A 57,671-nucleotide genomic window follows, 5' to 3' on the forward strand; every position below is an offset into this window, starting at 1 on the left:
TTCGGCGTGTTCAACACGAACCAGACGATCGGCACGTTCCTGTTCCAGCTGCTGCCGCTCGGCGCCGCGTGGTGGATCGCGCCGAACCTGCAGACGGTGTTGGCCGCCGCCGTGGTCGCGCGGCTGATCGCTGCGGTGATGCTCGGTCACGCGAGCATCAAGGTGCTTGGGATCCGGCGCATCGACCCGCCGCAGTGGGGCACCGCGAAGGGGCTGTTCAACTTCGGCGGCTGGATGCTGATCGCGAGCACGACGAGCATGATCGCCGACACGCTCGACCGCGTGATGCTCGGCGCCGGCATGGGCGCGAAGTTCGTCACGTACTACACGGTGCCGCAGAACCTCGTCACGCGCCTGAACATGCTGCCGAATGCGCTGGTGCGCACGCTGTTTCCGCGGCTGTCGGCGGTCGGCCGCGACCATGCCGACACGCTCGCGCGCCAGTCTCTCGAATTCCTGAACGGCGTGTTCACGCCGGTCGGCATCGTCGCGATCTTCGCGCTCGCGCCGTTCCTCACGCTGTGGGTCGGCGCCGATCTGGCCGCACATTCGGCGCCGGTCGGCCGCGTGCTGGTGATCAGCGTGTGGCTCGTCGGCCAGGCGAGCGTCACGCGAATCCTGATCCAGTCGCAGGTCAACCCGGCCCGCGCCGCGTTGGCGGGCCTCGTCGAGATGCCGTTCTTCGTCGGCGGCCTGTGGCTCGGCATTCATCACTTCGGGCTGATCGGCGCGGCGGTGGTCGTCGCGGCGCGCGCGCTGGTCGACTACGGCGTGCTGCTGTACCTGTCGGCGATCCGGATGCGCGCGATCGTGCTCGACATGCTCGCGCATCTCGCCTTCCTGCTCGCGAGCCTGTTGCTCGCGCAAGCATGGCCGGGGCTCGGCGAGTCGATCGGCCTGTGCGCGATCGTGCTGGCGCTGAACCTTGCGTGGTCGTTCACGATGACGCCGGCGCTGCGCGCGCTCGTGCGCGACTTGTTCGTCCGTCTCAATGCGAGGAAACCCATATGAATCGCGATCTGGCGGAACACGCCATCCTGAATGTCGCCGCGGCCGATGCCGCCGTGGCCGACACCGGCAATGCCGCGCTGCGCCGCGCCGAAACCGCCGGGCAGGCGGCCGCGCGCCATGCGTCGCGCCCGCTGCGCGTGGCGATCGTCCACGATTGGCTCGTCACGTATGCCGGCGCCGAGCGCGTGCTCGAACAGATCGTCGCGTGTTTCCCCGACGCGGACCTGTTCAGCCTCGTCGATTTTCTCGACGATCGCGCGTTCGTGCGCGGCAAGCCGGTGACGACGTCGTTCATCCAGAAGCTGCCGTTCGCGCGCACCAAGTACCGCAGCTATCTGCCGCTGATGCCGCTTGCGATCGAGCAGCTCGACGTGTCCGGCTACGACCTCGTGATCTCCAGCAGCCATGCGGTCGCGAAGGGCGTACTGACGGGGCCGGACCAGGTGCACATCAGCTACGTGCATTCGCCGATCCGCTATGCGTGGGATCTGCAGCACCAGTATCTGGAACAGTCGAATCTCACGCACGGACCGAAGTCGCTGCTCGCGCGGATGATCCTCCATTACATCCGCAACTGGGACACGCGCACCGCGAACGCGGTGGACGGCTTCGTCGCGAACTCCGAGTTCATCGCGCGGCGCATCCGCAAGGTGTATCACCGCGATGCGGCGGTGATCTTCCCGCCGGTCGACGTCGATGCCTTCTCGCTGAACGAGGTGAAGGACGATTTCTACCTCACGGCATCGCGGATGGTGCCGTACAAGAAGATCGACCTGATCGTCGAAGCGTTCTCGCGCACGCCGGAGCGCAAGCTCGTCGTGATCGGCGACGGCCCGGAGATGCAGAAGATCCGCGCGAAGGCCGGCCCGAACGTCGAGATCATGGGCTATCAGCCGTTCGCGGTGCTGCACGACCGGATGCGGCGCGCGAAGGCGTTCGTGTTCGCGGCCGAGGAGGATTTCGGGATCTCCGTGGTCGAGGCGCAGGCGTGCGGCACGCCGGTGATCGCATACGGGAAGGGCGGCGCGCTCGAGACCGTGCTCCAACCGCGCGCGCACGCGCAGCCGACCGGGCTGTTCTTCGACGAGCAGACGCCGCACGCGATCGTCGCGGCGGTCGACGAGTTCGAGCGCGCGCCGCAGCGCTTCGCGCCGCGCGCATGCCGCGCGAACGCGGAGCGCTTCTCCGCCGATACGTTCCGGCGCCGCTTTCTCGACTACGTGGAAGCCGCATTGCCCGGCTCGACCGCGCAGCGCGGCACGGCCGTCGCGCCGATGCCGGCCCCGCGCGGCCCGGCGACGCTCGTGCTCGACCAGAGCGGCGTGCTCGGCGGCGCGGAGTTGTCGCTGCTGGAGATCATGAAGCACATGCGCGCGAACGCCGACGTGCTGCTGTTCGACGACGGCCCGTTCCGCGCCGCGCTCGACGAGATCGGCGCGCGCGTCGACGTGCTCGACCAGGGCGCGCTCGCCGGCGTGCGCAAGCAGGGCGGCGTGTCGGCCGGTGCGTTGAAGCAGCTGGTCGCGCTGGTGCGCGACGTCGCACGGCGCGCGCGCCGCGCCGAGGTGATCTACGCGAACACGCAGCGCGCGATGGTGGTCGCGGCGCTGGCCGGACGGCTCGCGCGCAAGCCGGTGGTCTGGCACCTGCGCGACATCGTCAGCGGCGAGCATTTCGGCCGCAAGCAGCTGACCGCGATCAAGTACTGCGCGCGGTTCGGCGTCACGCGCGTGATCGCGAACTCGGATGCGTCCGCGCAGGCGTTCCGCGCGCTGACGGGCTTCACGCCGCAGCACGTCGACGTCGTGTTCAACGGCATTTCGGCCGAACCTTTCGATGCGCTCGACCCGACCAGCCAGGCCGCGCTGCGCGCGCGCTTCGGGCTGCCGGAGCACGCGTGGCTCGTCGGCTCGTTCAGCCGGCTCGCGCACTGGAAGGGGCAGCATCTGCTGCTGGAGGCCGCCGCGCGCCATCCCGACATGCACGTGGTGCTGGTCGGCGCGCCGCTGTTCGGCGAGGACGACTACGCGGCGCAGCTGCACGAGATCGTCGCGCGTCACGGGATGGACGAGCGCGTGCACTTCCTCGGATTCCAGCGCGACGTGGCCGCGTGCATGAAGGCGGTCGACGTGGTCGCGCATACGTCGATCACGCCGGAGCCGTTCGGGCGCGTGATCGTCGAAGGGATGCTCGCGCGGCGGCCGGTGGTCGCGGCTCGCGCGGGCGGGGTCGTCGAGATCATCGAGGACGGCGAGAACGGGCTGCTGTGCGAGCCGGGCAACGCGGCCGCGCTGGCCGATGCGCTGGGCAGGCTGAAGCACGACGGCGCGCTGCGCGAGCGGCTCGTCGCGAGCGGGCGCGCGACCGCGGTGCGCCGGTTCGGCACCGAAACGTACGTGGAGCGCGTCGAGAAGATCCTCGCGGATACGGCGAAGGCCGCGAAGGCCGCGAAGGCGAAGAAGCGGTAAGCGGGTGAGCGGCGGCCGGCGGCACGCGGCGCGTGTCGTTCGAGCCGGCCGGAAGCGGGCCCTCATGCGGCGCTGCGCTGCATGGGGGCCTCGGCGTCTGGGCCGTTTCGTTTTTGCGTGAGCCGGCCCGAAGTCGGCCGTCCCGCAGATCGGGGTCGCCGTGCAGATGCCAGCAGGCGGCTCAATGCGGCGATCCGTCACGTCCGGAGGGCGCGGGCCGCGCCGACGGCAGCGCAGCCGCCTAAAAGCCGATACGCATCGCACACACACGGCGCACCGTTGCAGTGCGCGCCATCCCGACACGCGATGGCCTTACACGCTCGTTTTGCGCAAAAACGCCCCGTGCAACCTGACGCCGCACGGGGCCGGCGCGCCGGCATGGCGCGTTTGCTTCAGGCGGCCTGCTCGGGCGCCGGCGCGACGACGCGCGCGGCGCGCGCCGGCTTCAGGCTGGCCGACCACATCATCGCCGGGCGTTCGAACAGCCGGTAGAACACATAGGCGACCGGAATCGCGGCGGCCATGAACGCGATCGACGGCCAGATCGACAGTTGCAGCTCCGAATGGAACAGCACCGAGCCGAGGCAGACGAACAGCGGCAGATGGACGAGGTACAGCGAGTAGCTGAAGTCGCCGAACCAGCCGAGCACGCGCAACAGCGGCGTCGGGCGCGGCGGGCACGCGAGCGCGCGGTACAGGAAGCACGCGAAGCCGGCCGCCCACAGCTGGAACGCGCCGTACTGGCCGAAATGGAACGCGCCGCAGCCGGCGGCAAGCAGCACGGCGGCCGCGCCGTACCATGCGCGCGACGGCGCGTCGGCCGCGCCGCGCGCCGGCTTTGCGCGCACGTCGGCGATCCACGCGCCGACCGTCCAGGACAGCCAGTACGACGTGAAGAACTGCAGGTCGTGCCGCTCGAGCAGCCACGCCGACGCGACGTTGACGAGCGCGACGGCCGCGACGATGGCCGGCATCCCGATGCGCCGGCGCAGCGCGAACAGCAGCGGATAGATCGCGTAGAACTGCACTTCGAGCGACAGCGTCCACAGCGCGCCGTTCGATCCATACGTGTAGCCGGCGACGCCCTGCAGCGAGAACAGGTTCACGAGAAACGCGGTGAGGCCGACGTCGCGAATCTTGTGGCTGACCGGCGCGATCTGCAGGCTGACCGCGTCCATCGCGAGCGTGAACAGCAGCGCGGCGAGCAGCACCGGATAGATGCGCGCGAAGCGGCGCGCCCAGAAGTTGGGCGCATCGAGCCGGTACGCGGGGTTGGCCGCCAGCTTGAGCGCCGCGTTGCGATGGATGCAGTAGCCACTGATCACGAAGAAGATCGGCACGCCGGCCGACCCCCACGCAAACGGGAACGTCAGGTAGCCGACGATCACGCTCGGATCGAGTGTGTGACCGTAGGCGCGATGAAAGCCCTGCATGCCGACCCAGACGACCTGCCGGCAATGAAAATAGGCGACGAGCAGCGCCGCGAACCCGCGCATCGCGTCGATCACGTGTTCCTTGTGGTCGGCGACGGGCGGCGCAGCCGATGGCGATCCGCTGAAAGCTTGCATGCGATTCCTTGCGACGGATGAAGGGGATGGTCCAATCGTAATGCGCAAGAATTCGAGCGAATCAATAAAAAAATCGCGCCTCAGAATAATCGTATTTCAGATGGTGGTTTTATCGGGACCTGAAAGCGGTTTCGCGGGCACCACAATTATTTGCCGATTTTTTTCTGATAGTTTGAAGCTCCGGTTGATTGATGCAAGGAGCGGCAAGATGGACATGCATTGGATCGCGAGCGCGGCAGTACTGCTGGTCATGGCCGTGCTGTCGGCGTACCGCGAGGCGCTGAAGAACGAGCCGATTCGCCCCGGCGTCGAGCGGGGCGGCGTCCCGTATATCGAGGAATTCGAATCGTAATAAATTGTATCCGGAAAATCGGTAATTTGTTTCTGCTTCGGCAATCGGTTCGGCAATATCGACCGAATCCGCGGGTTATTGCTTTTCCGGAAAACATGGGCATTCGGTCCATATCGAAAATGAGCGGAGTGGAATTGGCCGTGCCGCCGATTCTCGATATGCCGTTCGGAAAACAATCGCGCCGCGTCGCAGGCCGACGCGGCGCAGTCAACGCAATCAGGATGCGAACATGTTGAAAGTCACCAAGGCCGTGTTCCCCGTTGCCGGTCTCGGCACGCGGTTCCTCCCGGCAACGAAGGCGAGCCCGAAGGAAATGCTGCCCGTTGTCGACAAGCCACTGATCCAGTACGCGGTCGAGGAAGCGATCAACGCCGGTATCACCGAGATGATCTTCGTGACGGGGCGCAGCAAGCGCGCGATCGAGGATCACTTCGACAAGTCGTACGAGATCGAGGCCGAACTCGAGGCGCGCGGCAAGGAAAAGCTGCTCGAGCTCGTACGCGGCATCAAGCCGAGCCACGTGAACTGCTTCTACGTGCGCCAGCCGGAAGCGCTCGGTCTCGGCCATGCGGTGCTGTGCGCGGAAAAGCTCGTGCACGGCGAGCCGTTCGCGGTGATTCTCGCCGACGACCTGCTGCACGGCGAACAGCCGGTGCTCAAGCAGCTCGTCGACGTGTTCGACCACTATCACAGCTCGGTGATCGGGGTCGAGACGATCGCGCGCGAGGACAGCCGTTCGTACGGCGTCGTCGAAGGCCGCGAATGGGAAGAGGACATCATCAAGCTGTCGGGCATCATCGAGAAGCCGGCGCCGGAAGACGCGCCGTCGAACCTTGGCGTGGTCGGCCGCTACGTGTTCATGCCGACGATCTTCGATCACCTGCGCCGGCTCAAGCCGGGCGCGGGCGGCGAGCTGCAGCTGACCGACGCCGTGCAGTCGCTGCTCGCGAACGAACAGGTGCTCGCGTACCGCTACTACGGCACGCGGTTCGATTGCGGCAGCAAGATCGGTTATCTGAAGGCGACCGTCGAGCTCGCGCTCCAGCATCCGGAAGTGAGCCGCGAATTCGAGGCGTACCTGCGTACCTGCCTGCCCGCGCTGGCTGCTGTCGCATAAGCAGCCGCGCTGCTTCGCTGTTTCAGGTGGTGGTTGTTCCGTTGGCCCCGGCCGCTTCGTGCGCCGGGGCTTTTTTGCGTGTGGACGCAATGTGCGGCGGCGACGCCTGCGTGGAAGGCGAACGGCTGCGCCGATGCGCGGCGGCCGAGGCAGCGCACCGGATCGGGCCGAACGACGGCGTTCGTGGCGATCCTGGTGCATCGTGCTCGACCGCGAATCGGATTCGGCGCGTGACGGGCCGCGTATCGGACGCCGTGATGCTGAAACCGGTGCCGACGCGTTCGTCGCGCGCGACGTGACGAATCATCGCGCGGCGTGATGGCGCCGGTTCCGGCTCGCACGATGTCGAATCGGAGCGAGTCTCGACGTCGCCCGATCAGCAGGCGCCGCGCCGGTTCGGCAATCCGCATCGCCGGCGTGCCGCACGTATAGCGCGCCGTCGCGCGCGTGCCGTTGCCGTCTTCGGTCAACGCGGCGACGTGCTCGGCCGCGTGACGAAGTACCGCGCGAGCATCGCGGCGATCGGCTTCTTGAAGTCGAGCAGACGCTTTTCCAGAAAGCGCCACGACAGGTGGGCCAGCAGCACGGCGAGCGCGAACTGCAGCAGTTCGGGCAGCGCCGCGCGGACGAGTTCCGGCATCGGCACGTGCGCGAACAGCGCGGGCATTTCGCCGAAGCGTGCGGGAATCAGGTTGTGGAACAGATAGAAGCCGTAGCTGATCGTGCCGAGATAGACGAGCGGGCCCCAGTCGAGCAGCGCCACGGCAGGATGATCGGGCTCGGTGACGATCCACAGCATCAGCGCGCCGAGCGACGCGGACAGCCCGAGATCCACGAACCCGGTGACGACGTCCGGCAGCGTCGTGAACGCCGGCACGACGAGGAAGAACACGACGCCGGCGGCGCCGACCCAGCCCCGCGGAATGCGGCGGACGATGGCCGGGCCGCGATCGGCGAGCGCCATCGCGCCGATGCCGCCGAGTGCGATCAGCGCGAAATTCCACGGGGAAAACGCGTAGATCAGCACCGGCGACGCGTCGAACGCATAGAGCGCGAGATGCGCGAACGCGCACAGCACGACGGCCGCGACGCCGAGCGCGACGTGGCGTGCGGCGGGCACCGTGAGCAGCGTGAGCGGCGCAATCAGATAGAACTGCTGCTCAACCGCGAGGCTCCAGAAGTGCGACGTGGAGCCCGGCCAGCCGTCCTTGACGACACCGATCCAGTAATTCGACAGGAACGTCGCATGCCACGCGAGCCCGAGATTGACGCCGCGCTGGTAGAACAGCGCGTGCGCGATCGCGAGCGCGGCGAGCAGCAGGTAGTAGACGGGAAAGATCCGCAGCGCGCGCTTCGCGAGGAACAGCGCGAGCGCGTGGCGGCGTGTCATCGCGCCGCGCTCGATCGCCTGACGGTTGCGATGCAACTCCCCGACGATCAGGAATCCGCTGATGAAGAAGAACGTCCACACGCCGAGCTTGCCCACGTCGACAGCGAGGACGTGGCCCTTGTGGGACAGGAAAACGAGGATGACGGCGATGGCTCGCAGGCCGTCGAGTCCTTTGACGTATCTGACTTCGCGCATGAAGGCATCCGGGGCACTGAGCGAGGTCAGTATAGGTGCGCAAATATCGAACGTAATTCACGCTCGGGCGCGTTTCGACGTATACGTGAAGATGTTTTTCGATGCTCGAGCGTCCCCGGAGTCGGTCGCGCGCAACAAAACCTGCGGGAAACCCCGCGAAAACGCATAAAAGTACTCCACGAAGCGTCAAGGCGCTTGTAGAATCCGGCGTTGAAGCGCGCGCGTTGCACGCTTCGTGTATCCAACGACCACACCTGGTAGGAGAAACATGGCGACTTCCGCAAAAAAGGTGGCCAAGAAGGCTGCCGCACCGGCCACCAAGAAAGTGGCTGCCAAAAAGGCTGCGCCCGCGAAGAAAGTAGTGGCCAAGAAGGCTGTCGCGAAGGCAGCACCGGCCGCTCCGACTCCGCTGAAGGACAAGTTCACGAAGGCATCGCTCGCAACGCACATCGCTGAGCGCGCAGCTGTCGAAGTGAAGGCGGTCAAGGCAGTGCTCGCCGCACTCGAGAACGTCGTGCTGGGCTCGGTTCACAAGAAGGGCGCAGGCGAGTTCACGCTGCCGGGTCTGCTGAAGATCACGGCGCAAGTCGTGCCGGCGAAGAAGAAGCGCTTCGGCAAGGATCCGTTCACGGGCCAGGAGCGCTGGTTCCCGGCGAAGCCGGCCAGCGTGCGCGTGAAGGCACGTGCGCTGAAGAAGCTGAAGGACGCGGCGGCGTAATGCCCGCGCACCGGCCGACGAACGCATGTCGGCGGCCGGTGCGATGTCCGACGATCCCCGTACGCGAAAGCGTACGGGGATTTTTATTGCGTCGCGCAAATCGGCAACGCGCCGTGTTACGTCATCACGCGGCGCGGATGCAGGACGATGCAGCGTGCATCCGGTGCCGCGGGCCGCTCCGGCAGACGAAGGAATCGCCGTGCCGATGTTTGTGCCGGCGCGCGGCTGCTGATCGCGGCGCGCTGTACGCGAATCGCGTGGACCTCACATGATGGACGTCAACACGACGATCGTTCCCGCCGAGATCGCCGATCAGACGGCGGCTGCATGCGCGACGATCGAGCGGCATCTCGGTGCGGCGCTGCACGCGATTCACCTGTTCGGCTCGGCGCTCGACGGCGGATTGAAAGCGCGCAGCGACATCGATCTGCTGGTGACGATCGCAGCGCCGCCGCGGGATGCGGTGCGGCGCGCGCTGATGTTCGATCTGCTCGACGTGTCGGCGCCGCCGGGCGGCGCGACGCGAATGCGCGCGCTGGAAGTGACCGTCGTCGTGCGCGGCGACGTGGTGCCGTGGCGCCATCCGGCGACGCGCGAGCTGCAGTTCGGCGAGTGGCTGCGCGCCGACCTGCTCGCGGGCATCGTCGAGCCGGCGTGCGTCGATCACGATCTGGCGATCCTGTTGACGAAGGTGCGGCAGCACGACGTTGCGCTGCGCGGCCCGCGCGCGGCCGAATGGTTCGAGCCGGTGCCCGCGCGCGACTTCGTCGCCGCGCTGCTCGCGACCGTCGCGCAGTGGGATGCGGAGCCGGACTGGCGCGGCGACGAATGCAACGTGGTGCTCGCGGTCGCGCGCATCTGGTACAGCGCCGCCACCGGCAGAATCGCGCCGAAGGACGTCGCCGCGGCATGGGTGTTCGAGCGTATGCCCGATGCGCACCGGCCCGTCGTGGCGGCTGCGCGCGCCATCTATTTGCGCGGCGACGGCGACGATGCGCTGCTGTCCGGCGAACCGGTGGCCGCATTCGTTCGCTACGCGCGGCGGATCGTCGAGGCGATGTTGTCGGCGTAGCGGCAAGCGAACGGCCATTGCCCGCGATTGCGTAGCGGCGTGATGCAATCGGGCGCGTGCCGCTTCTGCCGCGGCGGCGTGCGTACCGCGGATCGCACGCGCTGCATCAACGGCTCGGCGGCTCGTGAAAGGGCGCGTGATACCCGCGGCCTCGTCAGCCCGCGGTGCCCTCGTAGGCGGCCTTCAGCGCGGCGACGTCGAACTTCGTCATCTGCATCATCGCTGCGGCCACGCGCGCCGCCTTGACCTCGTCGCGGTCGGCCATCATCGGGATCAGTTCATCGGGCACGATCTGCCACGAGACGCCGAACCGGTCCCGCAGCCAGCCGCAGCCGTCGGCCGTGCCGCCGTGGTCGAGCAGCGCGCTCCAGTAGCGGTCAAGTTCCGCCTGGTCGGCGCAACTGACGAGCAGCGAGATCGCGTGATTGAACGTCTCCGTGCGCGGGTGGCTCATCGCGAAGAACGGTTGCCCGAACAGCTCGAATTCGACCATCCGCGTGCCGCTGGTGCCGGACACCGCGGTGACGCGCACGACGCGCGAGTTCGGGAAAATGCCCGCATAGAACGCCGCGGCTTCTTCGGCTTCCGTCGAGTACCAGAGGAACGGCGTGATCTTCTGAATCGTCATGGAGCGTCTCCTGTCATGTGTCGGCGACGCGGCACGCTGTGTGCCGCCATCGATACGACGGACGACAGCCGTCGAAATCGACACGTCGAAGCATACGTCGTTCGCGTCGGCCGATCGAGGGGGCGGGCGGAGTCCGTGCGGCATTGCGTGCGCGCTTTGCAGCCGGCTCCGGCGGCACGCGTTCGGGCCGGCATGCGGCGTTCCGGAAGGCGGTAGCCGCTGCTTCTGGCGCGGACTGGGCGTGCGCCGGTATCGCGGCAGGGCGGTAGCCTCGACGTGCCGGAATGGCATCCCGGGCCTGACAGGCGGCCCATGCGCCGCTCGCGATCGATTGCCCTGCCGGGCGTCCAGACCACGTTCGCCGCCCGCCACGGCGCCGTTCGCAACGGACGAAAAAAAACCAGCCACGGCCGAAACCGGTGACTGGTTTTGCAGTTCGGCGGCACGGCGTCGGAGACGCCATGCACACCGGAAACGTACTTCTTAGAACTTGTGGCGAATGCCGACCGCGACCAGCTCGGCCGAGCTCTTGCCGGCGAAGCCGTACGAAGCGATCGACGCTTGCGCGCTTTGCTGCACGCCGTCGACGAGCTGCGTGCCGCTCGCGTGCTGGTATGCGCCGACCAGGTAGACGTCCGTGCGCTTCGACAGCGAGTAGTCCGCGCCGACGCCGACTTGGTGGTACTTCGCCGACGTGTCGCCGCTCGCCTTCGTGTACGAGTAGCCGAGGCCCAGCAGCAGCGGCGGCGTGACCTGGTACGTCACGAACGCGCGGCCCGTGTTGTACTTTTCGGTCGAGCCGAAGCCCGAGAATGCGTCCGGCTTGTACTGTGCGTTGCTGTAGCCGAGGCCGAACGTCACCGGGCCGATTGCGTACTGGCCTGCGACTTGCGCGATGGCGATCGACTTCGCCGTTGCGTAACCCGAGTTGATCGGACCGTCGAAGATCGCGTCGGACGTCGTCGAACCCCAGCCTGCGCGGCCGACAGCCGTCGTCGGCGACGGGTTGGCTGCGTAGAAGTAGCCTGCTGCAACGCCGACCGGGCCGTTGTTGTATGCAGCTGCGACCGACCACGTCTGGCCTGCGCCCGTCTTGCCTGCAACGCCGCCGAGTGCGTACATGCCTTCGACCTGGAAGCCGCCCCAGACCGGCGACGTGTACTTGATTGCGTTGCTGACGCGCAGCGAGTTGTCGTTGTTGTCGACGTCGCCCGGCGTTGCCATCACGCTGCCGAAGTAGTTGTCAGCCGTGACTGCCTGGACCAGATCGACCAGCGGGTCGTACTGGCGGCCGAGCGTCAGCGTACCGTACTGGGCGCTTTCGAGGCCGACGTATGCCTGACGACCGAACATGCGGCCGCCCTGGTTCAGGCGGCCCGAGCCCGGATCAAAGCCGTTTTCCAACTGGAAGATCGCCTTCAGGCCACCGCCGAGGTCTTCAGCGCCTTTCAGGCCCCAGCGGCTGCCTTGCAGGTTGCCCGACAGCATTTGCCACGAGTTGTTGGCCTGGCCGTCATTGCCATGAACCCATGCAATCGACGTGTCGATCACACCATACAGCGTCACGCTCGACTGAGCGTGAGCAGCGCCAGCGGCGCCCAGCAGGGCGAGCGAGAGGGTCGAGAGTGCGAGTTTCTTCATCGTTGAGTATCTCCACGCAAATGATTCGTCATTCGTTATTTGTTGCGGATTGGAGAATAGCTCACTGCCATACACGCAAGAAAGCTTAAAAAATAAAGTGTCTCGAAAAGGTAACAGCGGGAAAAAATCCATATATATCAAGCACATCAAAGACTGTTCCTCTTTTTGAAACAGTTGACAATTGCTGCGCTGCGATTGTTGCAGTGGATGGCGTGCTCGACAGTAGAAGGGCAGATTTCGCGGGTTTGCCCACGGAAATCGCGGTGTGCAAACGTTTGCCGTTGCAGCGCGCCGCGTGCGCCGATGCAACGAACGTATCAACGCGCGTCCATGCGCGGCGCGCCGGTGTGGTTGCGAAACGGAGGTCGATCGCGTAGCGCGGCGCGCACCTTGCGCGGCCGCGTGCGAAGCGATGAGGGGCGGTCAGTCGTCGCGCGCGCCACCGGCAGCGCGGTCGGCCGTCGTGGAGGCGGGCGGCAGATTGCCGGTGCGGTCATGCGCGTTGCCGCGCGCGGCCGCGAATTCCGCGCCGAGCAGCAGCACGGCCGCCGAGAAGTACAGCCACATCAGCAGCACCGCGAACGATCCGGCAGCGCCGAACGCGCTTGCCGTGCCGGCGCGCGCCAGATACAGCGCGAACAGCTTTTTGCCGCCGGAGAACAGGATCGCGGAGACGATCCCGCCGATCATCGCGTCGTGCCACGCGACCCGCGCGTCGGGCAGGAATTTCATCAACGCGGCGAACGCGCACGCGAGCACCACGATGCCGACGACGAACTGCAGCACGTTGGTGATCACGACGTACGGCGAATTGCCGAGCAGCCAGGTGCCGATGAACGTGATCGCGGTATCGAGCACCAGCGACACGATCAGCAGGAACGCGACGCCGAGGACGAGCCCGAACGAGATCAGCCGCACGCGGACGAGCCCGAGCATGCTCGACCAGCGGTTTTCCGTGCTCGGCCAGATCACGCTCAGCGCCGTGTTCAGCGACGCGAACGTCGCCGATGCGCCGATCGCGAGCGCGGCGAACGAGATCAGCGTCGCGATGCCGCCGCGCTCGCCCGCGCGATGCGCGTTCTGCACGATGGTCTGGATGCTGGCGGCCGCGTCGTCGCCGATCAACTGGTGGGCCTGCTCGAACACCTGGCCGCGCGCGGCGTCGTCGCCGTAGAACCAGCCGGCCACGGCGATCACCATCACGAGCGTCGGCGCGAGCGAGAACGCCGAGAAGAACGCGATGCTCGCGGCCATTGCCGAGCAGCGGTCGGAAGAGAAGCGCTTGAATGCGTCGAGTGCCCAGTTGGCCTGCTGCTGGGCGAGACGGGTGGCTTCGGAAGTGATCTGTCGTTTCATGGCGGTTCGGTTGCGCGGAACGCGGCTCATCGCAGGTTAATCGGACAAATCGGTATTGATCCGACGATTCGGTCATAGTTGCCTGAACTGTCTATAATCCTTTCAGTTGTACCCCACCCCACAAAAACGCCGAGACCATCATGCTACAAATGTCCCGGCGCCAGTTCCTGAAGGTGACGGCCACGTCGCTTGCCGGGTCGAGTCTTGCCCTGATGGGCTTTTCTCCGACCGAAGCGCTCGCCGAAGTCCGACAGTACAAGCTGGCGCGCACAGTCGAAACGCGCAACACCTGTCCCTATTGCTCAGTCGGTTGCGGCATCCTGATGTACAGCCTCGGCGACGGCGCGAAGAACGCGCAGCCAAGCATCATCCACATCGAAGGCGATCCCGATCATCCGGTCAATCGCGGCACGCTGTGCCCGAAGGGCGCCAGCCTGATCGACTTCATCCACAGCCCGAATCGTCTGACGCATCCCGAGTATCGCGCGCCGGGTTCGGACAAGTGGCAGAGCATTTCCTGGGCCGACGCGCTCGACCGGATCGCGAAGCTGATGAAGGCCGACCGCGACGCCAACTTCGTCGAGACGGCGGAAGACGGCGCGAAGGTCAACCGCTGGCTGACCACCGGCATGCTGGCCGCGTCGGCGGGCAGCAATGAAGTCGGCTATTTGACGCACAAGACCATCCGCAGTCTCGGGATGCTCGCATTCGACAATCAGGCGCGTGTCTGACATGGCCCGACGGTGGCAGGTCTTGCCCCGACGTTTGGCCGTGGAGCGATGACGAACCATTGGGTCGACATCAAGAACGCGGACGTGATTCTCGTGATGGGCGGCAATGCAGCCGAGGCCCATCCGTGCGGTTTCAAGTGGGTGACGGAGGCGAAGGCGCACCGCAAGGCGCGGCTGATCGTCGTCGACCCGCGCTTCACGCGTACGGCCTCGGTGGCCGACTACTACGCGCCGATCCGCACCGGCACCGACATCGTCTTCCTGGGCGGTGTGATCAACTATCTGCTGACGAACGACAAGATTCAGCACGAATACGTGAAGAACTACACGGATTTCACGTTCATCGTGCGCGAGGATTTCGCGTTCAACGACGGCATCTATTCCGGCTACGACGCGGAGAAGCACGCGTACCCGGACAAATCGAGCTGGGACTACGAGCTCGGCGACGACGGCTTCGTCAAGGTCGATCCGACGCTGCAGCATCCGCGCTGCGTATACAACCTGCTGAAGCAGCACTACGCGCGCTATACGCCGGACATGGTCCAGCAGGCGTGCGGCACGCCGAAGGAGAAATTCCTGAAGGTGTGCGAGATGCTCGCGAGCACGGCCGTGCCCGGCCGCGCCGGCACGGTGCTGTACGCGCTCGGCTGGACCCACCATTCGATCGGCGCGCAGATCATCCGCACCGGCGCGATGGTGCAGCTGCTGCTCGGCAACATCGGCATCGCCGGCGGCGGGATGAACGCGCTGCGCGGCCACTCGAACATTCAGGGCTTGACCGATCTCGGGCTGATGTCGAATCTGCTGCCGGGCTACATGACGCTGCCGATGCAGGCCGAGCAGGATTTCGACGGCTACATCAAGAAGCGCACGCAGCTGCCGCTGCGCCCGAACCAGCTGAGCTACTGGAAAAACTACAAGGCGTTCCACGTCAGCTTCATGAAGTCGTGGTGGGGCGACGCGGCGACCGCCGAGAACAACTGGGCGTACGACTACCTGCCGAAGCTCGACAAGCAGTACGACCTGCTGCAGGCGATCGAGCTGATGAATGCCGGCAAGATGAACGGCTACATCTGTCAGGGCTTCAACCCGCTCGCGGCGGCGCCGTCGAAGGTGAAGACGGCGGCCGGCCTCGCGAAGCTGAAGTGGCTCGTGATCATGGATCCGCTCGCGACCGAGACGTCCGAATTCTGGAAGCCGCACGGCGACTTCAACGACGTCGATCCGTCGAAAATCCAGACCGAGGTGTTCCGTTTGCCGACCACGTGCTTCGCGGAGGAAAACGGCTCGCTCGTCAGTTCGAGCCGCGTGCTGCAATGGCACTGGAAGGGCGCGGAGCCGCCCGGCGAGGCGAGGAGCGATCTGGAGATCATGGCGGGGCTGTTCCTGCGCCTGCGCAAGATGTACCAGACGGAAGGCGGCAAGTATCCGGATCCGATCGTAAACCTGACCTGGCCGTACGCGAACCCGGAAAGCCCCACCCCCGAAGAGTTGGCGATGGAGTTCAACGGGCGCGCGCTCGCCGATCTGCCCGACCCGAAGGATCCGACGAAGACGCTCGTGAAGAAGGGCGAGCAGCTCGCCGCGTTCGCGCAGCTGAAGGACGACGGCACGACGGCGAGCGGCTGCTGGATCTTCTGCGGCGCGTGGACGCAGGCCGGCAACCAGATGGGCCGGCGCGACAACTCCGACCCGACCGGTATCGGACAGACGCTGAACTGGGCGTGGGCGTGGCCGGCGAACCGGCGGATCCTTTACAACCGCGCGTCGTGCGACGTGAGCGGCAAGCCGTTCGATCCGACCCGCAAGCTGATCGGCTGGAACGGCAGCGCATGGAAGGGCGTCGACGTGCCGGACTTCAAGGCGGACGAACCGCCCGAGAACGGGATGGGGCCATTCATCATGAACCCGGAAGGCGTCGCGCGCTTCTTCGCCCGTGCGGGGATGAACGAAGGCCCGTTCCCCGAGCACTACGAACCGTTCGAAACGCCGCTCGCGGCGAACCCGCTGCATCCCGACAACCCGCAGGCGCTGAACAACCCGGCCGCCCGCGTGTTCGCGGACGACCGCGCGTCGTTCGGCAAGGTGACGGAGTTCCCGCACGTCGCGACGACGTACCGGCTGACCGAGCATTTCCACTACTGGACCAAGCATGCGCGGCTGAACTCGATCATCCAGCCCGAGCAATTCGTCGAAATCGGCGAAGACCTCGCGAAGGAAGTCGGCGTCGCGCACGGCGATCGCGTGAAGGTGTCGTCCAAGCGCGGCTACATTGTCGCGGTCGCGCTCGTCACGAAGCGGATCAAGCCGCTGATGATCGAGGGCAAGAAGGTCCAGACGGTCGGCGTCCCGTTGCACTGGGGCTTCAAGGGTCTGACGAAGCCCGGCTATCTCGCCAACACCCTGACTCCGTCCGTCGGCGACGGCAACTCGTACACACCGGAATTCAAGTCGTTCCTGGTGAAGGTCGAAAAGGCGTAAGGGGGAAGAGATGGCATTGCAATCGCTGGATATCAAGCGCGTCTCGGCCACCACGACGCCGCCGCCCACGGCGCGCGAACCGGTGACCGGGAGCGTCGCGAAGCTGATCGACGTATCGAAGTGCATCGGCTGCAAGGCATGCCAGACGGCATGCATGGAGTGGAACGACCTGCGCGACGAAGTCGGCACCAACGTCGGCGTGTACGACAACCCGGCCGACCTGACCGAGCATTCGTGGACGGTCATGCGGTTCTCCGAATACGAGAACCCGGCCGGCGACCTCGAATGGCTGATCCGCAAGGACGGCTGCATGCACTGCGAGGATCCGGGCTGCCTGAAGGCCTGCCCGTCGCCGGGCGCGATCGTGCAGTACAACAACGGGATCGTCGATTTTCACGAGGAGAACTGCATCGGTTGCGGCTATTGCGTGACCGGCTGCCCGTTCAACGTGCCGCGGATCTCGAAGAAGGACCATCGCGCGTACAAGTGCACGCTCTGTTCCGACCGCGTCGCGGTCGGCCAGGAACCGGCCTGCGTGAAGACCTGCCCGACGGGTGCGATCGTGTTCGGCACCAAGGAGGACATGAAGCAGCACGCGGCCGAGCGGATCGAAGACCTGAAGGAGCGCGGCTTCGAGCATGCGGGGCTGTACGACCCGCAGGGCGTCGGCGGCACGCACGTGATGTACGTGCTGCATCACGCGGACAAACCGTCGCTGTACCACGGGCTGCCCGACAACCCGTCGATCAGCCCGATGGTGAAGCTGTGGAAGGGCATCGCGAAGCCGCTCGCGGTCGCCGGCCTCGCGCTGACCGCGCTGGCCGGGTTCTTCCATTACACGCGGGTCGGTCCGAACGAGGTCACAGACGAAGAGGAAGCCGCCGCCCGCGACGAGGCGCGACGCATCAAGGAGGACGGAAAATGAAGCACGACGACCCCAACCTGATCGTCCGCTACACGCCGAACGAGCGCACGAACCACTGGATCACCGCGATCACGTTCGTGCTGCTCGCGCTGTCCGGGCTTGCGCTGTTCCATCCGTCGATGTTCTGGCTCACCGCGCTGTTCGGCGGCGGCCAGTGGACGCGGATCCTGCATCCGTTCGTCGGCCTCGTGATGTTCGTGTCGTTCGCGATTCTCGTGGCGCGCTTCTGGCATCACAACGTGCTCGATGCGGACGACCGTCAATGGCTGAAGCAGATCGGGGACGTCGTGACCAACCGCGAAGACAGGCTGCCGCCGGTCGGGCGCTATAACGCCGGACAGAAGCTGCTATTCTTCACGCTGGTGGCGTGCCTGCTGCTGCTCCTGCTGTCGGGGATCGTGATCTGGCGGCGGTACTTCTCGTTCTACTTCCCGATCGGCGTGATCCGCGCGGCCGCTGTCGTGCATGCCGTGGCGGCCTTCGTGCTGATCGCGAGCATCATCGTGCACATTTACGCGGCGTTGTGGGTGAAGGGCTCGATCGGCGCGATGGTGCGCGGCACCGTCACGCTGGGCTGGGCCCGCAAGCATCACCCGAAGTGGTTCCGTGAAAGCGTGAAGTAGCGCTGACGCGCCGGAGCGGGGCGGTACGCCAAATGCGGCATATCGTCCCGCCAACCGCCGGAACCGCCTGAAAGCGCCGATCCGTCGGCGCTTAGTTTTTTGGAAGACATTTTCGTGACACAACGCATTCTGGAGCCGACCGAGATCTCGGCGCTCGATCATTCGGCCATTCCGCGCTTCCGCCTGCCCGAGCGCGGCTCCGCGTTCGCCGCGCGGGCCGCCCGGCTGCGCAAGCTCGCCGACCTGAACCCGATCAGCGGCTACCTGCGGCTGATGGCCACCGTCGCCGATGCGCAGCACGCGACGCTGCAGGCGCTGAACCTGCCGATGCCGTCGGAGGAAGCGATCGCACGCGCGCAGGAGCATTCGATGCCGCTCGTGCCCGCGCTCGACGGCGAGCGCAACCCGCAGTGGCGGGCCGTACTGTATGAAGTGCTCGACCGCGTCGAGAGCGCGGGGCTGGTCAACCCGTCGCTCGCGAAGCTGCTCGACCGGCTGCGGCTGGTGGCGCCGGCCGAACTCGACGCGCAGGCCGATGCGATCCTCGCGCTGCGCTTCGCCGAAGTCGATCCGGCCACCGCGCCGTTCCTGATGGCCGCGCTGCAGGTCGTGTGGACGGATCTCGCGAGCCGCGTCAAGCCGGCCGACGTCCCGTATCTCGACCAGCCGGGCGTGTGCCCCGTATGCGGCACGCATCCGGTCGCGAGCGTCGTGCGCGTCGGCGGCCAGTATCAGGGGTATCGATTCCTGCAGTGTGGGCTCTGCACGACCGAGTGGCACATGGTGCGCACGAAATGTTCGCACTGCGATTCGACCAAGGGCATCGCGTACCACGGGATCGAGGGCGGCAGCGAAGCCGTCAAGGCCGAATCGTGCGACGAATGCAAGACCTATCGCAAGATCGGCTACCAGGAGAAGGACTACGAGTTCGAGCCGCTCGCCGATGATCTCGCGAGCCTCACGCTCGACTTGCTGATGAACGAAGCCGGCTACCAGCGCAGTTCGCCGAACCCGCTGCTGTGGCCCGACATGTCGCGCGAGGCGGAAGCGGACTGACGGCATGGCGCCGGCGCGGGCCCGCGCGCGCCGGCGCCGGTCGTCTGCCATGCATCGAAAGGGAGCCACGATCACGTGACCGAACCAGGTTTGAATGAACTGAATGCCGTCCTCGCGCGCGTGCCGTCCGTCGAGCGCGTGCTGTCGTCGGCGCCGCTGCAGCCGCTGCTCGCCGACTACGGCCGCACGCGCGTGCTGAACGCCGTGCGTGCCGAACTCGACCGCTGGCGCACCGCGGCGCAGCAGGATCCGCCGGCGGCGGAGCCGCTCGACGAGCCGCGGATCGCGGCCGCCGTCGCCCGTATGCTGGCCGCGCAGAGCGCAGGCACCGTGCGCGCGGTGTTCAACCTGACGGGCACCGTGCTGCACACCAATCTCGGGCGCGCGCTGTTGCCCGACGACGCGGTGCGCGCGGTGGTCGACGCGCTCACGCAGCCCGTCAACCTCGAATTCGATCTGGCGACCGGCCGCCGCGGCGACCGCGACGATCTGATCGACGATCTGTTGTGCGAACTGACCGGCGCGGAAGCCGCGACCGTCGTCAACAACAATGCGGCGGCCGTGTTTCTGGCGCTGTCCGCGCTCGCGCCGAAGCGCGAGGTGATCGTGTCGCGTGGCGAACTCGTCGAGATCGGCGGCGCGTTTCGCATTCCCGACATCATGAGCCGCGCCGGCGCGAAGCTGCACGAAGTCGGTACGACCAACCGCACGCATCTGAGCGACTATGCAGCCGCGATCGGCCCGCGCACGGCGCTGATGATGAAAGTGCACTGCAGCAACTACGCGATCAGCGGCTTCACGAAGGAAGTGACGCTCGCCGAACTCGCGCCGCTCGCGCGCGAGCGCGGACTGCCGGTGGCCGTCGATCTCGGCAGCGGCACGCTCGCCGACCTGTCGCAATGGGGGCTGCCGCACGAAACGACCGTGCAGGAAACCGTTGCGGCCGGCGCGAACCTCGTCACGTTCAGCGGCGACAAGCTGCTCGGCGGGCCGCAGGCTGGCCTGATCGTCGGCGATCGCGCGCTGATCGCGAAGATCAAGAAACATCCGCTCAAGCGCGCGCTGCGTGTCGGCAAGCTGACGCTCGCCGCGCTCGAACCGGTGCTGCGGCTCTACCAGGCGCCGGAATTCCTGCGCGAGCGGCTCACGACGCTGCGTCTGCTCACGCGGCCGCAGCGCGACATCGCCGAGGCCGCCGAGCGTGTGCGGCCGGCGTTGCAGGCCGCGCTCGGCAACGGCTTCGACGTGCGCGTCGAGCCGATGTTCAGCCAGATCGGCAGCGGCGCGCTGCCGGTCGATCAGTTGCCGAGCGCCGGGCTCGTCGTGCGCACGCCGGACGGCAAACGCGGCGGCCGTGCGCTCGCGCAACTCGAGAAGCGACTGCGCGAATGGCAGCGCCCGGTGATCGGCCGCGTCGCCGACAATGCGCTGCGGCTCGACCTGCGATGTCTTGAAGCAGCCGACGAAGCAGCCTTCGACGCGCAGTGCATGCAGGTCGCGAGGCCGGCTGCATGATCGTCGGAACCGCAGGACACATCGATCACGGCAAGACGACGCTCGTGCGGGCGCTCACGGGCGTCGATACCGACCGGTTGAAGGAAGAGAAGGCGCGCGGCATCTCGATCGAACTCGGCTATGCGTACACGCCGCTCCAGAACGGCGACGTGCTCGGCCTGATCGACGTGCCGGGTCACGAGAAACTGATTCATACGATGGCGGCCGGCGCGTGCGGGATCGATTTCGCACTGCTCGTGATCGCCGCCGACGACGGTGTGATGCCGCAGACGCGCGAGCACCTCGCGATCCTGCAATTGCTCGGCGTCGCGCACGGCGCCGTCGCGCTGACGAAGTGCGACCGCGTCGATGCCGCGCGTATTGCCGAGGTGCGCGACGAGATCGCCGCGTGGCTGCACGGCTCGACGCTGGCCGGCGCGCCGATCTTCGAAACGCGTGCGACGGCCGCCGGCGATCCGGGCGTCGCCGCGTTGAAGCAGCACTTGGCCGACGCGGCGATCGCGTGGCGTGCGCGTCGCGACGACGGGCTGTTTCGGCTCGCCGTCGATCGTGTGTTTACGCTAGCCGGGCAGGGCACCGTCGTCACCGGTACGGCGTTCGCGGGCCGCGTCGCGACCGGTGATACGCTCGCGGTCGTGCGCACCGGCGACGCCGCCCGCGTGCGCAGCATCCACGCGCAGAACCGGCCGGTCGACACTGGGCGCGCGGGCGAGCGTTGCGCGCTGAACCTGGCCGGCGTCGACAAGGCGAATGTCGAGCGCGGCGACACCGTTGCGGACGCGCGGCTCGTCGCGACTTCTCCGCGTCTGGACGTCGAACTCACGCTGCTGGCCGATGCGGGGCTCACGCTGACGCACTGGGCTCCGCTGCACGTGCATCTCGGCACGCTGCATCGTGTCGCGCACGTCGCGCTGCTCGACGGCGATACGCTCGCGGCCGGCCAGCGGATGCGCGTACAACTGGTATTCGACGAACCCGTGTTCGCGCTGCCGGGCGATCGTTTCATCGTCCGCAATCCGCAAGCGACGCGCACCGTCGGCGGCGGCCGCGTGCTCGATCCGTTCGGCCCGGCGCGCAAGCGTCGCACGCCCGGACGGCGCGCGTGGCTCGACGCGCTGGCCGCGTGGCTCGATGAAGGGCAGCTCGACGCGCTGCTCAAGGAGGCGCCGCTCGGTATCGCGCGCACGATGCTCACGCACCTGACCGGATTCGCGCCGGACGTGCTCGCGTTGCCGGAAGACGCACTGTCGATCGGTCAGCGCGAACGCACGTCGAACGACGGCACGGTGATCGCGCGCGCGCACTGGCTTGCGCTGCAGACGCGCGCGATCGACGCGCTGCGCGTGTATCACGAGCGCGTGCCGGATGATCAGGGCCTCGATGCGGCGCGCTTGCGACGGATGGCGGCGCCGCTCGTCGGCGATGCGCTGTGGCGCGCGCTGGGCGACGCGCTGGTGGAGGAGGGGGCGCTCGCGCGCAGCGGGCCGTGGCTGCATTTGCCGTCGCATACGGTCAGTTTCGATGCGCGCCAGGAAGCGCTCGCGCAGCAACTGCTGCCGCTGATTCATGCGGGGCGCTTCGATCCGCCGTGGGTCCGCGATCTCGCGCGCGACACGGGCGCGGCCGAGGATGCTGTGCGCACGCTGCTGCGCAAGCTCGCGCGGCGCGGTGACGTGCACCAGATCGTGCGCGACCTGTTCTATCACGCGGACGTCGTGCGCGAACTCGCGGGGCTGGTCGCGCATCTCGCGCCGACGCGCGGCGGCGGCCTCGATGCGGCGACGTTCCGCGATGCGACGGGCCTCGGCCGCAAGCGCGCGATCCAGATTCTCGAGTTCTTCGATCGGGTTGGGTATACTCGCTTCCACCGCGATCTCCACTTCCTGCGGCCTGACAGCGGTTGGGCGGGTATTCAGGCGTAGGCGCTCGTTGTTCTTCTCGGTTTTTTCCTCTCGGAAGGCATTCGTATCCGGTGGTACGGCTGGACTTCAAATCCAGTTGGGGGTGTCAGACACTCCCGGGTCGGTTCGACTCCGGCTGCCTTCCGCCAGTCAAGGCTTCCCGCGCATTCCGGTGACTTCCGTCAACCTACCGTAGGTCGCTGATTTCAAAGCGATTTGTGGGTAACGGCGTGCTTGCGGCTTCCGCCTCGGCTCCGCACAATCTCCCCATGAAATATGGGTAGCGGCGTGGGTTTTGTGGGTAGGAAAGGAGGGCGATATGGCGGGACGACAACTGCATCGACTCAGCGCGCTGCGCGTCGCGAAGGCGGTGAATCCCGGGCATTACTCGGACGGTGGCGGCCTCTACCTGCAGATTGCAGACAGCGGTGCGCGCTCATGGGTGTTTCGCTTCAAGCTTGATGGTCGCATGCGCGAAATGGGCCTTGGACCGCTGTCGCGGGTTTCGCTTGGTGAAGCGCGGAAGCTGGCTACGGGATATCGCGAGATGGTCGGCAACCAGATCGATCCCATCCTCGCCCGGCGTGAAGAACAGCAGCGGCGACGGCTCGAAATCTCGGTCGATGCCAATGTAACGTTCCGTGAGGCGGCTGAAGCGTTTATCCGTGCGCGTGAACCGGAATGGCGAAACCGTAAGCACGTCCAGCAGTGGGGCAATACACTGGCGACCTACGCTTATCCCGTTATTGGCGATGTGCAGGTGCACAACATCGACACCGCGATGATTGTGCGCATTCTTCAGCCGATCTGGACGAAAAAAGCCGAGACTGCACGGCGGGTGCGCGGGCGCATCAAGGCGATCCTCGACGCGGAGACCGTGATGGGGCACCGCACCGGCGGCAACCCTGCCCGGTACGTCGACCACCTCCAACTGGTGTTGCCGCGCTCGAAGAAGCGCTCGCAGATCAAGCATCATCCGGCGCTGCCTTGGGAAGACCTGCCGACGTCCATCCGTGAACTGGAACTGCGTCCCCGGCGCGCAGCACGGGTGCTGCACTTGCTTATTCTCACGGCGACGCGTACGAGCGAGGTCCGATTTGCGCGGGTCGATGAATTCGATCTCGATAGTCGCATCTGGAGCATCCCGGGCGATCGCACGAAAAGCGGTCGGCCGCTGCGCGTGCCGCTTTGCGAGCGGGCCGTCGAAATCGTCCGTGCTGCGCTACCGAAGGCCAAATATGGCTATCTTTTCCCCGGCTGCGCGGAGGGGCGCCCATTGTCGAACATGGCAATGTTGGCCCTGTTGAAACGCCTGTCGTACTCGGGGATCACCGTGCACGGTTTCCGGTCGACATTTCGCGACTGGGTCGCCGAATGTACCGACTATCCGGATTCCCTGGCAGAGGAAGCCTTGGCGCACGTCATTACCTCGCAGACGATCGCGGCTTATCGGCGTCGCGATCAGCTCGAAAGACGGCGGCTCATGATGGAAGACTGGGGGGCGTATTGTTCAAGCGGACGCACGCATGAACCATCAATGGCGCCAGCCATTCCGCAAACGTTTGCCGCCTAAGTCGACGCTGCTTCTCCTCTGGAAACGGTGCCGTGGGTCAGGTGTGTTCACACTTGCCCTGTATCGCGAGTTTGGGGCTATGTCGTCAGTATGTCGTTTGATCTTGGTGAAGCGCAGGCCGAATTCATCGACATCTGGCGGTATCGCTGCTACGTGAGAAATAGAGTCACCACCGAGACGAACGGCATGGATTCCGAAGGGGTCTGGGGTGTCTTCAACGTTGGGCAGCTAAGGTGGATCTGAATCGCTTGGGCGGAACGGTTTGATACAGATTCAATGGGCCTGCAGTATGAAACTGCAGGCCCAGAGCGTGTCCGTCGAGCGACCGATCGTTAAGCTGCGGTGATCATTCGGCGATCAAGAAGCGATCACGTTTCTTACCTTTGATCCATGACGGTTCGCGCCCACGCCCGCTCCACGTTTTGCCCGTCTTCGGATCCTGATACTTCGGCGTCACGGGCTGGCTGCCATTCGCGCCACGTGCGCGCTTACGCCCGAAGACTTGTTCCGGCGTGAGGCCATACTCTTGGATACGTGCGCGAACCTCTTCGAGCACGGTCTGTAGTTCGGCCTGCCTAGCTTCTTCCGCCTGCAGGAGCAGTGCTTCAGCCTTGGCTTTCAACTCATGATAGGTGGCCATTCTTCACTCCGCGTGGTTAAAGGAAACAGTATTCAAATCGTCGCGTTGAACAGCACAATTCAGTGCGACGCATCGTGTCTGCGACATGTCATTGTTCGGCAGCGCAATTGGAATGACTGGGCGATTTTCTCATCGTTTGGACCACGAGTCGATCATTTATCGTCGCCGTGGGACACCGAAGCAGTACATTCGACTATTGCAGTTGGGTACGAAAATTGCCGATGTTCATCAGCGAGTTGTCGCGTGGTCGTACGTCGGGCGCCAATGTGCGGTCAATTGATCTGATGCGCCAGGGCGGGTAGGCCGGTCTCGATTGGATTGTGTCGGAGGCACAATGAGGATGCCTGTTTTGCGATCCCGAGGGGGCTGTCAATGCGTAAAACATCTGACAAGCCACGTTAATTTTTTGAGGGCGCGCACGACCTAGTTGAAATTGACGGCCCGATTCTGTCGCAATGTTGTGGTTGGATGTTTCGGTTTTTCCATAGAGCTTAAACGTAGGAGACACCATGATTGCTGATTGGCGTCCTCCCAATCTTCACAGTTGACACTGCTGCCTGAAGGAACGAAAAAAGATGCACTGAGCCGGGCCAGCACGATGAGTTCGGTCGGTTCGGTCATCAGCGATCCGATTTCTCGCGGCGTGTGGGGTGCAAATCGCCGGGTTCGAGGCGAGGTCTGCTATGGAGCAACGCGATAATGTTTGGCGATCTCTTGGCACAAGCGAAAGCCCTGCATCGACCTGCGATTGCGAGCCTTTACAGATCCGCTTGCGACAAGCCGAAGCACAGATTCGTCGTCTCACACGATCTATTCAACTGAAAGACGAGAAGCTGTGCGAGCTTGGCAAGGCCCTGGCGAGCTCGGCGACTGCGCACTACTGCGTTGAAGCGCGATTGCAGCGTGAACTCGACGCGCTGCGGATAGACCTGCCGGCCGACACGCCGAGCGAGCACTATGGTCTTGTTGACGGCGATTCAATGGGAGGCGGTGTGATCATTCGGTTGCCTTACCTAACCACGATCCTCTCGGTGTTGTTCGACGCGATGCATACGCTCTGGGCGGACTGCGATGACGGCCGCTTGCCAAAATCTTCGACTGTCGTTCATGCAATTGACGAACGTCTCGGATTGCGTGCACAGGCAAGCGGCGAAGGTTCGCGCACAGGTCAGGCCTACGCGTCCGCCATCCGGCCGGACTGGGTAAAGGATGCGGATAACCGACTGCGGTCTTGACCATTGTTAATACTCGACTCCGCGACACGTCGATAGCATTACGGCGATCTATTCGTCGGTGCGCAGACGTCACGACGAGCACGGTTTGCGAAAGCCGAGTAGTCATCGGCAGAGGGCGAAGTGCTTAAAGATGCGGAACATCCACGCACCGCGGTGCGTCGAAATTCTGCATCGATACGGAGGTCTTTTGCTGCGCCCGCGATTCAGTCGGTCGATGTGGTAAAGCGGAATATCGCGACCGTATGGAGCTACGTTCGAGCCTGTGTATCCGAACAAGTACCGCGACGGAAATTGAGTTAGTGATGCAGAAAAATAGGGAAATAATACCGGTGAGTGTGCTCATTCTCACCTTGATGTCCGATCGCGATAGCCAGTGGACGGTAAAGGCACTGCGGCAACAACTCGGTCAGACGTCCATCCAGCTGAGACAGGCCTTGCGGAGGCTCACGATTCGTGGGCTTATTAGCCCGACGATGTGCCTAATTTCGTCCCGTGAAACCGTCTACACAGTTGTTACCGCCAAAAAGGATGCAGGTAAGATCAAGACGAAGCCTCGGAATCGGGATCGCGAGCGCGAGCGTGTCCGGGATGCAGAACTCGACCGCCGTCACCGATCACACAAGGGTTGGGCCGAAGCTGACTCCGCAGTTACGGCCGCAATGTTCGCGCTCACATGCAGGGGCGATAGTGCTGCGAACGATTCCAACGAATGCTGAGCACAGTCGATATGAAGGTTTGGTATTACGTTGACGACTCTGTCGATCGTTGCTGACGATGGTCCTGGATTTCGCGTCGCCGACGCAGCGCTGCGAAGCAAAGATCAACGATTGTTATATGTGGACCGATGTCGATCGTTTTACGTCAACGGTGGCGTGACGTAGTCCGTTTTGGCAGGGTGGGTACATCAAGCCCACGCGATTCCAACATTGAGGTCTCTCATGAAAAAGAAGCTCGCAGTTGCTGCTCTGTCTGGTGTGTTTTCCCTCGCCGCGTTTGCTCAGGCGTCGAATTCCCAAGTGGCGTCCGCGCAAGCAGCTCCCACGGCACCCACGCCGATGGTGAAGCAAGCCGCGATGCCGGCGGAAAACCATGACGCGGATGGCATGAAGATGCACAGCAAGCATCATCATCGTCACCACCATCACCACAAGGCAGCTATGTCGAACGCCAGCGAGTCCTAATTCCAGGCGAACCGACGCACCGCCGGTGGCGTTGCGTCGGTAACCTGCGGAACCACTGGTTCGGTCGAAAAGCAGGCGCGCAGCGCCGTATCGATATGCCGTCCGATTTTGCGTAACGCTATATCGCCAGCGACGTGATGCGCGTCGCGCTATTGCGCGTGGGCCAAGCATGACGGGGCGGCCGGCGTCGCCACCTCGACGGTCGAGTGGGGCTGCCTGCGCACTCTATTGCCACAACGCGACCTTATGCCACGCATCTTGAGGGTAGGACCGCTCAACCGTCCAAATGACAGGCCGTTATCCGGCCGCATCGCGGGGAATACGCGCCCTTGCGCCATAGGCACATAGTGGCCCTACGTATCGTCGCATCATCCGATGTTCTATCTATGCGGACTCGCGATTTAGGTGTTCGAGCCGTTTGCGAACAGCGTCGATACTCCATAGGCCAAGACATCGATCCCACATCGGTACGGATCCTATCTCCGATCCATAGATAATACTCTCTTGGCTTCCTTCGATCAGTAACGCCAGCGGAGCTTCCAAACTATAAGGGAGCATCTCGAGGTTGATCGCCGTCCACCCCCCTGTTTCAATGTCCGCGTTTCTAGGATAGCTCTGATAGATGAACGTCGTAGTCAGCAAGTACCGAGCTGATGTGTTGGCGAAGCGCGCGAGCGCGCGAAACACATCTGCATGTGAAAAATGAAACAGGCAGTCTCGGCACAAAATCAGATCGGCGTCGGGAAGTTCGTCCTCCAGCAGATTAAGGTGCAAAAAGCGGCGATTTTCGGCAGCCCACATCCTACTATTTGCGACGACAAGATCAGGCACGATGTCGGCGCCGGTGTAGTCGATTCCAGCAAGATCGACGTGACGCATCCAATTGAAATCACCACACGGAACATCCAAGATCGACTTGACTCCAAATCGCCGCAACAAGCCGGGCAGCTCGCGAATCAGCTGGGCCGTATTCCTGAGCTCCGAGCCCCATCCAGATATGCTCTCGGTCGAGTGCCATGCTCGTTCGTCGTGAATTCTCTGGAATACTTCTGCCGTATCATTGCTCATCTCACCACGTCCATTAAGAAATTAATTGGCCTTGTGCATAAAAATGTGCCCGCCGATACAAAATATCATCGTCGGCGCGTAGATATGGAAAAAATTCTTAATTATGATCGTCGCAATTTTTTCAAATCGAAATCCTCGGTCTAATCAATGAGACGCTTTGTAAATTCATCGGCGCCGCTAACTTATTTGCGAGGCGGGTGAGAGAGCTGTGTCGGCAACGTCTTTCTTACTTCAGCTTTAGCGTAGAGCGGAGGCCGTAGTCAGCGATCTTAAGCCGATGCTAATTCAGCGCCGACATCCCATTCGCGCAGTTCCCAGGATATTCGCGATGAATCAAAATTTTGCGGGACGTTGCGCGCCGACTTTACATCAAACATCCATCGAAAATGTCCGAAATAGATCAGGTGAGCCAAGGTCGAAATACGAATTTACAGAACGATGCACCACCATTGTCGGCGGTGCATCGTCGAAATAAGTTAGTAAGACAATCAACCCGCCGACGTTCGGCCGTAGGTATCTTCGAACCGTACGATATCGTCTTCGCCGAGATACGCACCGGACTGTACCTCGATAAGTTCGAGCGCAATTTTTCCTGGATTCGACAGGCGATGCGTCGTGCCGAGCGGAATATACGTCGACTGGTTTTCGCTGAGCATGATCTCGCGATCTCCGTTCGTGATCAGCGCCGTGCCCTTGACGACGATCCAGTGCTCGGCGCGGTGATGGTGCATCTGCAGGCTCAACTGTGAACCGGGATTGACGACAATGCGCTTTACCTGGAACCGGTCGCCGTGATCGATGCCTTCATACGTGCCCCATGGCCGAGCAACGCGTCGATGCGTGACGCATTCGTGCCGACCGCGTGCCTGCAATTGCAGGACGATCTGCTTGACGTCCTGAGCCTTGTCGCGGTGCGCGACCAGCACTGCGTCCGCGGTTTCCACGATCACCACGTCCTCCAGGCCCACAGCGGCAACCATTCGATGCTCAGCGCGGATGTACGAGTTCGACATGTTGTCGAGCAGCACGTCGCCCTGAATCGCGTTGCCGGCCATGTCGCGCTCGGAGAGGTTAGCGAGCGCGTTCCACGAGCCGATGTCGCTCCAGCCGAGTCCGTTCGCAGGAACGACCGCAGCCCGGCTGGTGCGTTCCATCACGGCATGATCGATGGAAATGTCGCGACATCCCGCGAATGCCTCGCCGTCCAGTCGGACGAAGTCCTTGTCGGATGATGCCCGACTGAACGCAGCTTCAGCCAGTCGCGCGGTTTCCGGTTCGTGGCGGGCGAGTTCCTTGAGGTAGTCCGTGGCTCGCAGCAGGAACATCCCGCTGTTCCATGCGTATCTGCCGTTGCTCACAAATTCGCGGGCAGTCTCGAAATCTGGCTTCTCGACGAAGCGCTCGACGTGGAATGCAACTGCGTCCGCATGCGTCGGCTCACCCATGCGGATATATCCGTAACCCGTCTCCGGGCTGGTCGGTTGGACTCCAAACGTGACCAGATATCCCTGCGATGCCGTCTGCGCCGCTTGTCTAACGACCGTCTCGAATTCGCTCGCGTGCAGGATCACGTGGTCGGCCGGCAATACGAGTAGCAACGCATCTGCGGAGTGCTGCAGTGCCTGGAGTGCCGCGATCGCAACTGCGGGCGCGGTGTTTCGGCCGAACGGCTCGAGAATCGTGGCGTGCGGAGCGACGTCGATCTGCCGCATCTGTTCCGCGACGAGAAAACGTTGCTCGTCGTTGGCGATCAATATCGGCTCCTGTGTGCCGGCAACGGCCTTCGCCCTGATGACCGTTTGCTGAAGAAGCGAGTGTTCGCCGAGCAATGACAGATATTGTTTCGGAAAGGACTTGCGCGACATCGGCCAAAGGCGAGTGCCGCTGCCGCCACACAGGACGACGGGATAAAGATTCACAGTGCTGCTCCTTACAGGTTGGACATGATTCGAAATAAGCGTGTCGGCGATCCGGGGCGACATGACCAGAAATAGGCGCATGTGTTTTGCACCCAGCGACGAATTCGGTTCGCTATCCGGATGGGCGACGGGCGCATGGACATCAGTGGACGGAATGCCTGCTGTGCCAGGTACTCGACGACGGCCTCCGGCGTGGTGAACAGGTGCAACGCCCAGTCCCAGTAGACCGGATACCGGAGTAGTGCACCGGCCGTAAGCATGTCGAGCGAGAGGGGGCGCTCCCGATGCGGAATTGGGGTGATTGCATCGTGTGTAAGCCCCCATCCGGCATAAAACGGAATCCCGTACGTGAATACCGGCTTGCCGCGCAGCAGCGCGTCGAATCCCGCCAGCGAAGTCAGCGTATGCACTTCGTCGGCTACCTCGATGAGCGAAACGATATCGGCCTGGGTATCGATGATGTTGGCGATTCTGGACGCATCGATCAATCCGGGGCGATTGCGCGCGAGCACGTCGGGATGAGGACGGTAGACCAGCCATGCGTCCGGACGTATGGCGCGAACGTGTTCGAGCAGCGCTCCGGCACTCCGGATCCCGGGGCAACCGAGACGAATCGACGCGTCGTCTTCAACCTGGCCGGCCACTAGCACGACCTTGACGCCTGGCGGCGGAGTCCAGGATGGTCGCTGACGCCCGAGGTTATATTTCGTGATGCCGTTTCGTACGATGCTCTCGCGGAGTGTTGCTGCTCGTGCAAGCTCTGCGTCTTCGAACGCTGCGCGATTCAGAATTTCGGTGAGGTCGTTCGGTACCGTTGGATCGAAATAGATACCTCGCGCGTCGATCACCTGACTGCACGGCGCGACGATATCGGAGCCCAGCCCCAGCGAATGAACGAAACCGTCCTCGATCCGGATGGGTGTCGCCGTGCGCTGAGACGGAATATGGTCGTGTGCGCCCCAAAACACGGCATGCTCGGCATACGTCAGTGGCTCGCAGCGGTTCGCCCAGCGTAGCCTCCCGCCGCCGGCGGTCAGGAAAGGTGCGACGAAGGGGCGTTTCCACCGCTGGATGCCGACGGCAGCCAGATCACGCATACTGGAAAAACGAGATGCGATATCGTGCTGCAACTCGAGCGATTTCAGAACGGAGCGGATATCGCCCGGATCGCGCGTATGTGGGTCAAGATAGCGCGCAAGCTGAAGGAAAACGGCGTGAAAGAACTGGAGGACAGATGGGCGATGCCGTCTCCCGCACAGTGGGAAATAGTCGGCAGTGAGGCCCCAGCCGGCGTAGTACGGACCGCCGAATACGTGTACTTGGGCTCCGCGCAGCAGGGCGAGTAAGCCTTCGGTTGCGCCAATCGTATAAACATGACTTGTATGTCCGAATGGGCGATTGGCCAGCACGGAAACATCATGTACGTCGACGTTGGACGGAACGCCTTCGATGCTGTCGGATAGCCACTGACCCGACCCCGGGTCGCCGGAGCGAACCAAAAGAAGACGCGCTTTCGGATGGTGCCGGCGCGCAACTTCCATCATGCGCCGGAAGGCTTCCGGACGGGATGCCGGCGAGTCATACGCTGGATCGTGAGCCCAGCGCCGCTCGTCGATGACAACGACCTGGGCGGCGGCCCGTGTTGTGCAGTCGGCGCTCGCGCTGCAGTGGGGAATCCAAGTCGCGCACACGCGGTCGATGAGATTTTCGATGTCTGACGGAAACTGCTTGACATCCTCGTCGAGCGCATCGTTCAGCGCGCCGATGAACGAGCGTGGCACCGTGTCTTCCGCGACGCTGTGCTCGAACCATGAGAGCCACTGCCGTGCGCGTCGTTGCGCATGCTCGAGCGGACCGCGCCAGGCGACCGTCGGGCGCATGCCGCATGCAACTGCGATCGACAACATCGCGTTATCTGACCGTCCGTCGATTCGAAGAGCGTTACGATGCCTTGCCGGTCGCGCACCGGACGCATCGTGACGTTCCACGCCGGGAAGTCGGTTAAATGGATGGGTCATTGGCCGAACCTCTCCAGAAAGCGATCCACTTCCGCGAAATGGGCGTTCCACGTCGGTGCTCGATATGTTTCGATCCGCTTCATCTGTCGGGATCGATCGTCGCTTTCGCGATCGGCGTACGAAATAATTCGTTCTTCCCATGCGGGCCCGTCAAGCGGGTCGAGGTAGTCCGGTACATCGGCAGCGTATTCGCGGAATACGGGAAGATTGCTTGCTAGAACCGGCACGCCGCAAGCGAGCGCCTCGACGACGGGCATCCCGTATCCTTCCGCGAACGATGGAAAGAGAAGTGCACGCGCGTGTTTCAGCCATGCGTGAAGACGCGTGTCGTCACAATTCGGTTCATGAATTATCGACGGCCTGATGCGCTCGCATTCGGCGAGCATGTCGGTGACGTTCCCGTACTTCCAACCACGCGAACCGATCATGACCAGTGTGGGGGCATTGCTCCCTAGGCGCTCCACGAGCCGCCTCCAGACGTGGAGGATGAACCAGTGATTTTTGCGTGGCTCAATAGTGCCGACCATGACGAAGTAGGGGCGGTCCAGTGGAGCCGACACGACGTCGTCAACGTTCATGCCCGGACCGAGCTTCGCGACGATCGCAGGCGGAACTTGCAGACCATTGTTTGACGCGTAGTGGATGACTGCATCGAGCGTCGCCCGCGAGTTGGTGATCAACCCGGCTGACGTCGACAGGGCGGATCTCACTCTTGCCTCATGCAGACGCGCAGTGCCTGCGCGGCAATACTCTGTGTGGGTGAGCGGAATCAAGTCATGGACCATGCATACCACTCGCGCGCCACATTGGCTTACGGACCGGAAATAGCGGGCATACTCGGCGCCGGAATGCGACGTATGGAGCAGCGTGGCGCCGCTCGGGATCTTCTGCATGGCGCCAGCAGCGATTCGCATCATCCTCTGGGGGGCGGGCCCTCTTCCATGTGCGTGATAGTGCCGAATCGTTTCGAACAGGGCCGCGGACGCGTGCCGGGATAGAGTCGTATGGAACCCTCGAACCGATAGCGTCGCGGAGGCGTGGCTACCGTAACGTTCGATGTAGGCAAGATCGGTTCGATCGATTCCCGTAAACATCCGCTTTTTCAACATGCGCTTGAAAAGGCGACTGACATCGAGATGAATATGCATCACTGTCCTCCAACGTGCCGATGTGGCGGCAGGTGACGGAGATCGGAGAGTGAGCGCGACTTCAGCCGCGGCGCGCGAATGCAGGACGGCATGATGAGTCGATGCACTTGAGTCGGATCAACAAGCCGTGTCGTTTGGCATTACGCTCTCCGCCCGATCATCAGCGGAATTTTCCATTTGCATCGAAACGGGCGCTTCCAGTTCGCATATCCCGGTTGAATAGACACGGCACTCGAAACGGGAAATGGGCATCGTGGAACTGATTCGCAACGTAAAACGGGTCATACGTTCGAGGCTGATTTCGTGCCACTTGACGGCTCGGCGCGCGAATTCGAAGTCACCGCCACACGAACCCACGATGTCGAGGATGGCCACGATGGTTTCAGGCTCGATCGAAGGCGTCGACCGAAAGCATTGATTCGCTTTGAGCTCGAACGTAACGATGTAGTCGCCCGCATTGACCCGTTCGTATGGGCCGAACTGAAGATAACCTTCCGTATCGATGTATAGGCGGGGTCCTTCATAGCCGCGATGTACGACGCCATGCGTGCTGAAGCCGGTGAGGGCCCGTGTGGCGGGCAGCCCGAAGCGCGCCTGCGCGATCCGTCGTACCTGACGATAGAGTTCAATGTCCGCCTGGTTCCTGTCCAGGATTCTCTCGAACGTCTCGGGACGCACGTGAAAGCTCCCCCCACCTTCGTGGAATGCGTTCTCGCCCGAGAGTGCCTGCGTTGCGTTGATCTTCGGACGAACTGCCGGATCGTCGAAGCGAATATCAAGTAGTCGACCAAGATAGTCGAGCGAGTGCCCGTAGCAATCGACCAGTCCGATGAAATCGAATAGGTGAAGCTTTTCGAGTGCGACGGAAAGCATTCGGTCGATATCGTCCGTACGCTCGTCGACGAAGAATTCGTAGACCGTCCGTGTGTAATAGTTATTGAATGCCGGAATGTGATCCGAGATCGACGAACGGAAGAAGTCGTCGCACGGCATCGTCTTGACCGGAATGGTTTCCGGTTGCGGAATGATCCGGTTTTCGATGTCGAGTTTGTAGCTGGCCAGCCACTCATAGTGCGACATCAAGCGTTCGATCGGATCGCGAAAGAACGTAAACAGCATCTTCTCGCCTGGAATGTTGCGGATCTCTCGAGGGCGATACTCGTGGCCGCAGAAGAAGCGGTACCGCTCCAATGAATCAGACGGCAGATACGCAAGTGTTGCACGTAGATCTTCGGGAAAGAAGTATTTTCCGACACGGCTCTTGTAAAACTGCGCGGCGATGTCGGAACCGGCCGTCTTTTGCATGTGAAGGAAGACGGTTTTTCTTGTCGAATCGATCTTCATATGTATCCGGGGCGGTGTTTTCGTGACGGCTGTATTCGTGGGCTGATTCGAGGTGCCGATATCCGCGGCGGGTCAGTTGCTTCAGGTGGAAGTTCGTCGGTCCCGGGGCGACGTGGTGACCGGCGATCGCCGATCCGGTGTCTCTTTGCTTCCGTCGAATGCCACATTCGGTGCAAGGAAGTCGATCAAAGGCAGAATGCTTGCCACGGCGCTTTCGACCGTGATCCCCGACGTATCCAGCATCACGTCCGGATGAAGCGGACATTCATAGGCCGACGAGATGCCGGAAAAGTCCCGAACCTCGCCCCGGGAAGCCCGCGCGTAGAGGCCTTTCGGATCTCGTCGTATGCACTCCTGCAGCGGAGTGCATACATATACTTCGATGAACCCCGCGCCAATGATCGACCGTGCGAGCGTCCGCTGGGATGCGAGGGGCGAGATGGTTGCCACGATCGTCACGTAATGCTCATTATTGAAAAGCTTCGCTATATGAGCGATACGTCGAATGTTTTCGTCGCGGTCTGCCACGGAAAATCCGAGATCGGAGCAGATTCCCGCCCTCAGTTCGTCGCCGTCGAGCGTGACCGTCCTTTTGCCGTTCGCTTTGAGCGATGCGCACAACGCGCGAGCGATTGTCGACTTTCCAGCGCCCGACAACCCAGTCAGCCAAAGGACAGGTGGAATAGCGTTGCATTCGTGCGAATTGTTCGGGTTCACATGCAGATTTGTGGTGGACATGACGCTTGCACTGTATCCGCATGTTGCAGGAATTGTCAGTCGGCGGGACGCCGTAAGGATTTCCTTACGGCATCCGAATCGGCATGGTCGATCGACCCCGCGTTTTGCGGTTCTGAACGAAGAAACGATCGGCCCGGCGCGTTCGAACGGATTGTCGGATTACCGCGAAAGTGCCGTGTTTTCAGGGTTTGCCGGCGTTATCGAGTCGATATCAGAAACCGTGACGGGGCCACGGAAGAAATGCGGCGACGTCGATTTGATGCCCTGCTTTGATCTTGCTTGCTGCTCGAGCACTATCCGCCGATGTCGGAATATTTCCTGTCGGCATGACAATTGTTGATCCTTGAAAACCGGTGGCGGCATGAAAATGTGCGCGTTGGTACCGTTTAAAAACGGCAATCGTGCCATCCGGACGCAACGCGAAATGCCGATGAAATCGGTGGCCAAAACGACGAAGCGCGCAGACGTCGGCGTTCGAATTGCCGTGGTATCGGTCGAATAGTGAAAGCGAATGATCCAGATCCTTATCGCCGGAAGTCACACGATGATGCGCGGTGCGTTGACGCAATTGGTTCGTGCACAACCGGATATGGGCGTCGTGTCGGAACTCGCCTTTGATGCGACAGTGATCGATATGTCACGGCGGTATTCCGCGGATCTCATGTTGATAGACGCTGCCCCGTCCGTGACCAACTGGATTGACCTGATCCAGAAGCTGCGTGCGGAGACGCCTGCGTTGCCGTTGCTGGTTTTGACGGCACTTGATGCTGCGCCAGAGGCACCGCAGGTTTCGCGGTCCGGAGCGAGTGGATGTATCTCCAGAGAAAGTGAGCCGGCGGTGCTGTTCGAAGCAGTGAGACAGGTGGCCGCAGGCGGCCGCTTCATTGATCCAGCACTGATCGATGCGGTGTTTTTTGGCGATAGCGGCACTAACCGTGTGGCGGAGGACGGGCTGTCAAAAAGGGAGAGGCAGGTATTGCAGCTGATTGCCTCCGGATACAGCGTGACCGACATCGCGCGCAGTCTCTCGCTGAGCGCAAAGACGATCAGTACGCACAAGATTCGGATGATGCGGAAACTCAACTTGGAAAGCAACGCGGAACTGATGCGCTACTTGTTCCGCAGCGGGATCACCGCGCATCGTTGAGGTCGAACAACCGGCTGGTGTCACGCTTGCGCCCGATTGCGGCAGGGCGCAAGACCAGAAAACAGTTAGGCGACGGTGCAGGTAGCGCCGTCGAGTTGCAACATTCAATTCATGTCCATGTCAACCAGCCATCCCCTTAGATCCCTCGCTGTGGCGCTGTGCATGAGTGCGGCCGCATGCACGACGATTCCGCGGTCGGGGCCGGCGACAAGTGATCTGGTATCGGCAGCTAATCGAGACGGCAACCTGCATCGGATCGATATCGTCGACCTGACTCCGGAGGTCGTTCTGAAGCTTCGCGCAGCGAAGTCTTCGAATACGTTTTCCGACGCGCTAGGCATGGCGCAGCGATGCGATGGAACACTCGGCGTCGGCGATACCGTCGCAGTGTCGATATGGGAGGCTCCGCCGGCGACGTTGTTCGGCGGCGGGGAGTCCGAGGCATCGGTTGCGCCTGCGTCGAGCCGCATGGTGACGTTGCCCGATCAGGTGATCGATTCCGGAGGTGAAATTGGTGTGCCGTTCGCGGGGAAGATCCAGGCGGCGGGACTGACGCCCGTGCGACTCGAATCTGCGATCGTTAAACGGCTCGCGGGCAAGGCGAATCAGCCACAGGTGATGGTGCGAACCGTTCGTAACGCGACCGCCGACGTGACCGTGGTGGGCGATGTCAACAACAACACGCGCATGCCACTGACGCCGAAGTGCGAGCGGCTGCTAGACGCGTTGGCTGCTTCCGGCGGAGTCAGGCAGGCGATCGACAAAGTGACGTTGCAGGTGACGCGCGGCACGGGTGTCTATTCGATGCCGTTGGATTCCGTCATTCGCGATCCGAGGCAGAACATCCCATTGCGCGCCGGCGATGTGGTCACCGCGCTCTATCAGCCGCTGAGCTTCCTGGCGTTTGGGGCGACAGGAAAGAACGAGGAAATCGGCTTCGAAGGAAAAGGTATTTCTCTAGCGCAGGCGCTTGCGCGGGCCGGTGGACTGCTCGACAACCGCGCGGACGCAAACGGTGTGTTCGTATTCCGTCTCGAAGATCGTCCGATGGCGGGAGACCACGCGATGGGACGAGCGGATGCGTCATCGATCGAACGCGTGCCGGTGGTCTATCGACTCGACCTAAAGGATCCGTCCGGCATGTTCCTGGCTCAGCAGTTCGAGATGCAGGACAAGGACGCTCTGTATGTGTCGAATGCGCCGGTCGCGGACATTCAGAAGCTTGCAAATCTGTTCTACACGGTCGTGTTTCCAGCGGTGAGTATCGGTACACAGTTCAAGTAAAGACTGCAGCGCGCGTTGACGTTCGCGAGGTGCCTCGTCGCGCCACGAGATTGTCAACCTGTTCAATTCTGGCGTAGGAGACGCTGTTGATCAAGGCATTGGGGCGTAGCTCGAACAAGCTGTTGTTCGTCGTGACGGTGGCCGTGCCGACGCTATTGGCTTCGATTTACTTCGGAGTCGTCGCGTCGGACGTCTACATCAGTGAAAGCAGATTCGTGGTCCGCAGTCAGCAGAGACAGGAAAGCGGCGCGCTGCTCACTACGTTTCTACAAGGAACGAGCTTTGGCCGCTCCCTCGACGATGCATGGATCGTGACCGACTATATCGAGTCGATGGACGCGCTGCGCGCGCTCGATCGAAATCTTCCACTGCGCAAATGGTTCGGGTCACCGAACGGCGACGTGATTAGCCGCTTTCCGCAACTGGGCGGCGGCGGAAGCTATGAGAGCTTTTTGAAGTACTACAAGAGCCGGATCATTTCCGTCGTCCACGATAGTACGAGCAGCATCACGACATTGCGCGTGTCCTCATTCGACCCGCACGCCGCGCAGGCAATCAACGAGAACCTGTTGTCCATGAGTGAGGTGCTTGTCAACGAATTGAATCGACGAGGTCTGGAAGACGGGATGCGTTACGCGAAAGATGCGGTTCGGAGTGCGCAGGCCCGCGTTTCGGAAAGCGCACTCGCACTTGCACAATATCGAAGTAGCGTCGCCGTGTTTGATCCTGACCGGCAGTCGTCGTTGCGGCTGCAACAGATCGGCCACCTGCAGGATGAACTGCTTGCCACTCGTACCAAGTTGGTCGAAGTCCAAGCGGTGTCGCCTGCGAATCCGCAGATCGGTAGCCTGAAAGCGCGCATCGATGTGCTCCGCGACGAAATCGATGGCGCGTCGAAGCTGGTGACTGGAAAAGGCTCGGACAGTCTCGCGGCGAAGACTCGCGAATACGAGCGCCTGAGCATCGAGAAGGGCTTCGCCGAACGGGAACTCGCGAGCGCGCTGGCGCTCGAGGAGCAGGCGAGAAGCGAGGCGTCGAAAAAGCAGCTTTACATTGCTCGTGTCGTTCAGCCCGGCTTGCCGGATGCTCCCGAGGAACCGAAGCGGCTGCGGGCGGTCATCGTCACGTTCATGCTCGGTCTGGTGACATGGGGCATCCTGTCGCTGCTGCTGGCTGGCGTGCGTGAACACACGAGTCAATAGGCGAGCGAAATCATGAAAGAAGCGTCGTTCCGTGAGTCGATGACCGTTCAGGCGCGTGTCGTCGGCGCGTTGATTATGAGAGAAATCATCACACGCTTTGGCCGACACAATATCGGCTTCCTTTGGCTGTTCGTCGAACCCATGATGTTCACGCTGGGCATCGCAACGTTGTGGTACGTGACCAAGGCGTCTCACGGACACGACGTGCCGATCGTCGAATTCGCGCTCACCGGCTATTCGACCGTACTCCTTTGGCGGAATTGTGCGACGCGTTGCGTTGGCGGGCTGACGCCGAATCTGAGCCTTCTGTTTCACAGGAACGTCAAACCGCTGGACGTGTTCCTTGCTCGTATCGTCCTCGAAATTGCAGGCGCGACCGCTTCGTTTTACAGCCTGACTGCCATTTTCTGGGTGTTTGGGCTCGCGGAGCTTCCGGCTCATCCGTCGAGGGTCGTCGCTGCCTGGGGGCTAACCGCTTTTCTGTCGACTGGCCTGGGCCTGTTCATCGGATCGATTAGCGAATTGTCGGAAGTCGCGGAGCGCATATGGCATACCGTGACTTATCTACTGTTTCCCTTTTCGGGTGCGGTATTCATGGTCGACTGGTTGCCCGAAACGGCACGCAAGGCGGTGTTGCTTCTGCCATGGGTGCACGGGGTCGAGATGCTCAGGAGCGGATATCTGGGCGATGCGTATACCTACCACTACAGCGCGACGTTCATGCTCTGGTCGGCGTCGATTCTGATGCTCAGCGGGCTGCTGATTCTGAAGGTCGTTCATAGCAGGGTGGAGGCGGGATGATTCGACTCGAAAACGTCAGCAAGCGCTATCCGACCGCGTCGGGTGGCAGAAACGTGCTCGACGGCATCTCGTTCACACTGGAACGAGGAAGGAAGATCGGCATTCTGGGCACGAACGGTGCAGGAAAGTCGACGCTGATCCGCGTGCTGGCCGGCGTGGAGCCGGCGTCGAGCGGCACCATCCAGCGGGGCATGAGCCTGTCGTGGCCGCTCGCTTTCGGCGGCGCATTTCAGAACAGCCTGACGGGACTGGACAACCTCAGGTTCATCTCCCGAGTCTACGGTTGCGCCGAGGCGCCGATGCGCCGCTTTGTCGAAGATTTCTCTGGTCTCGGACGATACTTGCGCGAGCCAATCAAGGTGTATTCGAGCGGCATGCGCGCGAGGCTTGCTTTCGCTTTGTCGATTGCGGTGGAGTTCGACTGCTTTCTGATTGACGAAGTGATCGCGGTCGGCGATCAGCAGTTTCAGGAGCGCTGCCGGGAAGAGTTGTTCGTGAAGCGAAAGGATCGTTCGATGATCCTGGTATCCCACGATCCCAATCTGATTCGTCAGTATTGTGATACGGCGGCGATCCTGGACGGCGGAAAGCTGAGTTTATGCGATTCTGTCGACGACGCCTATTCAATCTATACGCAAAAACTGGCAAATCGGGCCAGCTAACGACACAAGGGGCGAGCGGTTTTCATCTGCACGCGACAAAAAAATGAAAGAAAGTAAGCCACGACTCGCCATTATCAGCACCCACGACGATCTGTGCGGCATCGCGAGCTACGCCCGTGCGTTGGTGCGGCAGCTTTCGCCGAATTTCGACATCGTGGTGTTCGATCTCGATCAGTATATTTTTCGGCATACCAGCCGATATGTTCGAAAGATGGCGGACAAGGAAATCGAACGAATCTGCAAGGAAATCCGTGAATTCGATTGTGTGAACATTCAACTCGAGCATGGAATATTCGGCAAGAACAAACGTGATGCGTATAAGCGAATCTGCAAGGTCATCTCAGCCGCGCCGGCGCTGTCGATCACGTTCCATACCGTGTTTGACGGCGCCGCCGTCGATTGGAAGGCGGTGAGGCAGGAACTGGGGCGTTTCAACGTTTATGCGGCGTGGTCGATAGCGATGGGTTCACGGTTCGAGAATACGTTGCTGGGTGCCGGTGTTTACCAGGCGATACGTCGTGCACAACGGACGAAGAAAGTCAGCGTGGTCGTCCATACGAAACGCGATCACCGGACGTTGCGCGTCATTGAGCGAATCAAGAACGTCTACGATCATCCGCTCGCCTATTATTCGCGCGACGAGGCCGCCGAATACGCAAGAGCCGCGCGCCGCGACGAGTTCCCGTTGCTGAAGAACTGCGGCGAGGACGTCGTGCTGCTTGGGTGCTTCGGCTTTACGGGAACTTATAAGGGAATCGACACGGCGTTGCGCGCGCTGCATCTGCTTCCCGAAAACTATCACCTTGCGATCTTCGGTGGCGTGCATCCTGAGGCGATCCAACGTGGTGTCGCGCTCGACCCGTACGTCGCCGAGCTTCTGCAGATCGTCAGTCCCGGCCGCAGCTGGCTGGATGACGTGAAAGGGGAGTCCGCTAAAGCGGTCAACCTGAATGCTTCGATCAGCGAGTTGCTCCAGTTGGCCGATACACCGCACGTAAAGGATATTTCGCATCGCACGCATTTCATGGGGCCTATGACCGACGACGAGATGCCTCGCGCGATGGAAATTTGCGATGCGGTGCTGCTGCCTTATCTGGAGGTGGGACAGTCTGCATCCGGGCCGATGTCGATGGCAGTGAACCTGAACCGGCCAGTCATTGCGACACGGACGAAGACGTTCCTCCAGTTCTGTCGCTACTACCCGGGGCGAGTGTCGTTATTTGATATCGGCAATTACCTTCAGTTGAGCCAGATCATCAGAGCCGGGGCATTCAGCCCACCGTTGCGCGGCGCCGACGATCCGGTACCTGGAACGGATTCGAATATCGTGGCGTATTGCAAAGCACTCTTCCTCGATCGGGCAGCATGACCAGCGTCAACCGACATTAACTTGATCACCGTGTTTGTGGGAGCACAGAAAATGAATCGTACAGCCATCGTAACGGGCGTAAGTGGGCAGGATGGCGCTTATCTCGCCAAGCTTCTTCTGGAGAAGGACTACATCGTCTACGGCACCTACCGCCGAACCAGCTCGGTCAATTTCTGGCGCCTCGAGGAGCTTGGTATTGCCGATCACCCGCGGCTGCGTCTGACGGAATACGATCTGACGGATCTTAGCGCGAGCATCCGCCTGATGGAAACGAGCGAGGCGACGGAGGTGTACAACCTGGCCGCGCAGAGTTTTGTCGGAGTGTCGTTCGAGCAGCCGATCACCACGGCCGAAATCACCGGTATCGGGCCGCTGAATTTGCTCGAGGCAGTTCGGGTCGTCAACCCGCGCGCCCGCTTCTATCAGGCAAGTACGTCGGAAATGTTCGGCCGCGTGCAAGCTGTGCCGCAGAAGGAGGACACGCCGTTCTACCCGCGCAGCCCATACGGTGTGGCCAAGCTGTTCGCACATTGGATGACGGTCAACTATCGGGAAAGCTACGGCATTTTCGGCAGCAGCGGCATCCTTTTCAATCACGAGTCGCCGCTGCGTGGCAGGGAGTTCGTGACGCGGAAAGTGACTGACTCGATGGCGAAGATCCGGCTTGGCAAACTGGATGTGTTGGAGCTCGGCAATCTCGACGCGAAGCGCGATTGGGGTTTTGCGCAGGAGTATGTCGACGGCATGTGGCGCATGCTGCAGGCAGACCAACCGGATACCTATGTGCTCGCGACGAATCGTACCGAAACGGTGCGGGACTTCGTGACGCTCGCGGGCAAGGCGGCGGGTTTCGAACTGGCGTGGAAGGGGGAGGGTGTGCACGAGGTTGGCATCGACCAGCGCACCGACCGGGTCATCGTTCGTATCAACGCGAAGTTCTATCGCCCTGCCGAGGTCGACCTGCTGATCGGAGATCCGTCACGCGCGTTGCTCGATCTGGGCTGGAAGCCGACGACTACGCTCGAGCAACTGTGCCAGATGATGATCGAAGCCGACTTGCGTCGCAATGATGCAGGTTTTTCGTTTTGACCGGTCACTGAGTCAGTCGTGCCATTCCACCGAGCGACCTCGATATGGCTGAGGCTACGTGGAGGACGGAACGCGGGTTCGATTGGAATCGCGTTGTCACGCCGGGCGGAAAGACTCTGCTGGACGTAACGCGCTAGCTGGAATCTTTCATGCGAGCAAGCCGCCCACGCGCACGTCGCGCGTGGGCGCCTGAAGCTCGAGTTGATCGGAGCCGCCTCGATGAGTTCGAGTGTTGTCTCCACGCTTCCCAGAGTTGCATCGGATCTCCTGTTCGCACGTTGCGCACTGGGATGTAAGGAGTATCGTCGTATGCTGCCCGAAGGCTGGCTGTCGTTTTACGACAAGAACATATTGCTGCTGCAGGGGCCGGTCGGCCCGTTTTTTGCCAAGCTCTGTCGAACGTTGGTGCGAACCGGTGCGCGCTCGGTTCATAAGATCAACTTCAACGGTGGCGACTGGCTGTTCTATCCGCGCGACGCCGTAAGCTACCGTGGCGCTGCGCATGACTGGCCGGCCTTCCTCGATCGTATCCTTGCCGAGCGGAACATCGATACGATCATGTTGTTTGGAGACTGCCGCCCATTACACATGATGGCGCGACATCTTGCCCGGAAGCGCGGTATCGACACGTGGGTGTTTGAAGAGGGCTACGTTCGTCCTGATTTCGTGACTATGGAACGGGGTGGCACGAACGGGCATTCGAGCCTGCCGAAGGACGCCGAGTTTTATCGGATGCTCCCCGAGCCGACACCCAGGGAAGAGTTCACCGTCGGGAATTCGTTCCCAAGCATGGTTGTGTGGGGCGGCCTGTATGGCGCGGCGGCGTGGATCGCTCAAGGATGGTTTCCGCGGTATTGCCACCATCGACCATTGACCCCCGTCGACGGTGCCAAATGGTTGCGCGCTGCCTGGCGAAAGATCGTCTATCGGCTGCACGAGCGAGGGACTCTCGACTATCTGACCGGTTGCAAGACGCGTCAGTATTTTCTCGTCTCGCTTCAGACCGCGATCGATGCTCAGATTCGTGTGCATTCACGATTCGCCTCGCTCGAGGCGTTCATCGATGACGTTATTCGTTCGTTCGCGGCACGTGGTGTGGAAGCCTACGACCTGGTATTCAAGCATCATCCGCTTGATCGCGGGCACACGGATTATCGAAGAGCCATTCAAGGGGCAGCCGAACGATACGGGGTCGCGAGCCGCGTTTTGTACATTCATGATCAGCACTTGCCGACCCTTCTGGCGCACGCCGCCGGCCTTGTCGTAGTAAACAGTACGGTCGGCTTATCAGGCATTCATCACGGATTGCCGGTCAAAGCACTCGGAAAGGCGATCTACGATATTCCGGGCCTGACGTTTCAGGGTTCGCTCGACAGATTTTGGGCGGAGTCCGCTTCGTTTCGGCCCGATATGGCGCTGTACGGCCGGTTTCGGCGCTACGTGATTGATCACACACAGCTCACCGGAAGCTTCTACGTAGGCGACATCGTCAGCGTCGTGGACCGTGCCGATCTAAGCGTCGACGACTGGCAGGCGAAAGGGCCGTCCGCGCAACAGGATGCCGGTGAAATTGCGTGACCGACAAGTACACGAACATCGTCCGGCTCTACACGAATCGATTGATCGAAACTAGAGGCGCGGTTTTTCAGACGAACCCGTCTCGCAATAGCTGTCGAGATTGACCGCTTCATCGTGATAGATGGAGCAAGTTTGCGGCGCGCTGCCACGTGGGTCCGGATCTTCGAGATCTTCCGCCATAGAAAAAAGAGTCCGCGGCAACGCGTGATGCCGCGGACTTAACGGGGAACATCCACGAGAAGCATGTCGCAATCTGCAACGTGCTACCAGGATCCGAAGGACTCTTTACTTCGGACCAGTGAGTCTAGCGGTGGTAAGAGCGGAGTTTTATAAACAAACGTCAAGATTTGACGGTTTGTAGGAAAACTGACGTTATGCAGCAACGTCGGCTTCGACATCGAAGGCGACTTTGATAGCATGGCGCCGCTAAAGCAATTGGCTTGGCGAAACATAAATTCTGCTTCGGAAACCGAATCAATATGAAAAAGACACTCTTCGCAATTGCTGCTATCGGCGTTTTCTCGAGCGTTGCGCACGCACAAAGCTCCGTCACGTTGTACGGCGTCATCGACGAAGGTCTGAGCTACACGAGCAACGTCGCGACGTTGGACGCGAACGGTAGCGTGAAGCGCAGTCACGTGATCGCGTTGCAAAGCGGCGTGCTGCAGGGTAGCCGCTGGGGCCTCAAGGGCAAGGAGGATCTGGGTGGCGGCCTGAACGCCGTGTTCCAACTGGAGAACGGCTTCAATGCGAGCAACGGCGCATTGGGACAAGGCGGCCGGATGTTCGGCCGTCAGGCGTACGTCGGTCTGTCGTCGGAGAACGCCGGCACGCTGACGCTGGGCCGGCAGTACGACTCGGTCGTCGACTACCTCGGTCCGCTGACCGCTAACGGCAGCTGGGGCGGTGCGTTCTTCTCGCACCCGTTCGACAACGACAACACGAACAATTCGTTCCGTATCAACAACTCGGTGAAGTATACGAGCGCGAACTATGGCGGCCTGCAGTTCGGCGGCATGTACGGCTTCAGCAACTCGACGCAGTTCGCTAAGAATCGCGCATGGAGCCTGGGCGCGCGCTATGCCAACGGCCCGCTGACCGTGGCCGCGGCCTACCTCGATCTGAAGAGCGCGGAGACCACCAACGTCGGCGCCGAAACCGACGGCACGCCGTTCACCGACTTGCTGAGCGGCGTTGCCACCGCCGCGGCGGGCCGGCCGGTCAACGTAGCATTTCAAAAGCAGCGTACGGGCGGTATTGGCGCGAGCTACGCCTTCGGCCCGGCGACTGCGGGTGTGATGGTCAGCGAGTCGTTGATGCAGAACCCGATGTCGCACTTCCGGTTCCTGAACGCCGAAGGTAACGTGCAGTATTCCGTTACGCCGGCGCTGTCGCTGGGTGCGATGTACGACTACACGCGTATGACGGCCGGGGTGAATGGGTTCCGCGCCGGCGGGAACTTCCATACGATCGGCCTGATGTCCGACTACTTCCTGTCCAAGCGCACGGACGTGTACGCGCAGGCCGTCTATCAAAGGGGTTCCGAGAGCACGCGAGGCCTGGTGGGTGTCGTCGACGCAGGCGGCTATTCGTCGGGCAAGTCGCAAGTGGCCGCGCGCGTTGGCCTTCGTCACAAGTTCTAATCGCGTGACGACGTAGCGGAACCGCTGAGCGTATTCCGCCAGCAGTGCAGCCCCTGACGCGCGATCGCGCATCAGGGGCTGTTCAATTATGGGCTCGAGCGAATGGAGTGAAGGCGTTCCGAAAGTAAAGACAGGCCTGAGCGAGATGCATGGTCCGGCGATGTGCCGCCAAAGCCAATCAGTCGCGGCGTGCGGCCAATGGATGAAAGGTGGCATCGACAATCGCTTCACAACCGTCGGGCGAGATGGCGAACTCTCGTGGCAGGCCGATCATATTGAAAGTCGCCAGACCCGGATAGCGGTTGACTGCGTTGCCGCTGAAATTTTGCGGGTTGAACAGCGGGGTGATGTGCCACCACAGGTGATAGTTTTGCCCCCACAGATATTCGATGAGCTTCGGCGACTGGTCTACCCGGTCGTTTTCGACATACAGAACAGGTCGGTGATTCGTGAGGATTTCCTGGGCACCCTGTAATACCTGCAGTTCGAACCCTTCGACATCGATCTTCATGAGGCGAATGTTGCACCCGCGCGCGATGTCATCAAGCCGCACGCAGGGCACTTCAATCCCGGAGGGCGTTACGCCCGGCCGAAGCGATACTCCACCGAAATTTCCCGGTTGCCGGTAGTTCGGGCGTTCCAATCCGATCGTACCCGGTTGCTGAGCGCACGCGAAAGGCCACGCCGTAACATTTTCCACGGCATTCAACGCGAGATTTGCGCACAGGTTCTGAAAGATGAACGGCTGCGGCTCGAAGGCGATTACGTCGGCACCTACCGCCTTCGCTGCCTTTGCGAGAGCGACGGTTTGACTGCCAATATTGGCACCAACCTCCAATACCGTACCCGCACGGTCTATCCATCGCAGCAGGAATTGGGTTTCAAGTTCACAGTATTCGCCGTACTCGATGAGTGCTTGGCCGATATACGTGTCGTAGCGGTTCGCGAGCATGGTTCCGTGTCGCGCGTTGACGAGAATGTAAGGATCTGCAATCTGCACTGTCTGGCTGTTTTCGTTCATCGAGAACTATCCAACTCTGGGATAACCGTCAAGCGATGGGGTGTCGTTGCGGTCAGTTAATAGGAATCCATATTTTATTGCATCTCAATATCGAAATGCACGTCCGGAAAAACCAGCGCGGACCAGTCGGGCGCAGAACGCGAACAACCGAAGGAGCCGAGGAACGGATTCAGGCAAGCGTCGCCGGACGTACCCGTGCTCAACAATTGTTAAAACGCGGAGCAATCGGACCCTTCGGTAGACGTACATCGATAAAATCGTACTTGCCTTCTTTGGTCAAAGAGGCATTGCAGAGGGAGAGAGGGAGAGCCGTCCGCTGGGACGGCTCTCACTTTTTACTTGCGTCGGCCAGTGGGCTTTGCCATCCGGTTTTCGCAACGAGGGCGGGACGAGGAAGAAGATCGTATCCGCGATCGGGTTTTCCTGATGCCGAACCGCAGGCGTTCACTAGTATTTCTCAAATGATCCGAATCGATCCAGGCTCGGCGGCTCGCCGCCAAACGAGTCGTTGTATCTACCATGAAGCGGTACCTGAAAGATCGGTAAATTAATCGGCTCGTGCCCACGCCAGTTCGGCAGCATTGTTCGTTGCCCGATAGCCCTGCATGCCCCCGTGCCGCTTGAACTTGCGGCTAACGGCGGATGAAACCGATCGGCGCGTTTCTTGGCCGGGATAGCGTGCGCGTGCCTGTCGATGACAGGGCGGCGGATCTTCATCGCGTTGCGTGCGGTCGCGCCGCTCTGGTTCGGCGAGTTCGGGTGCATGATGCGCTTGGAAGCATCGATGGCCATCCGAAGTTTCTGACGTTCTATCAACCCAACCTCGAGCGATGCTTGCGTGCCCGACTGACCGCGCAGGTTCCAGTCGCGCTCCCGCAATAGCTCCGACGCCGACGAGATATAACTCGATGATGTCCGTGTGGGAGCCTGGCTCTGTATTTGCCCACTCGATTTGCCCGAGCAACGTCCGGGCAGCACACGCAAAGGTTTGCCCAATTTTGGAGCCGGTGCCGCGCTAGCATCATGCCGAGCGCGCTGTTGGCCGTACTTTCCGGTCTCGCCGTTGTATACGAGCGTTGGTCGCTTTGGTCCGGTGGTGACGCTGCTCGGAGCGCCGCTCTCGGCGGCGGGGCCTGCCGCGCTATCCGCATATCGTCTGGCCGCAGCAGCAATACATCATTGAGTAAACGTGATGATCCGGGAGTCCTGTCAGAAAAAGGCGGCATCCGATTGCGCAGGCGCCATCCGTCATTTTTCGTCTGGCTCGATACGACGGGACAATTTTTTTATATTGCTTCGATGATATCAGATCTGTAAATCGCGCCGCGCCTACATGTCGATAAGCGGATGTGATGCGGTACGTGCAAATGTCCATGATCAGCTTTGGTGCTGCGGACGGAACCAAACGGATATTCGATCATGAGAAAGTCGCTTGCGCATGCGTAATGTTCGTAATATTGCGGAAACTATTTTTATGTGTCGCCCGGACGCCGCGGAGTCCGTCTATATAAATTCACTTATAAAATTTGTATTTTATAAATAGATCGATTAAATGCATTTTTCACCGTGGACCAATCGCTGCCATCGGGGGGTAGCCGGCCCCCACACCCGTCTCGATGACGCGTCATCGTTCGTCGGCCGGCGGTATCGGCCGCAAGGCGGCTTAGCTCGTCTCTGCCGTCGGTTCGAGCGGCATGGAATTATGAATGTGCAGCGACTCATATTGGGAGTCGATTGCTCAGCTTTGGCAACGCGTTATATTGGTAATGTTTTGTAAACTACGTGGAATTTTCCGCATTCCGATTAAGGATTTTCCTACAGAGGAGGTAGGATAATGATCAATTATCTATAGGTCGATCAGCGATATTTGTCGATTGGTTCAATTTTTGCAATAGTTAACAATGTGATCGATGCTGATCGGGATACTCTTGTGGCGTCGATCAGCTGAAAAATAAATGAGATCCGAGGCCGGTTCGATATCCGGAAAATAATTATATGGCGCTCGATTATTAGGAAAATGATTGATTTGTGGATTGGGGGATGGCGAGATGCAGGCGGTTGGCAGAAAAATAGGATATGCGCGAGTGTCGACAGATGAGCAGCATCTCGATATGCAAATGAAGGCACTGAACGCCTTCGGATGCGATGTGACGCACTTCGACAAGGGCATATCCGGTGCACGGTTCGATCGGCCAGGGCTGCAGGCCGCGCTCGAACAACTGGCCGAGGGTGACACGCTCGTTGTCTGGAAGCTCGATCGCCTCGGACGGTCGCTGGGTCACCTGGCCAATATCATGGGTCAGCTGGACAAGCGGAAAATCCGCGTCGTTTCTCTAACCGAATATATCGATACACGTTCGTCAAGCGGCCGCTTTACGTTCCACATGCTGGCGGCGCTTGCGGAATTCGAGCGCGGACTGATCAGCGAACGGACGCGCGCAGGCATGGCTGCGGCGCGTGACCGCGGCAGCCGTATCGGCCGTCCGAAGGTATTGAGCGCGGCGCAGCGCGCGGAAGCGGGGCAGCTGTTGGAGAGCTACTCGCCGTCTCAGGTGGCGAAGCGATTCAACGTGCATCGCACCACGCTAATGCGGCACATCAAGGTGCAGCAGACGGAAAGCGAGCAAGAGGCCGATCACGGATCCTGATCGATCGGCAAGATTCTTCAACAGCATCGATCAAGGCGTCAGGCGCCCGCCGTTTCCACCGCGGGCCGGCACGCATCGCTGGCCGCGATTTTTCAACTCACGCAAATATTGTGTTTGATCGCATAACGAATCAGTTCTGCGTTGGTGCGGATCCCGAGCTTCTGCATCAATCGTAGCTTGTGCGTGCTGACTGTTTTGGCGCTCAATGAAAATTCGGCAGCAATTTCGTTGATGGTCTTGCCCGCCGCGAAACGTTGCAGCACCTGCCGCTCACGCGCGGACAGCCGGTCGTCTTCGGCAGTAGAAGTCGCTGGCGCATCGAAGACGATGGTTTCCACCAACTGCGGATCAATGAAGCGGCCACCGGCGGCGAGTCTTCGAATCGCCCCGATCAGCACGGGCGGATCGCTGTATTTCGTGACATATCCCGATGCACCGGCACGCAATGCGTGCGTCACGGTTTGCGGATCGTTGTGAACGGTCACGACCAGGATGGGCAGTGTCGGGTAGGCGGCTCGCAGCGATCGGATGAGATCCTGGCCGGAGGTGCCCGGCATCGACATGTCCAGCAGCAGAACGTCGATCGAATGCGTCTGCAACCTCTCGAGTACCTCCGCGGCGTTCGCGGCTTCGGCAACGACGACGATGTCGGAGGTCGTCGCGAGTATCTGTGTGATGCCGCCGCGAACGATCGCATGATCGTCGGCAATCAGCGTATGAATCAACATAAGGACTTACAAAAAAGTGCAGGAGTGCTGCATGGGCTTCGGTCACGGGGCCTGACTGCTCCCGCTGATCGCCCCCGAGACTTCATGCGGCACGTTCGGTCGTCGTCGGGTACCTCCCGAATTGTAAAACTATTTTTTAACAATTACGTTAACGGATATGCTTGCACGTCCGACGCAAGCCGAGCTCGTGCCGAGGCTCACGTCAAAAAAACGGGGAGACATCTATTCGTCGGGTATGCACCGTGCCATGTGACAGTTTTTTGACAAGACGGCGCATGCTGCTGACAGCGGCGGCCTCTGCACCCACACTCAAAGTCGGAGCCGTTCCGGCCGTACCCAGCGCGCCGCGCGTCGTTTTTCTCAATCCGGGAGAATCGACAGAACGGGGCAGCGGAAGGCAATGGCAGTTGGTCAGTCGCTTCATGGCCGCGGCCGCGAAAACGTTCGCGATGGATCTGGAGGTGCAATACGCGGAGCGCGACCATCTGCTGATGTTGCGTCAGGCAGAGGCGTTGGCGTGCCGCGCGGCGCCGCCGCATTACGTCGTGCTCGTGAACGAGAAAGCGATGGCGCCACGCCTGTTGCACGTGTTGCACGGCTTACAGTCGAAACTGCTGGTCATACACAATGACGTGACCGAAGGCCAACGGCTGGAAATCGGCAACGAGCGGGAGCGTATTGCGAACTGGATCGGCACCTTGACGGCCGATGCATCGAGCGCCGGCTATCGGCTGATGGAATATCTGACCGAACGTCAGCCCAATGGCCGGCCGCAGGTCGTCGGTATCACCGGAGATCCGAGTACGCCGGTGTCGATGGAGCGCGCGTTTGGCGTTCAGCAGTGGCTTGCGCGCACACCGGCCGCAAGAATGAGCCAACTGGTCTATAGCGACTGGACGTTCGGCGACAGCTATGAAAAGACCCGCATTTTGCTGAAGCGATATCCGGGAACCAACGTGATCTGGGCGGCGAACGATGCGATGACGCTAGGCGCGAAGTCCGCGCGCGATGTGGCTGGTTCCGCTGCGGTGGTCGGGGGAATGGGAGCATTGCCCGAGGCGCTCCAAGACGTGATGCGCGGCGGGGTGTCGGCCATGATGGCGGGCGACTACTTCATCGGCGCATTTGCGATGGTACTGCTGCACGACTATCACAAGGGCCATGATTTCGCAGCTTGCGGCAATCCGCGCGTGCAGCTGGATTTCTTGATGCTGGTCAATCGCGGGAACGCGTCGTCGTATTACGACCTTCTGTTCGCCGGCCAGGGCGATCCGGATTTCAGCATCTTTTCCAGGGCCGGCTGCACGACGAGAGCCGATTACGACTTCAGTATCGAGCGGCTCCTGAGCAATATGAGCAAGTCTTCCGATGTTCCATCTTGACAGATTGATCCGCTTCTACCCGTCTGGTCTGCAACGAAAGCTGATGCTCGCATTCTTTGTGCTGGTAGTCGTGGTGGGTGGAGTAGGAGGATATGCGCTTACGGAGCACGAGAGGACCGTGCATACCGAGATGCTGGAGACCAAGGCGACTCGTGTAGCGGACTTGCTGTCCATCGCGCTCGAGCCGCCACTCTGGAACGTGGACCGGCAGGCAATCGCCTCGCTGCTGGCGGCCCTTGCCTCCAATCCGGAGGTCGCGGAATTGACGGTAACGAGCGTTGACGTCGGCGTCGTGATGTCGGTCCAGCCCATTGCGTTCATCGACCCGAGCGACACGATCGTCCGAACCAGGGCTGTTTTTCACAAGGCATCAGGCGCTGCTCCTGCAGAAAAACTGGGCGAAATCCGTGTGGTCTTGTCGAAGGCCAGCGTCAAGGAGCAGATCCGGCATGCACAGACCACGCTTCTCGCTGCGATGGTATCTCTCCTGCTGGGCCTCTATGCGTCGGTGTATTGCCTGTTAAAGCGTACGGTGCACCAGCCGGTTGCCGAACTGATCGCGACGGTCGATGCAATCTCGGGCGGCAATCTTGCCGCGCGAAGCGCGGTTGCATCGGCTGATGAACTCGGCGAACTTGCGAACCGAATCAACATGATGGCGATCAGCCTGCATCAGTCGACCGTTCGCCTCACGGAGAGCGAAAGGAAGTATCGGCGCATTTTCGAGAACGCGATCGAAGGCATGTTTCTCATCGATCGCGAAGGGCGCATGAGCGACGTCAACCCCGCCATGGTGCGGCTGCTCGGGTACCGATCTGCCGACGAAGTCATTCACGGGAATCCGGTGTCGGGGCAGCCACCCGCGTTTACGCCATGGCAGACCCGATATCTTTTTTCGACCGCATATGAATCGGGAGGAATCGTCGGGCTCGAAATGGAGTTGTGGAAGCCAACCGGCGAGCCGATATGGGTAGAACTCAACGCGTGTATCGTCGCGAACGAACACGGTGAGTCGGAGTGCATGGAGGGCATGCTGGCCGACGTGACGGCACGCCGCAGAGCCCATGAAAGCCTGCGTCTGCACCATGCCGAACTGAAGCGGGAGAATGCGGAGCGCAAGCGGGCAGAGCGCGAGCTGATGGCCTCACGGGAACAACTGCGCCGACTGTCCGCGCACATGGAATCGATCCGCGAGGAAGAGCGCAAGCAGATCGCGATGATGATTCACGACGAGCTCGGGCAGATTCTCACCGCATTGAGAATCGACCTTTCGCTGCTCAAGGAGCGCGTGGGTCCGGAATGCGAGGAGCTCTCGACGATCGAGCAGATGCGGGGTCTGGTCGACAAGACGCTGCGGATCGGTCGCGATATCGCGAGCCATTTGCGACCGGCCGCGCTCAATTTCGGACTGGCCTCGGCGCTTGAATGGCTGGCGTCGGAGTTTTCGCGTCGCGGCTCCGCGCACTGCCGATTCATCATGAGTGGCGCGGAGCCGCAGCTAGCGGATTCGCAGGCGACTGCAGTGTTCCGCATCGCCCAAGAGGCGCTGACGAACGTTGCACGACACGCCGATGCGACGCAAGTCGAACTGCGACTGACCGGCCTCAGAGCCGGGCTGGAGCTCGCGATCGTCGACGATGGACGCGGATTCGACCCGTCCGTTGCAAGCAAGGGCGGTTCCTATGGCCTGCTCGGCATGATGGAGCGCGCTCGTCTGTTGGGCGCGGACCTGAACATCGAAAGTGACGAAGGGCGCGGGTCGGCGATTTACGTCAAGTTGGAGACGAAATTCGTCGCCCCGATGCTGAGCGATGCGTCGTGAATTCGGGCCGGAATGACACTTCACGGCCTGATCATTCGGTACGGCAAAGTCTTTCCCGCTCATCGTGGTCCATCATCAGTGCACGCATCTGGGTCCACATGCCGAAGTAGTGGACGATGAAGCTATCTTGCCGACGGAAGAACCATGGAGTATTGATTTCGAGTGGACTCCGGATGTCGTCTGCGTCGAGTAGCCCATGCGACTTCATCGCGGCAATGAAGTAGTACTGGTCGCCGTTGCCCGTGTACACGCCGGAGCGGTCGGGCAATGCGTTGATCGTGTTCATCAGGTCGGCCAGCATCGCGAGGTTCGGCTCCGTCCGTCTGAAACCCATGACCCCCGAATTGAACGGCCATTGACCGATGTCGCGCGCCAGCATGCAATCCGCGCCTTCGAGTAGCGGCTCGATGCGCATTTCGTGATTTCCGATCAGCACGTCCGCGTCGAGCCAGATGACCCATTCGTGGTGCGCCAGATACGCATGAAGCAACCATGGCTTGAGCCAGTTGCCCGTTCCCGACAATCCGATTTCGGGCGGAATCTCGCGGTGCACGTAGAGCGTGTGGCCGTGGCGTTCGCAGTACTGGCGGAAGTTCCCCTCCGCGATCTGCGCATATGAACCGATCTCCGGCGTGTAGAGCGTCACGAACGCGATCGGTCGGCCTGGATTGAACGTGCTGCGTGTCTCGGCAGGTATTCCGGCGGACCAGTCAAATGCGAACGCGGAGCGGCCGTCCGCTTCGTACGCAGCCAGATGGTGGAACAACGTATCCCTGAAGCGCGGGACGACGCCCATTTCGACGGGCGCGTGTGCTTCCTCTTCAATACTGATCGCGAAGGTCGGCACGACGGACCAGCGCGGATCGATATTCGGTCCTGTGTACATTGCCACATACGTACCGTCGACTGCGGCGTGCCACGACACGTAGTCGAGTTGCGCGAGCAGCGCCGATTCGCCCGGGAACGGTTGTCCGCCGAGCCGGCAGTGCGCCGCAATTTCCGAAATGCGCTGACGGGTTACCGCGGTGTTGCGCCAGATCTGGACGCTGCCTTGCGGTCTTCCCTCCGTCGTTGCGATCAGCAGATAGTCCCGGTCATCGATCATGCTGTTCAGCGGGAGCGGTCGCACGATCACCGCGTTTTCCGTCAGAACGAGCACGACATGGCCTTCAGGCGCACCGTTCAGCATATTGAGCAGGTATTCGTACTTGTGTAGCGCCTGTACCTGTTTTCCGCGCGGTCCGTCGCGAGTGTCGAGGATCTCGTGGCGGTACCCGTGTTCGCTTGCGTACCGCGCGTGATTGGCGCCGGCATGTGGCGACGATTCGCGGAAAAAACTCAGCACGGTGCATTGAGTCATGTCTGTGGCTCCTGGGCGATACCTGCGCGACACGCCAATGAAAAAAGAGCGTCGCGTTTCCAGTGTCAACAACAAAGAGAAAAACGAATGGCACGCGATGACGGTAGGCCGGTCAGTCCTTGTTCGCCGCGCCTTCGGATGCCTGTAAGGATTGCGTTTCGCCCGAAAGCGCTCGCTTGAGCGTCCGCGGATGAACGTTGAACTTTCGCGCGACGTCCGACACCGGGCGCGTCTTCAATAGTGCCGCGGCCTGCCTGCATTGCGCACGCGATAGAAGCGGCTTGCGGCCCAGGCGCTTCCCGTGCTCGCGCGCCGCGTGCATGCCCGCACGCGTGCGCTCGCTGATCAGGCGCCGTTCGAATTCCGAAAGCGCGGCCATCATATGGAACATCAGGACGCCGCCGGCCGAAGACGTGTCGATCGATTCGGTAAGCGAAACGAAGCCGACATCCTGCTTGCCGAGATGGCTGATCAGCTCGATCAGCTTCGCGAGCGAACGGCCCAGCCGGTCGAGCCGCCACACGACGAGCGTATCGCCGCTCGACAGTGCGGCCATTGCTTCGTTCAGCCCGGGGCGCGAGAACTCCGCGCCCGACACGCCCTGATCCGAGTACAGCACCTCGCATCCGGCGCGGAACAATGCGTCTTCCTGAAGCGCCAGATTCTGTTCATCGGTCGATACCCGTGCGTAGCCGATCTTCATTCGATCGGCACCGCGAAGAATGCTGCGTGTCGTTCCTGGCCGAGCCGGACGGTGGCGCGTCGTGCGGGGCTGGGTGGTGCGGTTGCCGCGAAGTCGAAGCGAGGCTGACGAGCGAAGTACTGCATGGGGTGGCGCGAAGAGTCGGTAAAGATTCGATGAAGCGACGTGTGCCGGCCGTAGGCTAGTTGTCATCAAGGTCAAGATGATTGCCGGCAGACGTGGGTCAAACGGCTTGTTTGATGGCAAGTGTCAAAACTTGCAAAGGCCCGTGCATTGTATTGGACAAAAGGGAACCCTTTTGTCACCCCCTCTTCGCACCCACCGAGCGCCCGTCAAACCGCGCTTTCTTCGACCCTCAAATATTTTTTACCAACTTTGGCACAAAGGTTCCCTTTTGCACAGCCTCATTGCACGCGCCTGAATCGATCTGGATGCGGGGTTCGGGATTTGGCGGGCGATGTCGTGCGTGCGCGCCTCTCTTGATCATGATCAACGACGTCGGTGGCCACGAGGCAGCTGGCGCACATGCTGGAAAGATCGCAGGGCGCGGGATTTCGTGCCGCTAGCGAACGGGGAGGACCGATGAGTCATGGTTCGGGGGTGCGGAAGTCGACAAGTCGCGAACGCTTTCGCGCGATAGTCAATGAAGAAGACTTCCTGCGCGAGATGGTGGCTGCGGTGGCTTGTCCGTTCGACGGGCTGGCTCCGGGAACGCCGGAGGCTGTCGAATCGGCTGTGGAGCACTTTCGAGCAGCTGTCCATTTGCTTCTCAAACGCTATTTCGGAAAAGACTCGGCCGCAGCGGTCGAGGCTTATGACGCCGGCGTCGCGATGGGGATGTTCGGTGAGCAATCTGCTATCGCTGAGGGCCTTCGTTCACGTCGATCTGCGCAATCTCCTCGAATATCCCGTCGAAGCGATTCGTTTCAAGCGGTCTTGGCAGGCGGGTGTCTGCACGGTCGGTGCGTCAGGGAGTGGGGTTTGCGGCAGCTGTAGATCGTATCGAAGCGATTTCTCAGTAAATATTGCTGGTTGTATCAGGAATGCGAATTAACCATAAATGAGGCGGTAGGGAGGAATTCGACGTGAAAAAGATCTATCGAATCGCCTAAAACAAGCTGCCGAGATTTTTGTGGCGGCATTCGGCATTGCGATGCGGCGAGCGCCGTGCGCGGATATTTTTGAGTAAGGTGAGCTATGAATAAGATATATCGCACCATCTGGAATGAAGCGCTCGGCGCATTCGTTGCGGCGTCTGAACTTGATAGCGCGAGCGGGAAAGGGCGAGGAGGGATGGCGTTATCCGTCTGCGATGGACGCGCCCAGAGACCCGAAGACGGCGGAGAAGGACAGGCGCATATCTCGCTTAGCGCCGTTTCGATTGCGGTGGCCGTCGCGTTCGGGGCGGGCATGCTTCATTCGGACGACGCTGCGGCTCAAGTTGCAACGACGCTTGCCGGTTGTTCCTCAACGACTGGTGGTGTCGCGTCGGCGAATTCCTTCTACAGCATTGCCATAGGTTGTAAAGCAACGGCGAGCGGAACAACCGCAACGGCAGTTGGGTATTCGTCAACGGCGAGTGGTACATCCTCGTTGGCGCTCGGAGGTTCTTCGACTGCG

The 57,671-nt window shown here is 61.6% G+C and carries 44 protein-coding genes, 1 tRNA gene and 2 pseudogenes (2 of these 47 only partly in view); 30 read left to right on the forward strand and 17 right to left on the reverse strand.

What is annotated here, in order from left to right:
- Window positions 1–1,011, forward strand: partial view of a flippase gene (locus tag BSE24067_RS02885; RefSeq protein ID WP_151062387.1) — the 3' portion only. 456 nt of this gene lie to the left of the window's left edge; the window shows 1,011 of its 1,467 coding nt (coding positions 457–1,467); its start codon lies off the left edge, out of view; its stop codon occupies window positions 1,009–1,011.
- A complete protein-coding gene (locus BSE24067_RS02890) occupies window positions 1,008–3,479 on the forward strand; it encodes a glycosyltransferase family 4 protein (RefSeq protein WP_170297391.1) in 2,472 nt (823 codons plus the stop codon). Before BSE24067_RS02885 ends, BSE24067_RS02890 begins: the two co-directional genes overlap by 4 nt.
- A gap of 392 nt (window positions 3,480–3,871) precedes the next feature.
- Here BSE24067_RS02890 and BSE24067_RS02895 read toward each other — a convergent pair whose 3' ends face one another.
- On the reverse strand, window positions 3,872–5,047 hold the full coding sequence (locus BSE24067_RS02895) for an acyltransferase family protein (protein ID WP_151062385.1): 1,176 nt from the start codon (window positions 5,045–5,047) through the stop codon (window positions 3,872–3,874).
- A gap of 208 nt (window positions 5,048–5,255) precedes the next feature.
- Here BSE24067_RS02895 and BSE24067_RS02900 point away from each other — a divergent pair, with 208 nt between their 5' ends.
- The gene (locus BSE24067_RS02900; RefSeq protein ID WP_011881777.1) at window positions 5,256–5,399 is read left to right on the forward strand and encodes a hypothetical protein; all 144 of its coding nucleotides are present in this window, start codon (window positions 5,256–5,258) and stop codon (window positions 5,397–5,399) included.
- Between the two features lie 229 nt (window positions 5,400–5,628).
- Entirely contained in the window at window positions 5,629–6,516 is an 888-nt protein-coding gene (gene galU / locus BSE24067_RS02905; RefSeq protein ID WP_040139440.1) for a UTP--glucose-1-phosphate uridylyltransferase GalU, read from the forward strand.
- 466 nt (window positions 6,517–6,982) lie between these two features.
- Here galU and BSE24067_RS02910 read toward each other — a convergent pair whose 3' ends face one another.
- Complete coding sequence (locus BSE24067_RS02910) at window positions 6,983–8,101, reverse strand: acyltransferase family protein (RefSeq protein WP_151062383.1); 1,119 nt, start codon at window positions 8,099–8,101, stop codon at window positions 6,983–6,985.
- Window positions 8,102–8,369: 268 nt separating this feature from the next.
- On the opposite strand from BSE24067_RS02910, the gene BSE24067_RS02915 reads away from it, so the two are divergent.
- Together BSE24067_RS02915 and BSE24067_RS02920 are read left to right on the forward strand one after the other, a co-directional pair.
- Window positions 8,370–8,819, forward strand: a complete 450-nt coding sequence (locus BSE24067_RS02915) for an HU family DNA-binding protein (protein ID WP_059582715.1) — start codon at window positions 8,370–8,372, stop codon at window positions 8,817–8,819.
- A gap of 271 nt (window positions 8,820–9,090) precedes the next feature.
- A complete protein-coding gene (locus tag BSE24067_RS02920) occupies window positions 9,091–9,891 on the forward strand; it encodes an aminoglycoside adenylyltransferase family protein (protein WP_151062507.1) in 801 nt (266 codons plus the stop codon).
- A gap of 154 nt (window positions 9,892–10,045) precedes the next feature.
- Here the strand turns inward: BSE24067_RS02920 and BSE24067_RS02925 are convergent, their stop codons facing one another.
- The 3 genes from BSE24067_RS02925 to BSE24067_RS02935 form a co-directional block, all read right to left on the reverse strand.
- Window positions 10,046–10,519, reverse strand: a complete 474-nt coding sequence (locus BSE24067_RS02925) for a VOC family protein (protein ID WP_151062381.1) — start codon at window positions 10,517–10,519, stop codon at window positions 10,046–10,048.
- 483 nt (window positions 10,520–11,002) lie between these two features.
- The gene (locus BSE24067_RS02930; RefSeq protein ID WP_151062380.1) at window positions 11,003–12,160 is read right to left on the reverse strand and encodes a porin; all 1,158 of its coding nucleotides are present in this window, start codon (window positions 12,158–12,160) and stop codon (window positions 11,003–11,005) included.
- 423 nt (window positions 12,161–12,583) lie between these two features.
- Window positions 12,584–13,516: a YihY/virulence factor BrkB family protein gene (locus tag BSE24067_RS02935; RefSeq protein WP_151062379.1), complete on the reverse strand. Its 933-nt coding sequence runs from the start codon at window positions 13,514–13,516 to the stop codon at window positions 12,584–12,586.
- A 140-nt stretch (window positions 13,517–13,656) separates the two neighbouring features.
- On the opposite strand from BSE24067_RS02935, the gene fdnG reads away from it, so the two are divergent.
- From fdnG to BSE24067_RS02975, 8 genes are all read left to right on the forward strand, one after another.
- A complete protein-coding gene (gene fdnG, locus BSE24067_RS02940) occupies window positions 13,657–16,728 on the forward strand; it encodes a formate dehydrogenase-N subunit alpha (protein WP_151062378.1) in 3,072 nt (1,023 codons plus the stop codon).
- Between the two features lie 10 nt (window positions 16,729–16,738).
- The gene (fdxH, locus tag BSE24067_RS02945; protein WP_151062377.1) at window positions 16,739–17,653 is read left to right on the forward strand and encodes a formate dehydrogenase subunit beta; all 915 of its coding nucleotides are present in this window, start codon (window positions 16,739–16,741) and stop codon (window positions 17,651–17,653) included.
- Window positions 17,650–18,276 (forward strand): formate dehydrogenase subunit gamma, encoded by a 627-nt coding sequence (locus tag BSE24067_RS02950; protein ID WP_151062376.1) that lies wholly within the window; start codon window positions 17,650–17,652, stop codon window positions 18,274–18,276. Before fdxH ends, BSE24067_RS02950 begins: the two co-directional genes overlap by 4 nt.
- A gap of 114 nt (window positions 18,277–18,390) precedes the next feature.
- Window positions 18,391–19,332, forward strand: coding sequence for a formate dehydrogenase accessory protein FdhE (gene fdhE, locus BSE24067_RS02955; RefSeq protein ID WP_174904687.1), 942 nt, complete (start codon window positions 18,391–18,393; stop codon window positions 19,330–19,332).
- 75 nt (window positions 19,333–19,407) lie between these two features.
- Entirely contained in the window at window positions 19,408–20,847 is a 1,440-nt protein-coding gene (gene selA / locus BSE24067_RS02960; RefSeq protein WP_151062374.1) for an L-seryl-tRNA(Sec) selenium transferase, read from the forward strand.
- Complete coding sequence (selB, locus tag BSE24067_RS02965; RefSeq protein ID WP_151062373.1) at window positions 20,844–22,769, forward strand: selenocysteine-specific translation elongation factor; 1,926 nt, start codon at window positions 20,844–20,846, stop codon at window positions 22,767–22,769. Before selA ends, selB begins: the two co-directional genes overlap by 4 nt.
- 32 nt (window positions 22,770–22,801) lie before the next feature.
- Window positions 22,802–22,897: transfer RNA gene (locus tag BSE24067_RS02970), tRNA-Sec, on the forward strand.
- Window positions 22,898–23,067: 170 nt separating this feature from the next.
- On the forward strand, window positions 23,068–24,321 hold the full coding sequence (locus tag BSE24067_RS02975) for a tyrosine-type recombinase/integrase (protein ID WP_151062372.1): 1,254 nt from the start codon (window positions 23,068–23,070) through the stop codon (window positions 24,319–24,321).
- 346 nt (window positions 24,322–24,667) lie between these two features.
- On the opposite strand, the gene BSE24067_RS02980 is transcribed toward BSE24067_RS02975, so the two are convergent.
- Window positions 24,668–24,961: an H-NS histone family protein gene (locus BSE24067_RS02980; protein WP_151062371.1), complete on the reverse strand. Its 294-nt coding sequence runs from the start codon at window positions 24,959–24,961 to the stop codon at window positions 24,668–24,670.
- Between the two features lie 423 nt (window positions 24,962–25,384).
- A complete protein-coding gene (locus BSE24067_RS02985; protein ID WP_151062370.1) occupies window positions 25,385–25,582 on the reverse strand; it encodes a hypothetical protein in 198 nt (65 codons plus the stop codon).
- A gap of 62 nt (window positions 25,583–25,644) precedes the next feature.
- Between BSE24067_RS02985 and BSE24067_RS02990 the strand changes: the two genes are divergently transcribed.
- Together BSE24067_RS02990 and BSE24067_RS02995 are read left to right on the forward strand one after the other, a co-directional pair.
- Window positions 25,645–26,196, forward strand: a complete 552-nt coding sequence (locus tag BSE24067_RS02990; protein WP_151062369.1) for a hypothetical protein — start codon at window positions 25,645–25,647, stop codon at window positions 26,194–26,196.
- 938 nt (window positions 26,197–27,134) lie between these two features.
- Window positions 27,135–27,377 (forward strand): hypothetical protein, encoded by a 243-nt coding sequence (locus BSE24067_RS02995; protein ID WP_151062368.1) that lies wholly within the window; start codon window positions 27,135–27,137, stop codon window positions 27,375–27,377.
- A gap of 384 nt (window positions 27,378–27,761) precedes the next feature.
- On the opposite strand, the gene BSE24067_RS03000 is transcribed toward BSE24067_RS02995, so the two are convergent.
- The 6 genes from BSE24067_RS03000 to cysC form a co-directional block, all read right to left on the reverse strand.
- Window positions 27,762–28,445: a class I SAM-dependent methyltransferase gene (locus BSE24067_RS03000; RefSeq protein ID WP_151062367.1), complete on the reverse strand. Its 684-nt coding sequence runs from the start codon at window positions 28,443–28,445 to the stop codon at window positions 27,762–27,764.
- Between the two features lie 488 nt (window positions 28,446–28,933).
- Entirely contained in the window at window positions 28,934–30,364 is a 1,431-nt protein-coding gene (locus tag BSE24067_RS03005) for a mannose-1-phosphate guanylyltransferase/mannose-6-phosphate isomerase (protein ID WP_151062366.1), read from the reverse strand.
- A gap of 11 nt (window positions 30,365–30,375) precedes the next feature.
- The gene (locus BSE24067_RS03010; protein WP_244130459.1) at window positions 30,376–32,382 is read right to left on the reverse strand and encodes a capsular polysaccharide export protein, LipB/KpsS family; all 2,007 of its coding nucleotides are present in this window, start codon (window positions 32,380–32,382) and stop codon (window positions 30,376–30,378) included.
- Window positions 32,379–33,530 (reverse strand): glycosyltransferase family 4 protein, encoded by a 1,152-nt coding sequence (locus BSE24067_RS03015; RefSeq protein ID WP_420883488.1) that lies wholly within the window; start codon window positions 33,528–33,530, stop codon window positions 32,379–32,381. Before BSE24067_RS03015 ends, BSE24067_RS03010 begins: the two co-directional genes overlap by 4 nt.
- 117 nt (window positions 33,531–33,647) lie before the next feature.
- Window positions 33,648–34,874: a sulfotransferase family protein gene (locus BSE24067_RS03020; RefSeq protein ID WP_151062364.1), complete on the reverse strand. Its 1,227-nt coding sequence runs from the start codon at window positions 34,872–34,874 to the stop codon at window positions 33,648–33,650.
- Between the two features lie 81 nt (window positions 34,875–34,955).
- Window positions 34,956–35,612, reverse strand: coding sequence for an adenylyl-sulfate kinase (gene cysC, locus BSE24067_RS03025; protein WP_151062363.1), 657 nt, complete (start codon window positions 35,610–35,612; stop codon window positions 34,956–34,958).
- Window positions 35,613–36,123: 511 nt separating this feature from the next.
- Between cysC and BSE24067_RS03030 the strand changes: the two genes are divergently transcribed.
- From BSE24067_RS03030 to BSE24067_RS03070, 9 genes are all read left to right on the forward strand, one after another.
- Entirely contained in the window at window positions 36,124–36,759 is a 636-nt protein-coding gene (locus tag BSE24067_RS03030; protein WP_151062362.1) for a LuxR C-terminal-related transcriptional regulator, read from the forward strand.
- 162 nt (window positions 36,760–36,921) lie between these two features.
- Window positions 36,922–38,043 carry a polysaccharide biosynthesis/export family protein gene (locus BSE24067_RS03035; protein ID WP_244130458.1) on the forward strand — a complete coding sequence of 374 codons (1,122 nt, stop codon included), beginning with the start codon at window positions 36,922–36,924 and terminating at the stop codon, window positions 38,041–38,043.
- Window positions 38,044–38,129: 86 nt separating this feature from the next.
- Window positions 38,130–39,245 (forward strand): KpsE/RkpR family capsule polysaccharide export protein, encoded by a 1,116-nt coding sequence (locus tag BSE24067_RS03040; RefSeq protein WP_244130457.1) that lies wholly within the window; start codon window positions 38,130–38,132, stop codon window positions 39,243–39,245.
- A 12-nt stretch (window positions 39,246–39,257) separates the two neighbouring features.
- Entirely contained in the window at window positions 39,258–40,046 is a 789-nt protein-coding gene (locus BSE24067_RS03045; RefSeq protein ID WP_170297390.1) for an ABC transporter permease, read from the forward strand.
- Window positions 40,043–40,708 carry an ABC transporter ATP-binding protein gene (locus BSE24067_RS03050; protein ID WP_151062359.1) on the forward strand — a complete coding sequence of 222 codons (666 nt, stop codon included), beginning with the start codon at window positions 40,043–40,045 and terminating at the stop codon, window positions 40,706–40,708. Before BSE24067_RS03045 ends, BSE24067_RS03050 begins: the two co-directional genes overlap by 4 nt.
- 43 nt (window positions 40,709–40,751) lie before the next feature.
- The gene (locus BSE24067_RS03055) at window positions 40,752–42,077 is read left to right on the forward strand and encodes a glycosyltransferase family protein (RefSeq protein ID WP_151062358.1); all 1,326 of its coding nucleotides are present in this window, start codon (window positions 40,752–40,754) and stop codon (window positions 42,075–42,077) included.
- A 51-nt stretch (window positions 42,078–42,128) separates the two neighbouring features.
- Window positions 42,129–43,166 carry a GDP-mannose 4,6-dehydratase gene (gene gmd, locus BSE24067_RS03060; protein ID WP_151062357.1) on the forward strand — a complete coding sequence of 346 codons (1,038 nt, stop codon included), beginning with the start codon at window positions 42,129–42,131 and terminating at the stop codon, window positions 43,164–43,166.
- 309 nt (window positions 43,167–43,475) lie between these two features.
- Complete coding sequence (locus tag BSE24067_RS03065) at window positions 43,476–44,744, forward strand: capsule biosynthesis protein (RefSeq protein ID WP_151062356.1); 1,269 nt, start codon at window positions 43,476–43,478, stop codon at window positions 44,742–44,744.
- Between the two features lie 479 nt (window positions 44,745–45,223).
- Window positions 45,224–46,387: a porin gene (locus BSE24067_RS03070; RefSeq protein WP_151062355.1), complete on the forward strand. Its 1,164-nt coding sequence runs from the start codon at window positions 45,224–45,226 to the stop codon at window positions 46,385–46,387.
- A gap of 178 nt (window positions 46,388–46,565) precedes the next feature.
- On the opposite strand, the gene BSE24067_RS03075 is transcribed toward BSE24067_RS03070, so the two are convergent.
- Entirely contained in the window at window positions 46,566–47,408 is an 843-nt protein-coding gene (locus BSE24067_RS03075; RefSeq protein ID WP_208455042.1) for an FkbM family methyltransferase, read from the reverse strand.
- Window positions 47,409–48,059: 651 nt separating this feature from the next.
- Between BSE24067_RS03075 and BSE24067_RS33050 the strand changes: the two are divergent.
- Window positions 48,060–48,263: pseudogene (locus BSE24067_RS33050) on the forward strand (3-(3-hydroxyphenyl)propionate hydroxylase); the annotation flags it as partial.
- A gap of 1,193 nt (window positions 48,264–49,456) precedes the next feature.
- A complete protein-coding gene (locus tag BSE24067_RS03085; RefSeq protein ID WP_151062503.1) occupies window positions 49,457–50,056 on the forward strand; it encodes a recombinase family protein in 600 nt (199 codons plus the stop codon).
- A 92-nt stretch (window positions 50,057–50,148) separates the two neighbouring features.
- Here BSE24067_RS03085 and BSE24067_RS03090 read toward each other — a convergent pair whose 3' ends face one another.
- On the reverse strand, window positions 50,149–50,781 hold the full coding sequence (locus BSE24067_RS03090) for a response regulator (protein WP_151062502.1): 633 nt from the start codon (window positions 50,779–50,781) through the stop codon (window positions 50,149–50,151).
- A gap of 278 nt (window positions 50,782–51,059) precedes the next feature.
- Between BSE24067_RS03090 and BSE24067_RS03095 the strand changes: the two genes are divergently transcribed.
- Together BSE24067_RS03095 and BSE24067_RS03100 are read left to right on the forward strand one after the other, a co-directional pair.
- Window positions 51,060–52,166 (forward strand): ABC transporter substrate-binding protein, encoded by a 1,107-nt coding sequence (locus BSE24067_RS03095; RefSeq protein WP_151062353.1) that lies wholly within the window; start codon window positions 51,060–51,062, stop codon window positions 52,164–52,166.
- A complete protein-coding gene (locus BSE24067_RS03100; RefSeq protein ID WP_244130456.1) occupies window positions 52,153–53,988 on the forward strand; it encodes a sensor histidine kinase in 1,836 nt (611 codons plus the stop codon). Before BSE24067_RS03095 ends, BSE24067_RS03100 begins: the two co-directional genes overlap by 14 nt.
- 31 nt (window positions 53,989–54,019) lie before the next feature.
- Here BSE24067_RS03100 and BSE24067_RS03105 read toward each other — a convergent pair whose 3' ends face one another.
- Together BSE24067_RS03105 and BSE24067_RS03110 are read right to left on the reverse strand one after the other, a co-directional pair.
- Entirely contained in the window at window positions 54,020–55,348 is a 1,329-nt protein-coding gene (locus BSE24067_RS03105) for a glycosyltransferase family protein (protein WP_151062352.1), read from the reverse strand.
- 112 nt (window positions 55,349–55,460) lie between these two features.
- Window positions 55,461–56,051: a recombinase family protein gene (locus tag BSE24067_RS03110; RefSeq protein ID WP_151062500.1), complete on the reverse strand. Its 591-nt coding sequence runs from the start codon at window positions 56,049–56,051 to the stop codon at window positions 55,461–55,463.
- Between the two features lie 1,197 nt (window positions 56,052–57,248).
- On the opposite strand from BSE24067_RS03110, the pseudogene BSE24067_RS32880 reads away from it, so the two are divergent.
- A pseudogene (locus tag BSE24067_RS32880) lies at window positions 57,249–57,671 on the forward strand (ESPR-type extended signal peptide-containing protein) (its annotated part continues 1,476 nt past the right edge of the window); the annotation flags it as partial.

The organism is Burkholderia latens (assembly GCF_902499045.1).
GTDB lineage: Bacteria > Pseudomonadota > Gammaproteobacteria > Burkholderiales > Burkholderiaceae > Burkholderia > Burkholderia latens.

Bases quoted from the DNA above. Each gene is read 5' to 3' on its own strand.
- BSE24067_RS02890 (WP_170297391.1), top strand. From the start codon at position 1,008: ATGAATCGCGATCTGGCGGAACACGCCATCCTGAATGTCGCCGCGGCC.
- BSE24067_RS02895 (WP_151062385.1), bottom strand. From the start codon at position 5,047: ATGCAAGCTTTCAGCGGATCGCCATCGGCTGCGCCGCCCGTCGCCGAC.
- BSE24067_RS02900 (WP_011881777.1), top strand. From the start codon at position 5,256: ATGGACATGCATTGGATCGCGAGCGCGGCAGTACTGCTGGTCATGGCC.
- galU (WP_040139440.1), top strand. From the start codon at position 5,629: ATGTTGAAAGTCACCAAGGCCGTGTTCCCCGTTGCCGGTCTCGGCACG.
- BSE24067_RS02910 (WP_151062383.1), bottom strand. From the start codon at position 8,101: ATGCGCGAAGTCAGATACGTCAAAGGACTCGACGGCCTGCGAGCCATC.
- BSE24067_RS02915 (WP_059582715.1), top strand. From the start codon at position 8,370: ATGGCGACTTCCGCAAAAAAGGTGGCCAAGAAGGCTGCCGCACCGGCC.
- BSE24067_RS02920 (WP_151062507.1), top strand. From the start codon at position 9,091: ATGGACGTCAACACGACGATCGTTCCCGCCGAGATCGCCGATCAGACG.
- BSE24067_RS02925 (WP_151062381.1), bottom strand. From the start codon at position 10,519: ATGACGATTCAGAAGATCACGCCGTTCCTCTGGTACTCGACGGAAGCC.
- BSE24067_RS02930 (WP_151062380.1), bottom strand. From the start codon at position 12,160: ATGAAGAAACTCGCACTCTCGACCCTCTCGCTCGCCCTGCTGGGCGCC.
- BSE24067_RS02935 (WP_151062379.1), bottom strand. From the start codon at position 13,516: ATGAAACGACAGATCACTTCCGAAGCCACCCGTCTCGCCCAGCAGCAG.
- fdxH (WP_151062377.1), top strand. From the start codon at position 16,739: ATGGCATTGCAATCGCTGGATATCAAGCGCGTCTCGGCCACCACGACG.
- BSE24067_RS02950 (WP_151062376.1), top strand. From the start codon at position 17,650: ATGAAGCACGACGACCCCAACCTGATCGTCCGCTACACGCCGAACGAG.
- selB (WP_151062373.1), top strand. From the start codon at position 20,844: ATGATCGTCGGAACCGCAGGACACATCGATCACGGCAAGACGACGCTC.
- BSE24067_RS02975 (WP_151062372.1), top strand. From the start codon at position 23,068: ATGGCGGGACGACAACTGCATCGACTCAGCGCGCTGCGCGTCGCGAAG.
- BSE24067_RS02980 (WP_151062371.1), bottom strand. From the start codon at position 24,961: ATGGCCACCTATCATGAGTTGAAAGCCAAGGCTGAAGCACTGCTCCTG.
- BSE24067_RS02985 (WP_151062370.1), bottom strand. From the start codon at position 25,582: ATGACCGAACCGACCGAACTCATCGTGCTGGCCCGGCTCAGTGCATCT.
- BSE24067_RS02990 (WP_151062369.1), top strand. From the start codon at position 25,645: ATGGAGCAACGCGATAATGTTTGGCGATCTCTTGGCACAAGCGAAAGC.
- BSE24067_RS02995 (WP_151062368.1), top strand. From the start codon at position 27,135: ATGAAAAAGAAGCTCGCAGTTGCTGCTCTGTCTGGTGTGTTTTCCCTC.
- BSE24067_RS03000 (WP_151062367.1), bottom strand. From the start codon at position 28,445: ATGAGCAATGATACGGCAGAAGTATTCCAGAGAATTCACGACGAACGA.
- BSE24067_RS03010 (WP_244130459.1), bottom strand. From the start codon at position 32,382: ATGACCCATCCATTTAACCGACTTCCCGGCGTGGAACGTCACGATGCG.
- BSE24067_RS03015 (WP_420883488.1), bottom strand. From the start codon at position 33,530: ATGCATATTCATCTCGATGTCAGTCGCCTTTTCAAGCGCATGTTGAAA.
- BSE24067_RS03020 (WP_151062364.1), bottom strand. From the start codon at position 34,874: ATGAAGATCGATTCGACAAGAAAAACCGTCTTCCTTCACATGCAAAAG.
- cysC (WP_151062363.1), bottom strand. From the start codon at position 35,612: ATGTCCACCACAAATCTGCATGTGAACCCGAACAATTCGCACGAATGC.
- BSE24067_RS03030 (WP_151062362.1), top strand. From the start codon at position 36,124: ATGATCCAGATCCTTATCGCCGGAAGTCACACGATGATGCGCGGTGCG.
- BSE24067_RS03035 (WP_244130458.1), top strand. From the start codon at position 36,922: ATGAGTGCGGCCGCATGCACGACGATTCCGCGGTCGGGGCCGGCGACA.
- BSE24067_RS03045 (WP_170297390.1), top strand. From the start codon at position 39,258: ATGAAAGAAGCGTCGTTCCGTGAGTCGATGACCGTTCAGGCGCGTGTC.
- BSE24067_RS03050 (WP_151062359.1), top strand. From the start codon at position 40,043: ATGATTCGACTCGAAAACGTCAGCAAGCGCTATCCGACCGCGTCGGGT.
- BSE24067_RS03055 (WP_151062358.1), top strand. From the start codon at position 40,752: ATGAAAGAAAGTAAGCCACGACTCGCCATTATCAGCACCCACGACGAT.
- gmd (WP_151062357.1), top strand. From the start codon at position 42,129: ATGAATCGTACAGCCATCGTAACGGGCGTAAGTGGGCAGGATGGCGCT.
- BSE24067_RS03065 (WP_151062356.1), top strand. From the start codon at position 43,476: ATGCTGCCCGAAGGCTGGCTGTCGTTTTACGACAAGAACATATTGCTG.
- BSE24067_RS03070 (WP_151062355.1), top strand. From the start codon at position 45,224: ATGAAAAAGACACTCTTCGCAATTGCTGCTATCGGCGTTTTCTCGAGC.
- BSE24067_RS03075 (WP_208455042.1), bottom strand. From the start codon at position 47,408: ATGAACGAAAACAGCCAGACAGTGCAGATTGCAGATCCTTACATTCTC.
- BSE24067_RS03085 (WP_151062503.1), top strand. From the start codon at position 49,457: ATGCAGGCGGTTGGCAGAAAAATAGGATATGCGCGAGTGTCGACAGAT.
- BSE24067_RS03095 (WP_151062353.1), top strand. From the start codon at position 51,060: ATGCTGCTGACAGCGGCGGCCTCTGCACCCACACTCAAAGTCGGAGCC.
- BSE24067_RS03100 (WP_244130456.1), top strand. From the start codon at position 52,153: ATGTTCCATCTTGACAGATTGATCCGCTTCTACCCGTCTGGTCTGCAA.
- BSE24067_RS03105 (WP_151062352.1), bottom strand. From the start codon at position 55,348: ATGACTCAATGCACCGTGCTGAGTTTTTTCCGCGAATCGTCGCCACAT.
- BSE24067_RS03110 (WP_151062500.1), bottom strand. From the start codon at position 56,051: ATGAAGATCGGCTACGCACGGGTATCGACCGATGAACAGAATCTGGCG.